The organism is Protofrankia sp. Cj5, assembly GCF_917627405.1.
Classification (GTDB): Bacteria; Actinomycetota; Actinomycetes; order Frankiales; family Frankiaceae; genus Protofrankia.
In genome coordinates this window covers 22,191-79,861 of record NZ_CAKJTO010000006.1, presented here as the reverse complement: position 1 = coordinate 79,861, position 57,671 = coordinate 22,191, and the positions used below count along the sequence as shown (strand labels likewise).

General features: G+C 68.2%; 52 protein-coding genes (1 of these 52 only partly in view). 45 read left to right on the top strand and 7 right to left on the bottom strand.

The window, feature by feature from the left end; translation table 11 throughout:
* From MJ777_RS03235 to MJ777_RS03225, 3 genes are all read right to left on the bottom strand, one after another.
* Nucleotides 1–106 carry the beginning of an ABC transporter permease gene (locus MJ777_RS03235; RefSeq protein WP_239311736.1) on the bottom strand. Its footprint begins 809 nt before the window's first position, so only the first 106 of its 915 coding nucleotides appear in the window; its start codon is at nucleotides 104–106; its stop codon lies beyond the left edge, outside the window.
* Nucleotides 106–1,185, bottom strand: a complete 1,080-nt coding sequence (locus MJ777_RS03230) for an ATP-binding cassette domain-containing protein (protein WP_370651680.1) — start codon at nucleotides 1,183–1,185, stop codon at nucleotides 106–108. Before MJ777_RS03230 ends, MJ777_RS03235 begins: the two co-directional genes overlap by 1 nt.
* Nucleotides 1,186–1,379: 194 nt before the next feature.
* The gene (locus MJ777_RS03225) at nucleotides 1,380–2,216 is read right to left on the bottom strand and encodes a PadR family transcriptional regulator (protein WP_239348031.1); all 837 of its coding nucleotides are present in this window, start codon (nucleotides 2,214–2,216) and stop codon (nucleotides 1,380–1,382) included.
* 600 nt (nucleotides 2,217–2,816) lie between these two features.
* On the opposite strand from MJ777_RS03225, the gene hemL reads away from it, so the two are divergent.
* From hemL to ccsB, 6 genes are all read left to right on the top strand, one after another.
* Complete coding sequence (gene hemL, locus MJ777_RS03220; protein ID WP_239311741.1) at nucleotides 2,817–4,175, top strand: glutamate-1-semialdehyde 2,1-aminomutase; 1,359 nt, start codon at nucleotides 2,817–2,819, stop codon at nucleotides 4,173–4,175.
* Nucleotides 4,172–4,864 (top strand): histidine phosphatase family protein, encoded by a 693-nt coding sequence (locus MJ777_RS03215; RefSeq protein WP_239372996.1) that lies wholly within the window; start codon nucleotides 4,172–4,174, stop codon nucleotides 4,862–4,864. Before hemL ends, MJ777_RS03215 begins: the two co-directional genes overlap by 4 nt.
* Before the next feature lie 342 nt (nucleotides 4,865–5,206).
* A complete protein-coding gene (locus MJ777_RS03210) occupies nucleotides 5,207–5,851 on the top strand; it encodes a TlpA disulfide reductase family protein (protein ID WP_239372994.1) in 645 nt (214 codons plus the stop codon).
* Nucleotides 5,848–6,756: a cytochrome c biogenesis CcdA family protein gene (locus MJ777_RS03205; RefSeq protein WP_239372992.1), complete on the top strand. Its 909-nt coding sequence runs from the start codon at nucleotides 5,848–5,850 to the stop codon at nucleotides 6,754–6,756. The genes MJ777_RS03210 and MJ777_RS03205 overlap by 4 nt, the downstream gene beginning before the upstream one ends.
* Before the next feature lie 248 nt (nucleotides 6,757–7,004).
* Nucleotides 7,005–8,615: a cytochrome c biogenesis protein ResB gene (locus MJ777_RS03200; RefSeq protein WP_239311754.1), complete on the top strand. Its 1,611-nt coding sequence runs from the start codon at nucleotides 7,005–7,007 to the stop codon at nucleotides 8,613–8,615.
* Complete coding sequence (ccsB, locus tag MJ777_RS03195) at nucleotides 8,615–9,820, top strand: c-type cytochrome biogenesis protein CcsB (RefSeq protein ID WP_239372990.1); 1,206 nt, start codon at nucleotides 8,615–8,617, stop codon at nucleotides 9,818–9,820. Before MJ777_RS03200 ends, ccsB begins: the two co-directional genes overlap by 1 nt.
* A 73-nt stretch (nucleotides 9,821–9,893) precedes the next feature.
* Here the strand turns inward: ccsB and MJ777_RS03190 are convergent, their stop codons facing one another.
* Complete coding sequence (locus MJ777_RS03190) at nucleotides 9,894–10,310, bottom strand: PLD nuclease N-terminal domain-containing protein (protein WP_239372988.1); 417 nt, start codon at nucleotides 10,308–10,310, stop codon at nucleotides 9,894–9,896.
* A gap of 376 nt (nucleotides 10,311–10,686) precedes the next feature.
* Here MJ777_RS03190 and MJ777_RS03185 point away from each other — a divergent pair, with 376 nt between their 5' ends.
* The 8 genes from MJ777_RS03185 (at nucleotide 10,687) to MJ777_RS03150 (ending at nucleotide 17,247) form a co-directional block, all read left to right on the top strand.
* Complete coding sequence (locus MJ777_RS03185; protein WP_239372986.1) at nucleotides 10,687–12,138, top strand: menaquinone biosynthesis decarboxylase; 1,452 nt, start codon at nucleotides 10,687–10,689, stop codon at nucleotides 12,136–12,138.
* A gap of 114 nt (nucleotides 12,139–12,252) precedes the next feature.
* Nucleotides 12,253–13,176 carry a menaquinone biosynthesis prenyltransferase MqnP gene (gene mqnP, locus MJ777_RS03180; RefSeq protein ID WP_305039360.1) on the top strand — a complete coding sequence of 308 codons (924 nt, stop codon included), beginning with the start codon at nucleotides 12,253–12,255 and terminating at the stop codon, nucleotides 13,174–13,176.
* Nucleotides 13,173–13,895, top strand: a complete 723-nt coding sequence (locus MJ777_RS03175; RefSeq protein WP_370652633.1) for a UbiX family flavin prenyltransferase — start codon at nucleotides 13,173–13,175, stop codon at nucleotides 13,893–13,895. Before mqnP ends, MJ777_RS03175 begins: the two co-directional genes overlap by 4 nt.
* A gap of 87 nt (nucleotides 13,896–13,982) precedes the next feature.
* The gene (locus MJ777_RS03170; RefSeq protein ID WP_239372984.1) at nucleotides 13,983–14,333 is read left to right on the top strand and encodes a hypothetical protein; all 351 of its coding nucleotides are present in this window, start codon (nucleotides 13,983–13,985) and stop codon (nucleotides 14,331–14,333) included.
* Between the two features lie 243 nt (nucleotides 14,334–14,576).
* Nucleotides 14,577–15,725: an aminofutalosine synthase MqnE gene (mqnE, locus tag MJ777_RS03165; RefSeq protein WP_239312019.1), complete on the top strand. Its 1,149-nt coding sequence runs from the start codon at nucleotides 14,577–14,579 to the stop codon at nucleotides 15,723–15,725.
* A gap of 11 nt (nucleotides 15,726–15,736) precedes the next feature.
* A complete protein-coding gene (locus tag MJ777_RS03160) occupies nucleotides 15,737–16,036 on the top strand; it encodes a hypothetical protein (protein ID WP_239312016.1) in 300 nt (99 codons plus the stop codon).
* Between the two features lie 45 nt (nucleotides 16,037–16,081).
* Nucleotides 16,082–16,393, top strand: coding sequence for a hypothetical protein (locus MJ777_RS03155; RefSeq protein ID WP_370651695.1), 312 nt, complete (start codon nucleotides 16,082–16,084; stop codon nucleotides 16,391–16,393).
* Nucleotides 16,390–17,247, top strand: coding sequence for a menaquinone biosynthetic enzyme MqnA/MqnD family protein (locus MJ777_RS03150; protein WP_239312015.1), 858 nt, complete (start codon nucleotides 16,390–16,392; stop codon nucleotides 17,245–17,247). Before MJ777_RS03155 ends, MJ777_RS03150 begins: the two co-directional genes overlap by 4 nt.
* Before the next feature lie 13 nt (nucleotides 17,248–17,260).
* Here the strand turns inward: MJ777_RS03150 and MJ777_RS03145 are convergent, their stop codons facing one another.
* Entirely contained in the window at nucleotides 17,261–18,097 is an 837-nt protein-coding gene (locus tag MJ777_RS03145) for a helix-turn-helix transcriptional regulator (RefSeq protein WP_308194814.1), read from the bottom strand.
* A gap of 765 nt (nucleotides 18,098–18,862) precedes the next feature.
* Between MJ777_RS03145 and MJ777_RS03140 the strand changes: the two genes are divergently transcribed.
* From MJ777_RS03140 to cobA, 6 genes are all read left to right on the top strand, one after another.
* Nucleotides 18,863–19,294, top strand: coding sequence for a response regulator transcription factor (locus MJ777_RS03140; RefSeq protein ID WP_239312013.1), 432 nt, complete (start codon nucleotides 18,863–18,865; stop codon nucleotides 19,292–19,294).
* 142 nt (nucleotides 19,295–19,436) lie between these two features.
* On the top strand, nucleotides 19,437–19,631 hold the full coding sequence (locus MJ777_RS22975) for a putative leader peptide (protein ID WP_370651694.1): 195 nt from the start codon (nucleotides 19,437–19,439) through the stop codon (nucleotides 19,629–19,631).
* Nucleotides 19,632–19,686: 55 nt separating this feature from the next.
* Nucleotides 19,687–21,441, top strand: a complete 1,755-nt coding sequence (locus MJ777_RS03130) for a nitrite/sulfite reductase (protein WP_239372980.1) — start codon at nucleotides 19,687–19,689, stop codon at nucleotides 21,439–21,441.
* Nucleotides 21,442–21,750: 309 nt separating this feature from the next.
* The gene (locus MJ777_RS03125) at nucleotides 21,751–22,422 is read left to right on the top strand and encodes a phosphoadenylyl-sulfate reductase (protein WP_239312417.1); all 672 of its coding nucleotides are present in this window, start codon (nucleotides 21,751–21,753) and stop codon (nucleotides 22,420–22,422) included.
* Nucleotides 22,423–22,978: 556 nt separating this feature from the next.
* Nucleotides 22,979–23,266, top strand: a complete 288-nt coding sequence (locus MJ777_RS03120) for a hypothetical protein (RefSeq protein ID WP_239312418.1) — start codon at nucleotides 22,979–22,981, stop codon at nucleotides 23,264–23,266.
* Between the two features lie 649 nt (nucleotides 23,267–23,915).
* A complete protein-coding gene (cobA, locus tag MJ777_RS03115) occupies nucleotides 23,916–25,250 on the top strand; it encodes a uroporphyrinogen-III C-methyltransferase (protein ID WP_239372978.1) in 1,335 nt (444 codons plus the stop codon).
* Here cobA and MJ777_RS03110 read toward each other — a convergent pair.
* Together MJ777_RS03110 and MJ777_RS03105 are read right to left on the bottom strand one after the other, a co-directional pair.
* Nucleotides 25,219–25,698 carry a sirohydrochlorin chelatase gene (locus MJ777_RS03110; protein ID WP_239312420.1) on the bottom strand — a complete coding sequence of 160 codons (480 nt, stop codon included), beginning with the start codon at nucleotides 25,696–25,698 and terminating at the stop codon, nucleotides 25,219–25,221. The two genes, cobA and MJ777_RS03110, sit on opposite strands and share 32 nt — an antisense overlap.
* Before the next feature lie 29 nt (nucleotides 25,699–25,727).
* Nucleotides 25,728–26,777, bottom strand: a complete 1,050-nt coding sequence (locus tag MJ777_RS03105; protein ID WP_239312421.1) for an NAD(P)/FAD-dependent oxidoreductase — start codon at nucleotides 26,775–26,777, stop codon at nucleotides 25,728–25,730.
* 364 nt (nucleotides 26,778–27,141) lie between these two features.
* Between MJ777_RS03105 and mqnC the strand changes: the two genes are divergently transcribed.
* The 25 genes from mqnC (at nucleotide 27,142) to MJ777_RS02980 (ending at nucleotide 56,893) form a co-directional block, all read left to right on the top strand.
* Nucleotides 27,142–28,374: a cyclic dehypoxanthinyl futalosine synthase gene (gene mqnC, locus MJ777_RS03100; RefSeq protein WP_239312423.1), complete on the top strand. Its 1,233-nt coding sequence runs from the start codon at nucleotides 27,142–27,144 to the stop codon at nucleotides 28,372–28,374.
* A 503-nt stretch (nucleotides 28,375–28,877) separates the two neighbouring features.
* On the top strand, nucleotides 28,878–30,116 hold the full coding sequence (locus MJ777_RS03095) for a cytochrome P450 (RefSeq protein ID WP_239372976.1): 1,239 nt from the start codon (nucleotides 28,878–28,880) through the stop codon (nucleotides 30,114–30,116).
* 34 nt (nucleotides 30,117–30,150) lie between these two features.
* Nucleotides 30,151–30,909 carry an SDR family oxidoreductase gene (locus MJ777_RS03090; RefSeq protein WP_239308484.1) on the top strand — a complete coding sequence of 253 codons (759 nt, stop codon included), beginning with the start codon at nucleotides 30,151–30,153 and terminating at the stop codon, nucleotides 30,907–30,909.
* Nucleotides 30,910–31,208: 299 nt separating this feature from the next.
* On the top strand, nucleotides 31,209–32,840 hold the full coding sequence (locus MJ777_RS03085) for an FAD-dependent oxidoreductase (protein WP_239308483.1): 1,632 nt from the start codon (nucleotides 31,209–31,211) through the stop codon (nucleotides 32,838–32,840).
* 206 nt (nucleotides 32,841–33,046) lie between these two features.
* On the top strand, nucleotides 33,047–34,258 hold the full coding sequence (locus MJ777_RS03080) for an agmatinase family protein (RefSeq protein WP_239308482.1): 1,212 nt from the start codon (nucleotides 33,047–33,049) through the stop codon (nucleotides 34,256–34,258).
* A 162-nt stretch (nucleotides 34,259–34,420) separates the two neighbouring features.
* Nucleotides 34,421–35,530 (top strand): adenosine deaminase, encoded by a 1,110-nt coding sequence (add, locus tag MJ777_RS03075; RefSeq protein WP_239373002.1) that lies wholly within the window; start codon nucleotides 34,421–34,423, stop codon nucleotides 35,528–35,530.
* Nucleotides 35,527–36,309 carry a demethylmenaquinone methyltransferase gene (locus MJ777_RS03070; RefSeq protein ID WP_239308481.1) on the top strand — a complete coding sequence of 261 codons (783 nt, stop codon included), beginning with the start codon at nucleotides 35,527–35,529 and terminating at the stop codon, nucleotides 36,307–36,309. The genes add and MJ777_RS03070 overlap by 4 nt, the downstream gene beginning before the upstream one ends.
* Nucleotides 36,310–36,580: 271 nt before the next feature.
* Nucleotides 36,581–37,948 (top strand): geranylgeranyl reductase family protein, encoded by a 1,368-nt coding sequence (locus tag MJ777_RS03065; RefSeq protein ID WP_239373000.1) that lies wholly within the window; start codon nucleotides 36,581–36,583, stop codon nucleotides 37,946–37,948.
* Nucleotides 37,949–38,270: 322 nt separating this feature from the next.
* On the top strand, nucleotides 38,271–38,630 hold the full coding sequence (locus MJ777_RS03060) for an NADH-quinone oxidoreductase subunit A (RefSeq protein ID WP_239308493.1): 360 nt from the start codon (nucleotides 38,271–38,273) through the stop codon (nucleotides 38,628–38,630).
* Complete coding sequence (locus MJ777_RS22970) at nucleotides 38,621–39,472, top strand: NADH-quinone oxidoreductase subunit B family protein (RefSeq protein ID WP_370651424.1); 852 nt, start codon at nucleotides 38,621–38,623, stop codon at nucleotides 39,470–39,472. The genes MJ777_RS03060 and MJ777_RS22970 overlap by 10 nt, the downstream gene beginning before the upstream one ends.
* A complete protein-coding gene (locus MJ777_RS03050; RefSeq protein ID WP_239308479.1) occupies nucleotides 39,469–40,206 on the top strand; it encodes an NADH-quinone oxidoreductase subunit C in 738 nt (245 codons plus the stop codon). The genes MJ777_RS22970 and MJ777_RS03050 overlap by 4 nt, the downstream gene beginning before the upstream one ends.
* Before the next feature lie 91 nt (nucleotides 40,207–40,297).
* The gene (locus MJ777_RS03045) at nucleotides 40,298–41,731 is read left to right on the top strand and encodes an NADH-quinone oxidoreductase subunit D (protein ID WP_239308478.1); all 1,434 of its coding nucleotides are present in this window, start codon (nucleotides 40,298–40,300) and stop codon (nucleotides 41,729–41,731) included.
* The gene (gene nuoE, locus MJ777_RS03040; protein WP_239372974.1) at nucleotides 41,731–42,438 is read left to right on the top strand and encodes an NADH-quinone oxidoreductase subunit NuoE; all 708 of its coding nucleotides are present in this window, start codon (nucleotides 41,731–41,733) and stop codon (nucleotides 42,436–42,438) included. Before MJ777_RS03045 ends, nuoE begins: the two co-directional genes overlap by 1 nt.
* 2 nt (nucleotides 42,439–42,440) lie before the next feature.
* Nucleotides 42,441–43,799: an NADH-quinone oxidoreductase subunit NuoF gene (nuoF, locus tag MJ777_RS03035; protein ID WP_239372968.1), complete on the top strand. Its 1,359-nt coding sequence runs from the start codon at nucleotides 42,441–42,443 to the stop codon at nucleotides 43,797–43,799.
* Between the two features lie 5 nt (nucleotides 43,800–43,804).
* Complete coding sequence (locus MJ777_RS03030; protein ID WP_239372966.1) at nucleotides 43,805–46,366, top strand: NADH-quinone oxidoreductase subunit G; 2,562 nt, start codon at nucleotides 43,805–43,807, stop codon at nucleotides 46,364–46,366.
* Complete coding sequence (gene nuoH, locus MJ777_RS03025) at nucleotides 46,363–47,718, top strand: NADH-quinone oxidoreductase subunit NuoH (protein ID WP_239372964.1); 1,356 nt, start codon at nucleotides 46,363–46,365, stop codon at nucleotides 47,716–47,718. Before MJ777_RS03030 ends, nuoH begins: the two co-directional genes overlap by 4 nt.
* A 3-nt stretch (nucleotides 47,719–47,721) precedes the next feature.
* Nucleotides 47,722–48,342 (top strand): NADH-quinone oxidoreductase subunit NuoI, encoded by a 621-nt coding sequence (gene nuoI, locus MJ777_RS03020; protein WP_239308473.1) that lies wholly within the window; start codon nucleotides 47,722–47,724, stop codon nucleotides 48,340–48,342.
* Entirely contained in the window at nucleotides 48,339–49,136 is a 798-nt protein-coding gene (locus MJ777_RS03015; RefSeq protein ID WP_239308472.1) for an NADH-quinone oxidoreductase subunit J, read from the top strand. The genes nuoI and MJ777_RS03015 overlap by 4 nt, the downstream gene beginning before the upstream one ends.
* Nucleotides 49,133–49,432, top strand: coding sequence for an NADH-quinone oxidoreductase subunit NuoK (gene nuoK, locus MJ777_RS03010; RefSeq protein ID WP_239308471.1), 300 nt, complete (start codon nucleotides 49,133–49,135; stop codon nucleotides 49,430–49,432). The genes MJ777_RS03015 and nuoK overlap by 4 nt, the downstream gene beginning before the upstream one ends.
* Before the next feature lie 33 nt (nucleotides 49,433–49,465).
* Nucleotides 49,466–49,702: a hypothetical protein gene (locus tag MJ777_RS03005; RefSeq protein WP_239372962.1), complete on the top strand. Its 237-nt coding sequence runs from the start codon at nucleotides 49,466–49,468 to the stop codon at nucleotides 49,700–49,702.
* Entirely contained in the window at nucleotides 49,692–51,641 is a 1,950-nt protein-coding gene (nuoL, locus tag MJ777_RS03000; RefSeq protein ID WP_239372960.1) for an NADH-quinone oxidoreductase subunit L, read from the top strand. The genes MJ777_RS03005 and nuoL overlap by 11 nt, the downstream gene beginning before the upstream one ends.
* 1 nt (nucleotide 51,642) lies before the next feature.
* Nucleotides 51,643–53,283, top strand: a complete 1,641-nt coding sequence (locus tag MJ777_RS02995) for an NADH-quinone oxidoreductase subunit M (RefSeq protein WP_239308470.1) — start codon at nucleotides 51,643–51,645, stop codon at nucleotides 53,281–53,283.
* A gap of 20 nt (nucleotides 53,284–53,303) precedes the next feature.
* Complete coding sequence (nuoN, locus tag MJ777_RS02990; protein ID WP_239372998.1) at nucleotides 53,304–54,875, top strand: NADH-quinone oxidoreductase subunit NuoN; 1,572 nt, start codon at nucleotides 53,304–53,306, stop codon at nucleotides 54,873–54,875.
* 7 nt (nucleotides 54,876–54,882) lie between these two features.
* A complete protein-coding gene (locus tag MJ777_RS02985; RefSeq protein WP_239308469.1) occupies nucleotides 54,883–55,884 on the top strand; it encodes a polyprenyl synthetase family protein in 1,002 nt (333 codons plus the stop codon).
* A 226-nt stretch (nucleotides 55,885–56,110) separates the two neighbouring features.
* Entirely contained in the window at nucleotides 56,111–56,893 is a 783-nt protein-coding gene (locus MJ777_RS02980) for a hypothetical protein (RefSeq protein WP_239308468.1), read from the top strand.
* Nucleotides 56,894–57,671: the final 778 nt, after the last annotated feature.

The following is a 57,671-nucleotide window of genomic DNA, read 5'->3' as shown; positions in this document are numbered from 1 at the left end:
AACCTGAAGCATCCACCCCACGGCCGGGGCGGAGCGTGCTGTCCATGGCAGCCGCCCCGGTGACCGCGTTGCCAGACCAGGTGGTGGTGCCGGTGCCGCCTGACATCACGCCACCTCCTTTTTGCGCGCGACGCCCTGTTCCCGGCCGTTCGTGTCGTCGGTACCAGCACCAGTACCAGCACCGACGCCGGCCGGGCGCGGGCCGGTCCCGGCGGTGGCCCTGAACCGGTGGCCGACATGGCGCAGGTAGACGTCATCCAGTGATGGTCTGGCGATCGTCGCCGCGATGACCGTGGTGTCCACCTGTTCGAGAGCGGCGAACACGGCGGGCAGGGACGACGCGCCGTTGGTCACCCGGCTGTGGACCTCGCGACCGTCCAGCGTGGTCTCGGTGACCCCGGGAATCCCGTTGAGGGCCATGGTGATGCCCTCCGCGAGAGCGGCGTCGGGAACGGTCGCGAGTTCCAGGCGGACGGCGTCTCCCCGCAGTTCGCTCTTGAGTTCGTCCGGGCTGCCTTCGACAAGGATGCGGCCGCCGTCGATGATGGCGACCCTGGACGCGAGCCGGTCCGCCTCCTCCAGGTAGTGGGTGGTCAGCATGATTGTCAGGCCGTCCGCCGCGAGTGAACCGATTTCGTCCCACATCTGCATGCGTGCGTGCGGGTCGAGCCCGGTGGTGGGTTCGTCGAGGAACAGCACGCTGGGCCGGTGCACCAGCCCGACGGCCACGTCGAGCTTCCGGAGCATGCCGCCGGAGTAGGTGCGCGCTGGGCGGTCGGCGGCCTGGGCCAGCTCGAACCGGTCGAGCAGGTCGGTGACCCGGGTGGCCAGTTCGGCGCGGGCAAGCCCGTGCAGGTGGGCCGCGAGCGCGATGTTCTCCCGTCCGGTCGCTTCCAGGTCGATGCCGGAACGCTGCGTGACAACACCGATCCCCTGTCGCACCTGGCCGGGATGGGCGAGGACATCGATCCCGGCCACCGTGGCCCCGCCGGAGTCAGGACGCGAGAGCGTGGTGAGGATTTTCACCGTGGTGGACTTGCCGGCCCCGTTCGGTCCCAACAGGCCGAATACCGTGCCCGGGGCGACCTGGAAGCTGAGACGGTCCAGCGCCCGGACGCCACCTCGGTAGTGCTTGACCAGGTCGGACGCCTGGATCGCACAATGCCCGCCGGAGCCCACGAACATGGCTGTCGCCGTGGGGATGGCTGTCGCGGGCATGGACATGGACATGGACGCGACCGGGCCAGGCGCCTGGAGCAGCTGCGTGGTGGAGCTGCCGGTCGGTCGCGCGGCTTGCGCTGGAGCCGGGTCTGAGGTCATCGGTCCCCCTGAACTTCCTGAACCTGTGGGATGACGGGCGACAGAACGTGGTTCGTTGTTCACGTGATCGGTCTCCGGCTTCGATCGTGCGGGCCGGGCGTTCCAGCGGCGTCCCCGGGCGCGGCGGACGGCGCTGGCGGTGCCGGTTGTTCCCAGGCCGGCCAGGGGCTGGCGCCGGCCGGGCCGGCCTGCGCGGCGATGGCTCGTTCGGTCGTGTTCAGGACTGCGTCGGCCGCGGATCCCGTGTGGCCGCCAGCCCGCAGCGCCCGGACGACGACGTCGCGGATTCGGTCCGGTTCGGTCTCGCGAGTGTGGATGGCATCCCATATGTGGATGCCATCCAGTGTCCGTTCGGAGATCATCTTGATGAGCTCGTCCACGTAGCGGAGCTCGGCCTGGGCCAGCGCGCTGACGAACCCGGTTTCCAGCATGAACAATCGGGGCAGGCCTTCGCGGACGGTGAGGGCCTGCCCCGCGCGGGCGTGCTCGATCTGGAGCATGAGCCGGCTGCGGCGTTCGGTGAGCAGCCGGACGGCGTCTTCTGGCGTGAGCACGGCCAGCATGGACAGCGCCGCCTCGAAGCGCAGGTACTCCTTCGCGGGTGTGCTGACAAGCTCGGACATCCAGTCGTAGAGCTCGGTTCGACCAGCGGTGGTGATCTCGTAGATGGTCCGCTCGGGCCGCCGGCCTTCGCGAACGGTCTCCCGTGCCCTGATGTAGCCGCCACGGGCCAGCGACTCCACCACGGTGTAAAGCGAGCCGTAGGTCAGCTTGATGCTGTTTTCCTTGTGGCGCTCACGCATCGTAGTTGACATTTCGTACGGATGCATGGGCCGTTCGTTGAGCAGCGCAAGCACAGCCAGTGCCAACATGTTTGCCGGCCGTTGATGTGCCATGCTCCCACCACCTCGGCTCCGATTACTCGGAAGCGAGTATCCGAGGCGCGAGCGCTGGCTGTCAATCGGGCAGGTGGCTGCTTGGAGCGGCTGGCGGTGGTCAGCAGCGCTGGCTGGTACACGGAAAAAATGTGGATCATTGATGATGGCCGTGGGCCGTGGGCCGTGGGCCGTGGGCCGTGGGCCGTGGGCCGTGGGCCGTGGCGCCGGTGCGGCGTGTTCGCTGGACCCGGCGGCGGACTCTCGGAATGCTCACAGGCGCGGGCCAGGTGCATCAGCCGAAAGCCGTGGACGCGATCCCTGTCTCGAGTGGCAACAACCGGACACACCGGCCGTCTGGCGCGCTACGCCGAGCGCCGCACGGCTGGCTGCGTCATGCTCACAGATGCGTCGTGACACAGCCGGTGCGGGTGGGCTCGGCGGTGCGCCCGCACCGGCTTCTGACCACCGGGCTGGTTGGCGTTTCCGTACACCGAGCCGCCGCCGGTGGGCGGCTGGGTTATCCCCCGCCCACCGGCGGCTCCCTCCCAACAATCATCAATGGTCGGAGTGCGGGCACATCGTGCGGCGGCGCGGTGCGGACCTGCGAGGATCGGTGGTATGCCAGTCGGATCCGAGGCTCCGGCCTCCCAGGAGTTGTTCCGCCGCGCGCAGCGGGTCATCCCAGGTGGGGTCAACTCACCGGTCCGGGCGTTTCAGGCTGTTGGCGGCACACCGCGCTTCATGGTGTCCGGGGATGGCGCATACCTCACTGACGCGGACGGTCGCAGGTATGTCGACCTGGTCTGCTCGTGGGGGCCGATGATTCTTGGTCATGCCCACCCGGCGGTCGTCGAGGCGCTGCGGGCGGCGGCGGCACGTGGTACGAGCTACGGCACGCCGAGCCCGGGTGAGGTCGAGCTGGCCGAAGAGATCGTGTCAAGAGTGGCCCCGGTCGAGCAGGTCCGGTTGGTCAACTCCGGGACCGAGGCCACCATGAGCGCGCTGCGGCTCGCGCGGGGTTTCACCCGACGTTCGAAGATCATAAAGTTTGCCGGCTGCTACCATGGTCATGTCGACGCCCTGCTCGCCGCGGCTGGTTCGGGAGTGACGACCCTCGGCCTGCCGGAAACACCGGGCGTGACTGCCGCCACCACAGCGGAAACGATCGTCGTGCCCTACAACGACCTGGGCGCCGTCGAGGCGGCATTCATCCGGTATCCTGACGAGATCGCCGCTGTCATCACCGAAGCCGCCGCCGCCAACATGGGAGTTGTCCCGCCGCTGCCGGGTTTCAACGCCGGAGTGCGTCGGCTTTGTGACACCTACGGGGCATTGTTCATCCTGGATGAGGTGATGACCGGTTTTCGGGTCGGGCCGGCCGGCTGGTGGGGGGCGGAAGGCGCCGTCGAGGGATGGGCGCCGGATCTGTTCACCTTCGGCAAGGTCATGGGCGGTGGGCTGCCCGCGGCGGCCTTCGGCGGCCGGGGTGAGGTGATGGCCCAGCTCGCCCCGGCCGGACCCGTTTATCAGGCCGGGACGCTGTCGGGCAACCCGCTGGCGGTTGCCGCGGGTCTGGCCACGCTGCGAGCCTGCGGCCCGGAGGTGTACACGACGGTTGACACGCGCGCCGGTGATGTTGCCGGCATCGTGTCGACAGCGCTGACCGAGCAGGGCGTGCCGCACCTGCCCAGCAGCGCCGGTTCGCTGTTCAGCGTGTTCTTCACCGACGCGCCGTCCGTCATCGACTACACCGGGGCGCGGACCCAGTCGAGCGCCCGCTACGCGGCGTTCTTCCATGCGATGCTGGACGCCGGGGTGTACCTGCCGCCGTCCGCTTATGAGGCGTGGTTCGTCTCGGCGGCACACGATGACGCCGCTGTCGAGCGGATCGCCAACGCCGCGCCGGCGGCGGCGCGGGCCGCGGCCGGCGTCCCTGAGCCGGTGCCGGCAACAAGCGCTGGAGGGCCGCGCTCATGACGCGGACGGGCACTGACACCGCTGACACCGCTGACACCGCTGACAGCACTGACACCCCGCTGACGACCATCCACCTTGTCCGTCATGGTGAGGTCTTCAATCCCCAGAAGATCCTTTATGGCAGGCTGCCCGGGTTCGTGCTGTCCGAAGCCGGCGCGCGCCAGGCCAAGGTGACCGCGGAGTTTCTTGCTGATCGTGACATCGCTGTTGTTGTCGCCAGCCCGCTGGAGCGGGCGAGACAGACCGCCGCGCCGATTGCCGCCGCCAGCGGTGTCGCAGTCGAGGTCGACCCACGCCTCATCGAGAGTCGCAACGTCTTCGAGGGCAAGCCGTTCGAGGCCGGGCCGGCCCTTGTCCGCTACCCACGGATGTGGAAAATTCTGATCAATCCGTTCGAGCCGTCCTGGGGGGAGCCTTACACTGAGATCGCTGGACGGATGCTCGCCGCCGTCGCCGAGTGGCGTGCGGCCTTCCCCGGCCGGGAGGTGGTCCTGGTCAGCCACCAGCTACCTGTGTGGACGACCCGCCGCGCGCTGGAGGGCAGCAGGCTCTGGCACCGTCCGGACCGTCGCCAGTGCGCGCTCGCCAGTGTGACGTCGGCGGTGTACTCCGGCGATCGGCTGGTGCGGGTCGACTATGCCGAGCCGAACGGCCCGACCGTCAACCAGGCCGGTTCTGTCGGTGCCTGACCTGCCCGTGGGCCTTCGCGGCTGTCCTCGGACGCTCCGGCAACAGGGGATGCGGCGTCGCGGGGCCAGGGCACGCGCCTCGCGCCATCGCTCCCCATCCATCGCGATCCATCGCCGCGCGACGCACGTCGGTTGCCACCCACCACCTCCGGCGGCTCCCCGGGCTGCCTCGCGACGCACGCATCCCAACCCCGTTCCTTGATTTGATCGGGTTGGGGACATCGGGGGGCCGGGCAGCGGCGGCGCCCGCAACCTACGCTTGGGGCCGAGTTCTACAGTGGGTCGTAGGTGAGACCGGGTCCGATGCGTGTGACGGGAGTGAGTGTGAACGGGCGGCGGAGCGTGACAGCGGCATCGGGGATGCCTGCCGCCTGGGCCGGGCGGGCGCGGTGGCCGGGTCCGCGTCCACGTCCACGTCAACATGCGTCGCTGGTCATCACCGGTGCGCTGTGCGCGCTGCTCTGTGTGGTGACTGGCTGTTCCAGCGGGACCGACAGCGTGGATCAGGCTGCTGGTGGTGGGTTCGGTTTTGTCCAGCAGGCGTCCAACTCCGACTTCGTCCCGGTCGAGAACCGGACGCCGGCCCCGATCCTCACCGGGCCGACCGTGACCGGTCCCGAGCTGGACCTCACCAGCTACCGCGGGCGGATCATCGTCGTGAACTTCTGGGCGTCGTGGTGCGCGCCCTGCCGCGCGGAAACGCCCGGTCTGGTCACGATGGCCGCCGACAATCCACAGGTGGCCTTCGTCGGTGTGAACGAGAAGGACAACCTCTCCGCGGCGAAGGCGTTCATCCGTGACAATGGGGTGAACTATCCCAGCATCATCGACCGGATCGGCACGCTCGCCGCGCGCTGGCCGGTGCCGCCCGGCCTGCCGTCCACCTTCGTGCTGGACGCCAAGGGCCGGCTCGCGGCCCGGTTCACTGGTGGAGTGCTCCCGGATGAGCTGATGCCCATGCTCACCAGGCTGCGGGCGGAGACGTGAGCGTCGCGTCGTTCGTCACCGATGGACCGCTGCTGCTCGCTGTGCCGGTCGCCGCAGCGGCCGGGCTGCTGTCGTTCCTGTCCCCGTGCGTGCTGCCGTTGGTGCCCGGATACCTGTCGTTCGTCACCGGGTTGTCGGGCGAGGATCTCGCGATCGGCCCGGCGCCTGGCACCGGCCGGGCAACCGCCTTGGCCGCCCTGGCGGTGCCGGGTGTGCCGGGTGTGCCAGCCGGGCCGGCGGCGGCCGGCGCTCCGGGGGCCCCGCTCGAGGTCGCGGCCCCGCCCCGGGCCTGGTCTCGGTTGCGATCACGCCGCCGGGCGGGCCGGGTCACCGTCGGAACCGGCCTGTTCATCGCCGGTTTCACCGCCGTCTTCGTCAGCTACGGCGCCGCCTTCGGCGGGCTGGGGCGATGGCTGACCCTGCACCAGGTAGGCGTCAGCCAGATCCTCGGCGTGGTGACCATCGTCATGGGGCTGGCGTTCGCCGGTGTTTTCGCGCGGGTCCCGCTGGCCAACCGGGAATGGCGCATCCACCGCCTGCCCGCCCCGGGCCTGCTCGGCGCGCCGCTGCTCGGAGTCCTGTTCGGGGTCGGCTGGACGCCGTGTCTCGGGCCGACTCTCACCGCGGTGCTGGGCCTGGCCGTACAGAGCGCGACCGCCGGCCGAGGCGCGCTGCTGTCCGCCGTCTATTGCCTGGGGCTGGGGATACCCTTCCTGATCGTGGGCCTGGCTTTCCGGCGGGTCGCTGGTGCGCTGGCCGCGGTGCGCAGGCACGCGCGGACGCTTACCCTCTTCGGTGGCGTCCTGCTCGTCGGCGTCGGGCTCCTCCAGCTCACCGGCGCCTGGGCTGATCTGATCGCGGCTGTCCGCCCCTACGCGCCGGGTTTCGGGGAGACTCCGCTGTGAGCCAGCCGACGGCGCCCACGACCGTGCCTGACGATGTGCGTGCGCAGGCATCGCCACCGCCGTCTCAAGCGTCGGGCGGGCCGGATGCTGCCGCGCTGGATGCTGTCGGGCCGGATGTTCGTGGCGCCGGCCCTGTCCGAGGCCTCGGCTCCGCGCGCCGGGTCTCCGCGCGGTGGGGCCCTGGGCGGTGGGGCCCCGCGCGGTGGGTCATCGTGCGGATCCGGCGGCTTTGGCATCAGCTGACCAGTATGCGCACCGCGTTGTTGCTGCTGTTCCTGCTGGCGCTCGCGGCCGTCCCTGGTTCCCTGCTGCCACAGCGGTCGCTGAACCCGTTGAAAGTCGAGCAGTACTTCCGTGACCACCCGTCGCTCGCGCCGGCGCTGGACAGGGTGTCCGCGTTCAACGTGTTCGGCGCTCCCTGGTTCGCCGCGATCTACCTGTTGTTGTTCATCTCCCTGATCGGATGCCTGTCGGCCAGGGTCCGCTGGCATGCCAGAGCGCTGGTGGGACGCCCGCCGCGGGCACCGGCCCGGCCGAGCCGGCTGACCGGAGGGCAGACGTGGGACACCGCGCTCACCCCGCCGGAGGCGATCGAGGCCGCGCGGGTGGTTCTGCGGCGGCGGCGGTTCCGGTTGGCCGTCGCCGCCGAGGGCGCCACCCGGCCCGATGGCAGCCCCGACTTCTCCGTGGCGGCGGAAAAGGGGTACCTGCGCGAGACCGGAAACCTGATTTTCCATATCGCGCTGGTCCTCATGCTCGTCGGTGTCGGGCTGGGCTCGTGGTTCGGCTATCAGGGCACGGTCCTCGTCATCACGGGGGACGGGTTTGCGAACACGCTGGTCTCCTACGACCAGTTCAGCCGGGGCAGGCTTGTCGACCCCGCCGGTGGCCTGGCGCCGTTCTCCCTGACCATGGAGAAGTTCACCGCCTCCTACCAGCCGACCGGCCAGCCGGCGGACTTCCGCGCGACGGTCGCGTACGCATCCGGGCTGCGCGAGCCCACCCGTGTGGCTGAGATCCGGGTCAACCACCCGCTGGCGATCGGCAGCGCAAAGATCTATCTGATCGGGCACGGATACGCGCCGCACTTCGTGTTGCGTGACGCTGCCGGCGGGGTTGTCTGGGAGGGCTATCAACCGTGCACGCCCCGGGACGCCATGTTCACCTCCACCTGCACATTGAAGATCGGCGATACCGGGCTCGCGCCGACCGGACCCACCCGTGAGCCGCGGCAGCTGGCATTCAGCGGCGTGTTCACGCCCACCACCGAACTGGACCGGGCGCGCGGCTATGTCTCGACCTACCCGGCGGCGAACGCACCCGGCCTGACGCTCACCGGCTATGTCGGCAACCTGCACATCAACGAGGGCATCCCGCAGAACGTCTACTCGCTGGACACCCGTGACATGCGTCAGCTCCGGCTGAACGGGCCGCTCGGCGATGATCGCGCGGCGCAGGTCCTGGCGCTGAACAACCCGAAGCAGCGAACCGTCACCGGTCTGCCCGGCGGGATGTCACTGGAGGCCGACGGCGTGCGCGAGTTCGCGACATTCCAGACGAAGTCGGACCCGTTCAAGGGCTGGGTGCTGGTCGCGGCGATTGCCATCATCTGCGGTCTGCTGGTGAGCATGCGGGTCCGCCGCCGCCGGGTCTGGGTGCGGGCGCGCCCCGCGGCCGGCACGGGCGTAGGAACGGGTGCGGATGCGCATGCGGCTGCCGCGACCATCGTCGAGATCGGCGGTCTGTCCCGGTCCGACATCGACGGCTTCGCCGCCGAACTGCGGGCGATCGCGCTGGATGCGCGGGCGGCCATGGAGACGGACCCCCGGCTGGTGGACTCCAACAAACAGGAGCTGTGATGCCTGTCAACTCCGGTCTTGCCGCGTTGTCCGATCATTTTCTCGGCGCGACCATGGTGGTCTACGCGCTGGCGATGCTCGGCTACGCGGCCGAGTTCGCGTTCGGCCGGTTCGGACGGACGAGCGGCGCACCGGCGGTGGAGCCGGTCATGTCATCGCCGTCATCGGCCGGAGCCGCCCGGCTCACGGCTTCCGAACGGGTCCCGGCGATGGCCGGCGCCGGTCTCGGCGCGGCCGAACGCAGCGGGGAGGTCGACGGCGGCGTTGACGGTGGTGGCGTTGACGGCGGCGTTGACAGTGGCGTTGACGGTGGCGGCCAGGGCGGACCCGGCGCGATGACTGATCCGGCGGCGGCACTGGCCGCGGCGATGGCCGGGGATAGCGAGCACCCACCCGGCCCGGCCGGGGTGCGCTGGATCGGCCGGATCGCGGTGGCGCTGACCGCTCTTGGCTGGCTGGCTCAGGTGGGTTCGGTGACGGCTCGTGGCTTTGCCGCGCACCGGGTGCCGTGGGGGAACATGTACGAGTTCTCATCCATGATCACGTTGGTCGCGGTGTCAACCTACCTGGTCATGCTGGCGCGGACCCGGGCTCGTGTCCGCTGGCTGGGTGTTTTCGTGATGTTCCCGGTGGTTCTCTATCTGGGTTTCGCCGGCACGGTGCTCTACGTCGCCGTGGGACCGCTTGTCCCAGCGCTGAACTCCTACTGGCTTAAGATCCACGTGGCCGCGGCGATCGTCGCCAGCGGCGTGTTCATGCTCTCGGCGGTCACGACCGTCCTGTATCTGCTGAAGGACCGCTGGGAGAACCAGCTGGCCGCTGTCGCCGCGGGGCGGGCCGGCGCGTCCGCCGCGATGCGCAAGCGTGGTGGCATCATGATGCGTCTGCCCACGGCCGCGGTCTTGGACCGCATCACCTACCGGGTGATCGGGCTGGCGTTCCCGATCTGGACGTTCGCGGTCATCGCCGGGGCGATCTGGGCGGAGGCGGCCTGGGGCCGTTACTGGGGCTGGGACCCGAAGGAGACCTGGTCGTTCATCACGTGGGTGATCTACGCCGCGTACCTGCACGCCCGGGCCACCGCTGGTTGGAAGGGCAACAGGGCCGCGGCGATCTCACTGTTGGGTTTCAGCGCGTTGTTCGTGGATTACTACCTGGTCAATCTGGTGATCTCCGGGTTGCACTCCTACGCCGGGGTGAACTGACAGGCCCGGCCCGGTGCGAGACCCGCTCCGCGAGTGGCCAGGGCGTTCGAGCGGCGGATCGGGGACGGGCTTTTCAGGTCCGGGAGGTACCGTCGCCATCCCCGCGACGGATCCGTTCGGACAGTTCGCGCAGGAACTCGGGGTTGTCGTCGGGGGCGACCGATGGCGGTGCCGGGCCTCGGCGCGCCCAGGGAAACTGACGCCCGGCGGAGATCCTGTCCGGGGCACCCCAGCGGATGCCGGGGCGCTCCGTCCAGGACGACCGACCGCCCCATGCCGGATGATCACTGTTCCGCGCGGCGCCAGCGCCACGGCGTGGGCGGCCCAGCAGGAACCAGGCCACAGCGCCGACGACCTCGAACAGAACGATGATCACGATCCAGGCGAGTTTGGGGAGCGTACGGACCGAGGCGGCCGGGGTCACGGCCGCGTCGACAATCGCGTAAACCCAGAACCCGAGAACTACCAGCGTCAGCACGAGCCCGACCACCGTACCGCCGCCCCCTTACCCGATCGCGCCAGCTGTCAGAACCTCATGGAGGCCCGATTTACCTGCCCGTACCGTACCGGCCGGTTGTGGTCCATCAGGCCCAGCGGTCATGTCCGCCGTTGTTCGACCGTACCGTCAACCATTCCCCCCGCAGCGGCGGTGCGTCCGCCCGGGGCAACGGGGTGGGACAGCCATACCCCCGTCACACATCCGGTACCGATGCCGCAGCCGGATGCGTACCCGCGGCTGCCGCGCGTCCGCGGCAGTCCCAGCGTGCTCCCGGTGAGCACGAGAGCTCTCCCGTCTCCTCCCGTCTCCCCTTCCGCCTCGAACGGCAATGCGGCCGGCCGCACCGCCCGCTGCAAGGATGGTGGCCATGGCCTGGGCGGATCTGCGCGCGTTCCTCGCTCACCTCGAGCGTCACGGCGACCTGCGGCACGTCCGCGTCCCAGTCGATCCGGTCCTGGAGGTCACTGAGATCGTCACACGGGTTGTCCGGGACCGCGGACCCGCGCTGCTGTTTGACCGGCCGGCCGGTGCCGACATGCCATTGGCAATCAACGTCTTCGGGACGGAGCGGCGGATGGCCGCGGCGCTGGGAGCCAGCAGCCTCGACGAGATCGGCGACCGGATCGCCGCCATGCTCAAACCCGAGCTGCCTGTCGGGCTCACCGGGCTGCGCGAGGCCCTCAGCAAGGCCGCGGCGCTGCGGACAGTGCCGCCTCGCATGGTCCGCACCGCGCCCTGCCAGCATGTTGTGCTCAAGGGCCCGGATGTCGACCTGTTCCGGCTGCCCGGGGTACATGCCTGGCCAGACGATGGCGGCGCCTTCCTCAACCTCGGCCTTACCCACACGAGGCATCCCGAGACGGGCCAGCGCAACCTGGGCATGTACCGGCTGCAACGCCACGACGCCCGGACGGTCGGGATGCACTGGCAGATCCACAAGGACTCCAACGCCCACCACGCCGTGGCCGAGCGCCGTGGCGAGAAGCTGCCGGTCGCCATCGCGTTCGGCTGTGACCCGGCGGTGACCTACGCGGCGTCCGCGCCGCTGCCGGCGGAGATCGACGAGTACCTGTTCGCCGGGTTCCTGCGCGGCGAGCGGGTCGAGATGGTCGACTGCCTGACGGTTCCGCTGCGGGTGCCCGCAAACGCCCAGATCGTGCTGGAGGGCTGGCTGGAGCCCGGCCAACGGCGTCCAGAGGGGCCGTTCGGTGACCATACGGGCTTCTACACGCCGGTCGAGCCGTTCCCCGCGCTTCGGGTCGACGCCATGACCATGCAGCGTGACCCGGTCTTCCAGACGATCGTCGTGGGTCGCCCACCGCAGGAGGACGGCCCACTCGGCAAGGCGACAGAACGGATCTTTCTGCCGTTGATCCGGATGATGATCCCGGAGATAGTCGACTACGACCTCCCGGTCGAGGGCGTCTTCCACAACTGCGCCATCGTCTCGATCGACAAGCGCTACCCCAAGCACGCGCAGAAGGTCATGCACGCCGTCTGGGGCGCCGGGCTGTTGTCGCTGTCCAAGCTCGTCGTCGTCGTCGATGCCGATTGTGACGTCCACGACTACTCCGAGGTGGCCTGGCGGGCGTTCGGCAACGTCGACTACGCCCATGACCTCCTGACCACGATCGGCCCGGTCGACCACCTCGACCATGCTTCCTACGAACAGTTCTTCGGTGGGAAGATCGGCGTGGACGCCACCCGCAAGCTCCCGGCCGAGGGATACCGTCGCGAGGGCGGCTGGCCCGCGGAGGCCGTGATGGATCAGGCAACCAGGGAGCTGGTCGCCCGTCGCTGGAAAGAGTACGGACTGTAGAAAAGCCTGCGAAAAAGAGTACGGACTGGTAGGAGTGCCCGGCAGGAGAAACGCCCGGTAGCAGGGAAGCGATGGGTCCCCGGCGCGCGGCGAGGCGGATGGAGTTGATCGCTGGTGAGTGAAGCGGCAGTTGCCCCGGAGATGCCGGGGCCGGCTCCGGCACCCGACGGTCCCGTTCGCGCCTTCCTGCGGGTGGTGGTGATCGAACATTCGGTGTTCGCCCTGCCGTTCGCCTATGTCGCCGCGCTCACCGCGTCCTTCGACATCTCCCGCTCGGTGCACTGGCTGGACATCGGTCTGGTGACCATCGCGATGGTCGCGGCCCGCACCTTCGCGATGGCCACCAACCGGATCATTGATCGCAAGATCGACGGACGCAACCCGCGGACGGCCGGACGTGAGCTGGTCACCGGCGTCGTCTCGGTGCGCACCGCCGCGGTCGGCGCGGCCATCGCGCTGGCGGTCTTCTGTGCCGCGGCCGCCGCGCTGTCCTGGCTCTGTCTGGCGCTCGCGCCGCTCGCGGTCATCCCGCTGGTCGTCTACTCCTATTCCAAGCGGTTCACCAACTTCCCACACGTCGTTCTCGCCCTGGCCCAGGCGGTCGCGCCCATCGGCGCCTGGATAGCCATCACCGACCACTGGTCGTGGGCGGGAGTCGTCCTCGGGGCCGCGGTCGGCGCCTGGATCGCCGGCTTCGACCTGATCTACTCCTGTCAGGATGCCGAGATCGACCGCGGCATCGGTGTGGGGTCGGTGCCGGCTCGGTTCGGCGTTCAGGCCGCGCTGACGGCATCGATCGTCACCCATGTGGTGACGTTCGCCTTCTTCGTCGTGTTCGGGCTGATGGAGAACTTCGGCGTCTGGTGGTGGGCCGGCATCGCGGTGACCGCCGCCGCGTTCTGTTACGAGCACGCGATCGTCTCCGCGGACGACCTGTCGCGCGTGAACCGGGCCTTTCTCACCGCGAACGGTTTCGTCGGCATCGCCCTGTTCACCTTCGCCACCATCGACCTCGCCGGGCGCGGCCTGGCCTGGTGACCGGTGTAACGGGCCCGGTGAGCGGCGTGGGACGGGCCGCGGCCGGCCCGGACGTCGGCGAGCCGCGGCGACCATGGGTGGTGGGCGTCAGCGGTGCGAGCGGAACGCCATACGCGGCGTCGGTGCTGCGTGGCCTGCTGACCGCTGGTCTGCCGATCGATCTGATCGTCTCCCGGGCCGCCCGCCTCACGCTGCTCGACGAGACGGGCCTGGCCTGGCGGGACAACGCCTGGCCGCAGGCGTTGGCGAGCTGGCTCGGCGTCGGCACGGCCGCCGCCGTGTCACGGGCGGCGGAGACGGGCTGGCTTCGGCACTGGTCGCCGGGTGACCTGGCGGCCGGCCCGAGCAGCGGCTCCTACCTGACGCGAGGGATGATCGTCGTTCCGGCGAGCACCGCGGCGGTGGCCGGGATAGCCCTGGGCCTGTCCAAGGACCTGCTGCAACGAGTCGCCGATGTCACGTTGAAGGAACGCCGCACGCTGGTCGTCGTCCCCCGGGAGATGCCGTTCACCCGCTCGACGCTGCTGCACATGCTGTCGCTGCACGAGGCGGGCGCGGTGGTGGCGGCGGCGAGCCCCGGCTTCTACGCGGGCGCGACCGACGCGCAGGCGCTCGTGGACTTCGTCGCCGGCAAGGTCCTGGACGTGGCCGGCGTACCCAACACCCTCCTGCGCCGCTGGACGGGTGAGCTCGGCGCCGCCCGCCGCCCGTCCTCATGACCGGGCATCCGACGGTGTCCACCGCCCGAGCCGTACCGTGAACTCGCGGCATCCGTAGTTGATGTCAGGCTGGGGATTGAGGCAGGTATGGCGCGCAACAACACGAGGAAAAGCCCCGCGGCGGCACCGGCGTCCAAGGGCCGGGCGGCGCGCGCGGGCGGCCGGCCGTCGTCAGCACCGTCAGCACCGTCAGCACCGGATCTCCGGGTACAGCTGCCGTACTTCGCCGCCCGGATCGCGGCGCTGATCGTGGTGCTGGCCGTCCTGCTCGGCCTGGACGTCAGCCCGGTCCTGGCGTTGCTGTCCGCTTTGGTGATCACGGGCGTGCTGACCTACCCGGTGGGCCGGATGCAGCGCCGTGCCGCCGAACGCGCCGCCGGGCGCCCGGCCGGCAGGCGCGGCACCAGCGTGGCGGGCCGAGATGTCAGCGAGCGGTGATGCCGAGGCCGATGGCCGCTGATCGGCATTTTTCCCTAGCAAGATCGGCGGATGTTTGTCGTTGGGTACGCCGATCAGGCCGAAAACCGTACCCAACGACAAACACGCGCTGATCATGAAAAGGGCGCCGGCCGCGGGCACGCTGGAGGTTCTGGGCGGTGCCTTGGACGAAGACTGGACGAGGCAGCCGGACAGGCTGGCCTCAGGCCAGTCGCGGGAGCGCGCGGGGCTACCCTCATAGTTATGGACGCCGGGTTCAAGCGTGAGATCGAAGCGAAGGTCGGCGGCGGCGAGCGGCTCAGCCGCGCCGACGGCGAGGCCCTCTACGCCTGCGACGAGCTGGCCTGGCTGGGGGAGCTGGCGCATTCCGTCCGGGTGCGCAAAAACGGCGACGCGACGTACTTCAACGTCAACCGGCATCTGAACCTCACCAACGTGTGCGCGGCGTCCTGCGCGTACTGCTCGTTCCAGCGCAAGCCCGGCGAGGCCGAGGCGTACACGATGCGTATCGAGGAGGCCGTGCGGCTGGCCCGGGAGATGGAGCCCGCCGGCATCACCGAGCTGCACATCGTCAACGGCCTGCATCCGACCCTGCCGTGGCGTTACTACCCGCGTTCACTGCGCGAGCTGTCCAAAGCACTGCCGGGGGTGGCGCTCAAGGCGTTCACCGCCACCGAGATCCACTGGTTCGAGAAGATCAGCGGCCTGCCCGCGGACGAGATCCTCGACGAGCTGATCGACGCCGGTCTGGAGTCGCTGACCGGGGGCGGCGCGGAGATCTTCGACTGGGAGGTCCGCCAGCACATCGTGGGCCACGAGACCCACTGGGAGGACTGGTCGCGCATCCACCGGATCGCCCACGCCAAGGGCCTGCGGACGCCGTGCACCATGCTTTACGGCCATATCGAGCAGCCCCGCCACCGGGTCGACCACGTCCTGCGGCTGCGCGAGCTCCAGGACGCCACCGGAGGGTTCGTGGTGTTCATCCCGCTGCGCTTTCAGCACGACGCGGCTGGCGATCCCCGCAACCGGCTCATGAACCAGCCGATGGCGACCGGCGCTGAGGCGCTGAAGACGTTCGCGGTGTCCCGGCTGCTGTTTGACAATATCGATCACATCAAGTGTTTCTGGGTGATGCACGGCCTGACCACGGCCCAGCTCGCGCTGAACTTCGGCGTGGACGACCTGGATGGGTCGGTCGTTGAATACAAGATCACCCACGATGCGGACGGTTTCGGGACGCCCACCACGATGACCCGTGACGACCTGCTCACCGTGATCAGGGATGCCGGTTTCCGGCCGGTGGAGCGCAACACCCGCTACCGGGTGATCCGGGAGTTCGACGGCCCCGACCCGGCCCGTCGGGATCTTCCCCAGCCGATCGGCGCATAGGCTCCCGCGACATGCAGACCAGCCGACCGGACACCTCGGATGCCCCGGATGCGCGGGCGCCGCGGCCGGGTGCGCCCGCGCATCCCGCCAAGCCGAAGGGATCGGCCGGTATCGGCTCGATCTTCATACTGGCTTTCCTGGTGATTCTTGTGCCAGGCGTGACTGCCTACGCCCTGCTGCGGCTCGCCGGTCTGGCGATCGGCCCGGCCGGGCTGCTCGGCCTGTTGGTGATGTTCATCTGTCTCGGCCTGTATCCGTCCTTGCTGCAACGCCTTGGCTGGGTACGCAGGCGCACCCGTCGCCCGAGATGACATGAGCCGGCCCAGGGCACGGCCGGGACGAGGAGGGCGGACATCGTGGATTTTCGAAGCCGGGCACCTGGTGATGCGGGGCGGTCGCTGCCCGGGTGGCCGTCGCGGCCGCCATCCGCGGCGCCGCCGACGCCACCATCCCGCTCGGGTCTGCTGGCCATCAACGCCCGTTACTTCATGCTGCGAGCGCTGATTTTCGGTGTGGTGCTTGCGGTGGTGCTGCTGCTGGGCGTGAACGGGTTCCTGGCCTTCGCCGTGGCCTTTGTGCTGAGCGGGCTCGTGAGCTATCCGGTGGCGCTCCGCCAGCGTCGCGCGGTGTTCGGCGCCTTGGCGCAACGACGCGGCTGGCTGCGTTGACCGGCGGGCCGGGGCCGGCTCGCCCACGGGTCGGGCACATCCAGTTTCTCAACTGCCTGCCGCTCTACTGGGGGCTGGTGCACTCCGGTGCGCTGCTGGATGTCGAGCTGACCAAGGACACTCCGGACCGGCTCAACGAGGCGTTGGTGAGCGGCGATCTCGATATCGGCCCGATCAGTCTTGTCGAGTATCTGCGGCACGCTGACGATCTTGTTGTGCTGCCCGACATCGCGGTCGGTTCGGACGGCCCCGTCCTGTCGGTTGCGCTGGTCAGCGCCGTCCCACGGGAGCGGATCCGGTCGGTCGCGCTCGGTTCCACGTCGCGGACCGGCGTGCTGCTTGCGCAGATCCTGCTGGAGGACCAGCTGGGGCTGGCCCCGGCCTACGCCAGCATGCCGCCGGACCTGCCGCTCATGCTCCGCGAGGCTGACGCGGCCGTACTGATCGGGGATGTGGCGCTCCGCGCCGTCCACGACGCTGAGCGGGCCGGAAGCACGCATCCGCTTCATGTAGTTGATCTCGGAGCGGCCTGGCGGGACTGGTCGGGACTGCCGATGGTGTTCGCGCTCTGGGCGGTCCGGCGTGACTTCGCGCTGGCCCATCCGGGCGTGGTCAAGGAGGTGCACAGCGCCTTCCGCGGCAGCCTTGACCTCGCGCTCCGCCAGCTCGGCACCGTCGCCAGGCATGCGGCGCGCTGGGAGGCGCTCGACGCGGCCACCCTGACGCGCTACTTCACGGCCCTGGACTTCTCCCTGGGCGAGCGTCAGCTGAAGGGCCTGATGGCGTTCGCCGGCCAGGCCGCGGCGCGCGGCGTCGTCCCAGCACGGACGGGCATCGTGTTCGCCGACGTGTAGAACGGGCCGGCCATCACACGGGCGGTCGAAATGCCCGGGAGAAATCGACCGGCGGGCGGGCGCTGTGTGCCCTGGCTGTCGCGAGCCGCGGGCCATTCCAATCGGGTGTGGGAACGCCAGCGGCATTCGCCTTGCCAGCGCCGGCTGTCGTTCGGTAATCCGCCGCGGCAATCATGCTGGCGAATTCGTCCGGTGTGGGGAAAGCGGGGCAGGCATGGTCGGTGCGGGTGCCGTGGACCGCCGCGTCGATCAGGTTGTTCACCACGAGTATCCAGGCACGCAGCCCCTCATGCCCGGTCAGCTCGGCGAAGACGGCGGCCTCCAGACAGCAGGTGCCGGCCTTCTCGAACTCGTTGCTGTCCAACAGGGCTATCGCCTGTAGTCCCGCGAGATGCCCCGCAATCATGAAGAGGCGGAACTGCTGATGGGGAAGCATGCGGGTCCGCAGGAGAACGTCGGCAAAACGCTGCTGGCCCCGCACGCGAACGGTGATATCGGCGGGGGAGAGCTGTTGTGCGGACGCGATCAGTTCCGTCGCCCGCCGGTCGAGGGCGTCCAGCTTTCGATCGCAGGCCTGGTAGTCGAGCAGGTCGCGTATCCTGCGGCGGGATTCGATCTCCGGGCTTGAATCGCTGTGCGTTCTTTCGGTGCGGGCTTCGATCGCGGCCAGCCGTAGCGCAACGAGAGCGCCGTCCGCCGCCAGGGCCGCGTCGACGGCGGCCAGGACCGGCCGAGCCGGGATACCGCGGCTGGGCTGCTCCAATTGGTCGATGTACCGTCGGCTATAACCAGTGATCCTTGCGAGATCCGCCCGGGAGAGCTCCCGTTCCTCACGTATGCGACGGATCATCCATGGTAGAAGATCCTCCGCGCTGGCTGTGTCGTCACAGCCTCGGTTCCGTCGCAGCATCCGCGCCTGCTTCCTTCTTCCGGGCGGACCGGGCGGCAGGGGCTTGCCTGGCCGGCCCGATCCGTGTCACGTTTTCTGTGTCGGAGGGGTCTACAAAGAGTGATTGATAAAAATCGTGTCACCTTTTGTGACCATGCTACTCCAACGTGCACTAACCCTGGCCAAAGTCTGAAGATTTTTTACTTATCGTCGTATATTTATTACTTAAGAGCGCCTGGCGATAGGGCTGTGGACCAAGGAGCGGGGCTGGGGTGCGCGCATCGCGTGAGGCGGCGCGGGGAGCCACCGGAGGCGGTGGGTGGCGACCGGCGCCGGGGCACCCGTGCGCCGCGCGGGGATGGCTGGGCAGCGATGGCGCGAGGTGCGTGCCCTGGCCCCGCGGCGCGCGTCCCCTGCCGCTGGTCGCTCTTGCCGCCCAGATGCGCGAAAAAGGCTATGACCTGCACACCTTTTGGTTGACGATGATCATTAGAGGTGGGAAGTTGCCGACAGTTGTTGTCGTTGTTACTTCCGGCGCATCAAAGGCAATCCACGGATAACCATTTCACATTGCCGCGTCACTGGCGTCACTGGACTCGTTGCGGATTACGTGCGCATCGCGGCCGTATGGCCCGCCCGCCAGAGCGCCGGGCACGGGGGCTAGCTCGGGAAACCACCCCGAATGACGATGGGCGGGTGGTGCTGGCGTGGCGTAGAACGTCGGATATGGACGGGGAACCGGAGCCGCAGGCCGCCGTTCGTGTCGTGGTGGCGGACGACGCGGATGGTGTGCGCGACCTCGTGTGTCTCCTGCTGGAGATGGAGCCTGACTTCGTGGTCGTCGGCCAGGCAAGGGATGGGGCCGAAGCCGTTGAGGTCGTTTCGCGGACCGGCCCGGACCTCGTGCTGCTCGATGTGTGCATGCCCGTCCTGGACGGCCTCGCGGCGTTGCCCGCGGTACGTCGCGCCGCGCCGGGCGCCCGTGTCGTCATCTTCACGGGTTTCTCCGAGCAGGCTCTCGGCGAGCGGGCGTTGGCGCTCGGCGCGCATGCTCTGATCGAGAAAGGCCTTGCCGCCGACAGCCTGCTCGATCATCTTCGGGACGTGTGCGGCCGTGCCTCGACCCGGGTCGCCGCGGGCGGCTCGACCCGGAACTGAGCCTCAGCGGCTCTGGGCAGCTCTGGGCACGGCTGCTCAGCTGTCGAAAATAGCATAATTCGGGTATTTGTCGGTCACTTTTTGTGAGCGTTTGGTTGTTTTTTGTCAGTTCTGTGCGCGATCACCAACCTGTGGGCGCCCAGTGTGGAACCATAGGGCCGTGACCGTGCGCCCGGGGCTTCGTCTGACTGGCTCAGGCATAACCGGCCTCGGTCCAGACGTCCGTCCAGCGGGTCCTGCGCTGGTCGACTTCCCGCTGGTGGATTCTGCTCTGGTCGCGCGCCTGCACATCGACCTGCTCAGGGTCGCAAGCGCCGCCTGTCCGCGTCACAGCTGACCTTCCCGCGCGCCGGCGCTCTCGGCGCACCCCGCACCCGGCTGCGAGAGACTCGATGACAACCCCCGCACGCTCCCGTCCCACCCGCCCGCTCCGTCCGAAGGGGCAGGGCCAGTGGGCCCTCGGCCACCTTGAGCCCCTCAACCCCAACGAACGGATGAAGAAGGACCAGGACGGCCTCGCCGTTCGGGACCGGATCCTCAACCATTACCCATACACCGGGTTCGCCGGGATCGACCCGCAGGACCTGCGGGGCCGATTTCGCTGGTGGGGGCTGTACACCCAGCGCAAGGAGGGAATCGACGGCGGTAAGACGGCCATCCTTGAGCCTGAGGAGCTCGACGCGCCCTTCTTCATGCAGCGGATCCGCCTTGACGGTGGCCGGCTGACCAGCGATCAGCTTCGTGTCATCGCGGGGATCTCCACCCGGTTCGGCCGGGACGTCGCGGACGTCACCGACCGCCAGAACATCCAGCTGCACTGGATTCGCATCGAGGACGTTCCCGCGATCTGGGCGGCGCTCGAAGGCGCGGGGATGACAACGGCCGAGGCGTGCGGCGACACCCCCCGGGTCATCCTGGGGTGCCCACTGGCCGGGGTTGACGGCGATGAGATCATCGATGCCACCACGGCGATCGAGGAGACCGTCCGGCGTTACGTCGGTGACACATCCCTGAGCAACCTGCCGCGCAAGTTCAAGAGCGCCATCTCCGGCTGCGCCGACCAGTGCACCCTGCACGAGATCAACGACATCGCGTTCGTCGGGGCCGTGCATCCGGAGTTCGGTGCCGGTTACGATCTTTGGGTCGGGGGCGGGCTGTCGACCAATCCCAAGCTCGGGGTCAGGCTCGGCACCTTTGTCGCCGCTGACCGCGTCGCCGAGGTCTGGTACGCGGTGGCGAGCCTGTTCCGGGACTACGGCTACCGGCGGATGCGCACCCGGGCACGGCTGAAGTTCCTGGTCGCGGACATGGGGCCCGAATGGGTCCGGACGACGCTGGAGAAGGAGTACCTGACCGCGCCGCTGCCGGACGGCCCGCCACCGCCGCCGCCGCGTAACGAGGGCCGCGATCACATCGGTATCCACCAGCAGAGCGACGGCCGTCTCGCGGTCGGCTTCGCGCCCCGTGCCGGACGGCTGAGCGGCACCACGCTCACCGCGGTCGCGGACCTCGCCGACCGTTTCGCCGCGGGTCGCATCCGCGCGACGACCACACAGAAACTGGTCATCCTCGACGTCGATCCGGCCGAGGCCGACCAGCTGACGGCGGAACTCGCCGCGCTCGACCTGGTCGTCCGGCCGAGCGTTTTCCGGCGCGGCACCATGGCCTGCACCGGGATCGAGTTCTGCAAACTCGCCATCGTCGAGACCAAGGCGAAAGCCGGGGCGCTCATCGACGAGCTGGAACGGCGGCTGCCCGACTTCGACGAGCCGATCGGCATCCACGTGAACGGCTGCCCGAATGCCTGCGCACGTTTCCAGGTCGCCGACATCGGGCTCAAGGGCTCCCTCGTCCCGGACGAATCCGGGGAGATGGTCGAAGGCTTTCAGCTGCACCTTGGTGGTCATCTTGGCGTGCGGTCGCGGCTGGGCCGCAAGTCCCGTGGGCTGAAGGTCACCTCCGCCGGTGTCGCTGACTACGTCGACGGGCTGCTGCGCGCGTATTCGGCCGGTCGGGACGAGGGTGAGTCCTTCGCGGACTGGGTCGAGCGGGCCGACGAGTCCGTCCTGGCCGCCCCGGCGGATCGAGCCGGTGCCGTGGCCCCGGCCGAGCCTGCGTCCGGGACGTCCGGGGCCGCTGATGGCTAGCGGTCATTCCGTCCCCTTCTACTGCCCGTACTGCGGTGAGGAAGATCTTGTTCCCTATCTTCCGCCCGAGCGGGATGCGGCCAGCGGGTCCGGCCACGGGCAGTGGGCGTGTGGGAGCTGTCGGCGGGCTTTCCGGCTCAGCCTGACCGCTCTCGCGGTCGGGCCCATTTCGTCCGAACAGGACGGTTCAGCTGACTGTGAGCACTGAGACGGCGTTTTGGCGGTAATCCGGGAGTGTGCCCCCCGGTACGGCGTGGGAAAGGCGTGATCGCGTCGTTGCCGGCCTGTTACGACGGAGGAGAGCGATTCATGGATGCCACGTTGAAGGCCCGTGCCCTGCATGCCGGTGACGAGCTGGAGGGCGCGTCCGCGCAGGAGATCCTGGGCTGGGCGGTGGAGGAGTTCGGGACGAAGCTGGTTGTGGCCGCATCCATGGCGGAGGCTGTGCTCGTCGACATGCTGGCCCGGATCTGCTCGGACGTCCCGGTGATTTTTATTGATACCGGTTACCATTTCGCTGAGACAATCGGTACTCGGGACGCGGTCATGCACCGCTACGACCTGCCGCTGATCAGTGCCGGCCCACAGCTCACCGTGGCTGGCCAGAACGCCGTGTACGGGCCGAAACTGTTCGAACGGGATCCGGACCGGTGCTGCCAGCTGCGCAAGGTCGTCCCGCTGGACCGTGCGCTGGCGCCCTACCGGGCGTGGGCGGCGGGCTCGCGCCGGGCCGAATCCGCCGGGCGCAGGAACCTGCCTGCCGTGGGGTGGGACGAGCGGCGCGGCAAGGTGAAGATCCATCCGCTGGTGGCCTGGACGGACGAGGACGTCAACCGTTACGTCCAGGAACATGACGTGATTGTTAACCCACTGCTGTCGGATGGCTACGACTCTGTCGGCTGCTGGCCGTGCACCAGTCGTGGTGAGGGCCGCGCGGGCCGCTGGGCCGGCAGCGCCAAGACCGAGTGCGGCATTCACTGACCTCGGCGGTTCTGGCTGTTGCGGGTGGAGGGGCACTGACAGCCTTCAGGTAGCCAGTGATCTACTGGCCCGGGGCGGACCACATTCCGTCATGGTTTGTCGGGCCGGTATGACGACATGTCGGATCGCGGTGCGATGATCTCGCGTGTGGTTGTCCAGCGTGTCTGGTCGGCCACCTGATGACGCATGTACTGAACACCGCGAACGGATCCGACCATGACCCTGCGATCCCCGACTGATGGCCCGCATGGCCCGCACGGCCCGGTGGCTGGTGCGCTGCACGCCTGGGTGGACGAGTCGCTGCGCCTTCGGGCTGGCGAGCCCGGCCTCTACATCCTGGCCGCAGCTGTCGCCGAGGTGTCGTCGTGCCCGCCGATACGTCGAGATCTCAATGACCTGCTCCTGAAAGGTCAACGCCGTCTGCACTGGCGGGATGAAGATGGTGCCCGACGGCACAAGTTCGTGAGCCTGGTCGCGAGGGCCGACCTGGAGCTCGTTGTCGTTGTAGGCACGCCGGGTACTGCCAAAGAAGCAGGAACGTGCCAGGCGGGTCTGCATGAAAGGCCTGTTGCACGAACTCGATCAGAGGGCGGTCGAGCGAGTGTGGCTCGAGTCCCGCACGACATCACTGAACAAAAAAGATCAAGTGATGGTCGCGGCGCTTTTCGGTAGTCATGTGATCTCTCATCGGTTACGTACCGGACACGCTTCACCGGTGTTCGAGCCGATGCTCTGGGTCGCTGATGCGGCAGCAGGGGCGATATCGGCTGCGCGCGACGGCCAAGGAGATTTTATAGCAATCATCAAGCATCTTACGACAACGATCGAAATCCCTGTCCGATGACAACCTGCCGCTTTAGAACAGCGCGAAGGCCGGGTCCCGTCGTCCGGCGGGGTCCCGACCATCACTTCCCATCCCCCCGAAGGAGGCGAGCATAGATCGAGAATGCGCCGTCTCGTGACCGTAGTCAAGTTGTCTCGTCATCTGGAGCAGGGATCGCGTGGCTGGCGAGTCCGGCCGAGGGACGTGCGGCGACGCGTCGTGCGGCGCTCGGGACGGTCCGGTGCGGGCGCCGGGGCGGGTCGGATGGTCAAGATCGAGGCTGTCGGGATGGCAACCTATAGTTAGAACTCGGGTGCGAAGGGTAGATAGCGAAGAGGGGGACCGGAGAAGGCGCAGCGGAGATATCCATGGGGGTCGAGTGGACTGTGCGGCGCACGAGGCTCACAAGAGCCTTATCGATCATGCTAGATTGGGCACCCTTTGTGATCTCACGGGGCGAACCGGCCGAACCAAGTCGCCCATCCAGGCCAGCGATCTCCGCGCGTTACTCCTGTTTCTTGCGGTTTTCCAGTGGATAACAGATTTTCTGGGGTGGGTTTTCTTCGGTATTTTCATTGCGGGTGTGACCGGGATCATCAGGCGAGAGTAGCGGATGCGTTACTGTTCAACCGATTTCTTTCATGGGTAGGTTTCACCGATTGCATGCTGCGTGAACCGTCCCGGCAGTAGCGTCGCGGGGATGAACGAGGGCCGGGCACACGATGAGGATGAGGGAGACAACGGCCGCGGGAGCGGGGGAGCCGGGGCCGCGAGCGCGGCGGGACGGGACGAGCCGCTGCGCGCTCCCGGTGAGGTCTGGCTGGTCGGGGCAGGGCCGGGGGATCCGGGGCTGCTTACCATCCGTGGCCGTGAGCTGCTTGGTCGGGCGGACGTCGTCGTCACGGACCGGCTGGTATCCGCGGGGGTCCTTGCGCTTGCCCGGCCCGGTGCGGAGGTTATCCACAGTGGCAAGAGTGCCGGTGCGCTGACTCGTACCCAGGAGGACGTCAACGCGTTGCTGGTCGACCGCGCGCTCGCCGGGCACCTGGTCGTCCGCCTCAAGGGCGGGGACCCGTTCGTGCTCGGCCGCGGCGGTGAGGAGGCCGAGGCCTGCCGGCTCGCCGGGGTGAGATGCACGGTTGTCCCGGGGGTGACCTCAGCGTTCGCCGGGCCCGCGTATGCCGGGATCCCGGTGACGCACCGCGGTGCCGCCCAGGATGTCGCGGTCGTCTCCGGGCATCTGTCACCCGGGCATCCCGACTCCACCGTGGACTGGGCGGCGCTGGGGGCGTCCCGGATGACCGTTGTCGTGCTGATGGGTGTCGCGCGGCTCGCCGGCATCACCGCGGCCCTCATCGACGGCGGCCGGTCGCCGGACACGCCGGTCGCGATGATCGAACGGGCTACCACGCCGGCCCAGCGTGTGATCCGCGGCACCTTGGACACGATCGCGGTCGACGCCATCGTGCTGGGCGTTCGCTCACCCGCGGTGGTGGTGATCGGTGACGTCGCGGCCCGTTGCGACGCTCCGCCGCCACTCATCCCGACAGATGATGCACGGTCAGCGAGCGATGGCGCTACCCGTCCGCTGCTGGGTGTTCGGGTGCTCGTCCCGCGGACGAGAGCACGTCCAGGCCTGCTCGCCGCACGGCTGCGGGCTCTCGGCGCGGACGCGGTGGAGACCGTGGTGTCCCGGCCCGGCCGCCGGGCCGGGCCGGGGTCACCGCTGGCCGACGTCGACGCCGATCCGGACCCGCGGATCGTCGAGGAGCTGCGTCACGGTGACCTGCACGCGGTCGCGTTCGCGTCGTCGACCGCGGCTCGGGCGACAACGGCACTTTACGGACCGTTGCCGGCCGGGATGCTGGTTGCGGCCATGGGCGAACGCACCGTCACGGCATGCCAGCGGGCCGGTCTGCGGGTCGACGCTGTGGCGGCCGAGCCTGGCATCCACCCGCTTGCCGCCGCCGTCGTCACCGCCGTGACCGAGGCCCGGTCGCGCTGACGGCGCTGGCCCCGGTGGCGGCGCTGCCAGGGCTGCCACCGGGGCCGGACAGCTGATTGCTGGCCAGCGTGTCCTCGATGCGGGAGGCAACCGCGGTCAGCACGCCGGGGTGCAGGCCGAGCGGGGCGGTGAGGTGCCAACGGGTGCCGGGGAACCGCTCCTGTGCCCTGGTGAGGGCGGCCGGGATGTCATGGGTGGTGTGGTTGCCCTCGAACAGGAAGAAGGGATGGGCGACGATCTCCGTGCAGCCCGCGGCGGCGAGAATCCCGTACCCGGCGGCGATGTCGGGCTCGATCAGCTCGAGGAAGGCCGGTTCCACCGCGTCCCAGCTGATCTGGACGTCGTTTGTGGCCCGATCAGCCTGGGCGAACAACCGCGCGAGTGTGCGGACAGTCGCGTTCGCCGTATCCCGTCGCGAGCCGTGCCCGATCACCAGTAGACCCCGCATGCCTACCAGTCTGCGCCGGACCCGCCCGATCAGCCGCCTGTGCCGGCGGCGTCGCCGGAGCCGTGGCCGTCGTCGGAGCTGTGACCAGGGAAGATCTTGGCGGACGGGTCGATGATGGGCGCGGCGTTGTTGACGGCCGTGGCGACCTCGCCGAAGCCGGTCGCGATCAGGCGTACCTTGCCGCGGTACTCGGTGATGTCACCGGCGGCGAAGACCCGTTCGACGCCGGTCGCCATGGTCGAGTCCACCACGATGTGGCGCTTGTCGATCGTCAGGTTCCAGCGGGTCAGAGGTCCCAGATCCGCGGTGAACCCGAGCGCGGCGACGATCGCCTGGGCCTGGCGGACCTGGCGCTCACCGGACTTGCTGTGGGTGAGTTCCACCTTCTCCACCTGGCCGTCGCCGTGGATGGCGGAGACCTCCGTGTGCGTCAGGATCTCGACGCGGGAGGACAGCACCTTCGCGACGGTGTGCGCATGGGCGCGGAAGCGATCGCGGCGGTGCACCAACGTCACCGAGCGCGCCAGCGGCTCCAGCGCGAGCGCCCAGTCGAAGGCGCTGTCACCGCCGCCGACGATGATGACGTCGGCGGCGGCGTAGACGTCCAGCTTCGGGACGAAGTACGCCAGGCCACGGCCCAGATGGTCGCCGCCGACAGGCAGCGGGCGGGGCGTGAACGTCCCGAGCCCGCCGGTGATGAGGACGGCCTTCGCCCGGACCCGTGTCCCCTGCACACTGGTGACCACGACGCTGTCGGCCTCATGAGCCAGTTCGGCGGCCTGTTGAGCGAGCAGGTAGGTGGGGGAGAACGCCCCGGCCTGCGCGACGAGCGCGGTGATGAGATCACGGCCGCGCACAGCCGGGAAACCGGCCACATCGTAGATCATTTTTTCCGGGTACATAGCGGTGACCTGACCCCCGGCCTCGGGCAGGGAGTCCATCAGCGCCACGGACATCCCGCGGAACCCAGCGTAGTAGGCGCCGAAGAGACCGGCTGGCCCAGCGCCGATGATCAGTATGTCGGTGTCGAGGTCCGCCGGTGTCGAGTTGTCCGGGCCTGCGGGGGTCACTGCGTCCACGCGTAACTCCTGGGGACTCTGCGTTCTGCGCCTGGGTGGCCCTGCCGGATTGCATTCGCAAGGGCCGGTCGGCACTACGGAAGGGAAACTCCGCTCCTATCCTGCCCCACGTAGAGCGACCGGCGATAGGGACGCGGCGTCTCCCGGGGCTGGGCGCATCCCCGAGCCCATTTCCTGATTGAGCGCCCGGCGGCAGCGGGCATGGACATGGCATCGCGCGCCGGCTATTTCTGATCGGCGGCCTGATCGGTGGTCTGGCCGGTGGTCTGGCCGGTGGCCTGGATCGATGGTCGCGGCGCGGTGCCGATGGGTGACACCGGCCGTTGGGGCCAAGCGGTACGCCCGATCGCCGTACCATCGCGGGGTGAGCCTTGCAGATGATGCCGACAGCGGTTCTCCGGTACTTTCATCATCGGCGTTGGGTGAGGAGGAGATCGCGTCCGTTCTCGCCCGTGCCGCCGGTGGCGGGCGGATCACTCCCGAAGAGGCGCTGCGGCTGTACACGAAGGCCCCACTGCATGCCCTCGGCCAGGCTGCCGACGCCGTCCGCCGCGGTCGTTTCCCGGACGGCATCGCAACGTACATCATCGATCGGAATATCAACTACACGAACGTCTGCGTGACCGCCTGCCGGTTCTGCGCGTTCTACCGCGCTCCTGGGCATTCCGAAGGCTGGGTCCGCGACGTCGACGACATTGTCGCGAAGTGTGGTGAAGCGGTGGAGCTGGGGGCAACCCAGATCATGCTCCAGGGCGGTCATCACCCCGAGTTCGGCATTGAGTGGTACGAGGGCACCTTCGCGGCAATCAGGCGGGCGTACCCGCAGCTCACCCTGCATTCTCTGGGCGCCAGCGAGGTCGTTCACATCGCGCGGACGTCCGGGCTGAGCCATGGCGACGTCATCGCCCGGCTGCGCGACGCGGGGCTCGACAGTTTCGCCGGGGCGGGAGCGGAGATTCTCACCGAGCGTCCTCGGCGCGCGATCGCCCCGCTCAAGGAGCCGGGGCAGGTCTGGCTGTCAGTCATGGAGACCGCTCACGGCCTTGGCATGGAGTCGACCGCGACGTTCATGATGGGCACCGGCGAGACCAACGCCGAGCGCATCGAGCACCTGCGGATGATCCGTGACGTCCAGGACCGCACCGGCGGTTTCCGGTCGTTCATCCCGTGGACCTACCAGCCGGAGAACAACCACCTGCGCGGCCGGACCCAGGCGTCGACCATCGAGTACCTGCGGCTGGTGGCGCTGGCCCGGCTCTTCTTCGACAACATCGCGCATCTGCAGGGCTCGTGGCTGACGACCGGCAAGGAGGTCGGCCAGCTCACCCTGCACATGGGCGCGGACGATCTGGGTTCGGTCATGCTGGAGGAGAACGTGGTGTCCTCGGCCGGTGCCCGTCACCGCACCAACCGGACGGAGCTGATCGGTCTGATCCGCGCCGCCGACCGGATCCCGGCGCAGCGCGACACCCTCTACCGGCACTTGGTCGTGCACCGTGACCCGGCGCAGGATCCCGTTGACGACCGGGTGGCCTCGCACTTCTCCTCGACCGCGCTGCCATCGCCACCCATGCTGCCGATTGTCGCCACAAGGTGACGCCTTTCATCGATCCGGCATGACGAACGGCCGGGGCCGGCAGCGGCAATCCCGCTGGATCTTCCGGACCCAGGGTGCGCTGGGAGCAGCTGCTCAACAGGGATAGCCGGTTACGGTGGCGTCCGGCTGGCCCCATTCACAGGGCGCTCGTGGGATCGCTGGGCTGTTTACCCGTTGCCTGGCCAGAGCGCCCTCGCGCCGCCCCAGCCCCGCGCCGCCGCGCCCCCTATTACCGGACGCTCTCAATCTCACCCAGTCATGTCGAGCGTTTTGGCGCGGGATGCGCTTTGCATACATTTCCAAGATTCAGAGTGGGTTCTTAGCGGTCGCCGCCGGCAGCGGTGGAGCGCTCGAAGCGTTCGGTCCAATAGATGTGATTTATATCACATACACTGGCTCTTGTTCGGTTGATTCTTTGCAACCAAAATCGAGTTTGCTTATCAAACTCACTATGCTGATGTGTGCTTCGTCCACTGGAGCCTGAACGGAATCTAGGAGTGAAAGTGGCTGAGGTCGTGTCCGGAATTTTGTCCGAACCGCTGGATATTCTGGGGCGACTGTTGGCGCCCGAGGGAAAGCAAAATCCATATCCATTATACGAGGAAATGCGCGCGCATGGCCCCGTGGTGACCATTGCGGGCGTTCATACATTTATCACCGGCTACGCTGAATGTGCGCAGGCGCTGCGGGAACCGCGGTTGTTGTCAACCGATGCGGCGGTTCAGGACCAGCGGCTTCAGGGCTGGCATGAGCATTCGTCCTGGCGCTGGCTCACACAGAACATGTTGTTCAGCAATGATCCGGATCACGATCGCCTGCGCCGGTTCTTCGGCAACGCGTTTTCCGCGCGGCGGGTTGCCGAGATGCGGTCGTTGGTTGAGGAGCTGGCCTACGATGCCGTGCGGCACGTCGCCACGCTCGGAGCGGGTGGCCAGGTCGTGGATCTGGTCCCCGAGTTCTCCTTCCGGTTCCCGATGGCTGTCATCGGCCGGCTGCTTGGCGTTCCCGAGGCCGACCAGCTGAGATTCCGCGAGGCCATCGGGGACATCACAAGTGCCCTCGAACCGGTCCGCGACCTACGCGAGCTGGAGCGTGGGGACGCGGGTATGGATCTGTTGGCGAAATACTTGACCACGCTCATCGCGCGGTTACGAGAGACTCCCGGCCCGGATCTGACCAGCGGCTGGATCAAGGCCCTGAACGAGGACGCGGAAATTACCGAGGAGGAGCTCTTAGCCAATCTTATGCTGCTGCTTGTCGCCGCCACCGAAGCGCCCCAGGATTTACTGAGCAACACGGTGAGGCTGGCGCTCGAACAACCCGCCCACGCCGCGCGGCTGCGCGAAAATCCAGAATTCGTGGAGAGTTTCGTCAAGGAGACGCTGCGGTTTGACCCGGCTGTCCAGGTCCTGAACCGGGTCGCTGCGGAGGACCTGGACTTCTTCGGGGCCCGCGTGACAGCACACTCCCCGGTCACGCTGCTCATCGCCGCGGGTAACCGGGATCCTCGCAGATTCGACAACCCTCTCATGTTTGATCCAGCCCGGCCTGACAACCAGGCACTGACCTTCAGCGCGGGCGGCCACTACTGTCTGGGCGCGGCGCTTGCCCACATGTCGGCCGAGGTCGTGCTTCCGCTGCTGCTGCGAAGTTTCCCGGACCTGTCGCTGGCTGGGGACGCGACCTTCCGCGTCCAGGTCGTCCAGCGCGGCCATGAGCACTTGCCAGTCGCAATCAACTGACATCGACACGCACAGCGAAAGGACAGTGCCGAGCATGGGCATATTGTCGGGAAAAACCGCCCTGGTCACCGGTGCGAGCAGAGGCATCGGACGTGCTGTCGCCGAACGGCTCGCCGCTGACGGAGCGCGGGTGGGCGTGCACTACGCCAACAACGGGACAGCCGCGAAGGACGTCGTGACGGCGATCGAGAAGGCGGGGGGCGAGGCATTCAGCTTTCGGACGGAGCTGGGCGTGCCGGACGACGCGGTTGCGTTGTGGGCCGAGTTCGACAAGTACGCCGACGGGCTCGACATTCTGGTCAACAATGCCGGTGTCGGCCTGACGGCACCGATTGATCAGGTGCAGGAAATCGATTTCGACCGGCTTTTCGCCGTCAATGTCAAGGCTCCGTTTTTTATCATCCAGCAGGGCCTCGGCCGGCTGCGCGACAGCGGGCGGATCATCAACCTGTCCAGCGCCACCGCCCGGATCGCGATGCCCCTCGTGGCCGCCTACTCCGCGTCCAAGGGCGCGATCAACACGTTGACCCTGACGCTGGCCGAGGCGCTCGCTCCCCGCGGCATCACGGTGAACGCGGTCGCGCCCGGCATCGTCGAGACCGACTTCAACCCGTGGCTGGCCATCCCCGAGATGCGGGCCAGGGTCGAGCGCTACGCGGCGTTCGGCCGCATCGCCACGCCTGATGACGTGGTCGGCCTGGTGGCGTTCGTGGCCTCGGAGGAAGCCCGATGGATCACCGGGCAGATTCTCGACGTCAGCGGTGGCTCCGGCCTCGGCAACGGATCAGCCTGATCCACCACACGGATACAGCGGCGCGCGTCCCTGGTGCGTGCGCCGCTTCTAGGGCGTGTCTGATGGATGTTGGTCGATGTGGGCGATGATCCAGAAAGTGGCCTGTAAGGCGGAGGAGGCCCGGATAGCGGTGTTCTATCCGGACCGACGACAACGCCGCAGGATGCCTTCTGGGCATTGATCCGCACGATCGAAGATCCATCAGACACGCCCTAGGCGTGTTTCTTGATCCATGCCTCTGTTGCCGGGCGCTCTTGCGCGCGCTCCTCCACCACCCGATGATCGAGAGGGTATTGATCGTGAAATCGCCAGGCCATCGAATCAACAGACGAGTCCTGCTGAGCGGTACCGCAGGAGCCGGTGGCGCCGCTGTGCTTGCGGGGGCCGCCCCCGCTGCCGCCCATGTGGACCCAGCCACCGGCCCGACGATCGGACCGGCCGATCCGCGTTATGCGTTGCTGACGACCGGGAACAACCAGCGTTTTGTGGCCAGACCCGAATATGTTCGAATGATCCATTCCACGGAGGATGCGGTCTCCGCGTTACGCGCGGCAGCCACGGCCGGAAAACGAGTCTCGGTGCGTAGCGGCGGTCACTGTTTCACGGACCTTGCCTGCAATCCCGACGTCCAGGTCATCCTGGATTTCTCCGATCTGAACTCCGTGGACTACGACCCAGAGCTGGGTGCGTTTGCCATTCAGCCTGGCGCTCGTCTGATCAATATCTACGAGAAGCTGTACAAGGGCTGGGGAGTCGCCCTTCCCGCTGGGGTCTGCTACAGCGTCGGCGCGGGCGGCCATGTCGCGGGCGGGGGATATGGCCTGCTGTCCCGGCAGCATCGACTGGTGGTCGACCACCTCTATGCCGTCGAGGTGGTGACTGTGGACGCCGGCGGGCGGGTCCGGATCGTGCGGGCGACCCGGGAGCCCACCGATCCGAACCGGGAGCTGTGGTGGGCTCATACCGGCGGTGGCGGTGGCAACTTCGGCCTGGTCACCAAGTACTGGTTCCGTTCTCCGGACGCCACCGGGTCTTCGCCCGCGGCCCAGCTGATGTCGCCTCCGTCGGAGGTGCTGTTCAACGCCGTCGCCATCCGCTGGGCCGATCTCGACCAGGCGAAATTCAGCCGGCTGATGAAGAATTACGGAGCTTGGCACGAGGCCAACAGCTCGCCGGACTCGCCATACCATTACTTGTCAAGCATCATCAACGTGGGCGTCAGAGCGGCTGGCGGCATCGGCGTGATCACCCAGGTGGACGCCACCGTATCGAACGCCGATCAGCTCCTGACGGACTATGTGGCCGCGCTCAACGACGGTGTGGGCGTCCAGCTGTACCCGCAGCCGGCGATGCCGCAGTTCGCGACCGCCCGGCGGCTGCCCTGGATGCGGGCGACCCGCTTGATCGGAACCAGCAACGTCACGGTTAACGACCCAACGCTGCGGGCCGCCCACAAGTCCGCCCTGATCCGGAGGAACTTCACCGACCAGCAGGTGGCGGCGCTGTACACCCGCCTGACCGATCCGGCTTATACCAACCCCCGGGCGATGGTGTTCCTTTTCTCGTACGGGGGACGGATCAACGATGTCGCGCCGGACGCCACCGCCAGCGCTCAACGCAGCTCCGCCTTCAAGATGCTGTTCCAGAACCTTTGGGACGACCCGGGCCAGGACGCGGTCAACCTTGCCTGGCTCCGCGGCCTGTACGCGGATTTTTTTGCCGCTACCGGCGGTGCCCCGGAACTTGACGGACAAGCTGATGGATGTTACATCAACTACGCCGACGCGGACATGGCCGACCCGACGTTCAACACTTCGGGAGTGCCCTGGCAAACGCTTTACTACAAGGGCAACTACGCCAGGCTCCAACGGGCCAAGCGGAAGTGGGATCCGTCGAACTTCTTCCGGCACTCGCTGTCGATCCAACCTTAAGAACGACCGGCAACAGGGGACGCGGCGTCGCGGGGCCAGGGCACGCACCTCGACGTAGCGGTCGAAGCCGGAGGGGCGATCGGCGAATCGACGACCTGTGGATTGTCTGTCAGGCTTGACCCCGTTCATGGGGTGACGTCGCGTCTGGCCATCACCGGGAAGGCGTCGCCGGTGAGCGGGCGGATGTGCCTTCCGGGAAGGACAGCATGTCGACATCTGACAGTAGTCGGGTCAACGCTGAAGGAAGCTGGGCGCAACGGGCTGAGGCACAACTGCCGACCCGGCGGGCCGAGGAGGAGGTCCAACGCCGGCTCGCCCATGGCCTGGCGGGCGCGCCGACGATCACCGATCGTACGATCCCGACCTTCGCCCGCGGGGAGGCACCGCACTTCGCGGGCGAACGGGGCACCTTCCTGAAATGCCCTTATATCGAGGATGTGCACGATGTCGGCGACGCCGAGGTAGCGATCTTCGGGGTCCCACTGGACGCCGGGACGACCTACCGGCCAGGCACGCGCTTCGGCCCGCAGGGTATCCGGCGCTCGACCAACCTGTTCGGCACCTACTCCTATGAACTCGGCGTCGACCTGCGCGAACAGCTCAATCTGGTCGACATCGGGGACGTGTTCACCATTCCCGGGAACCTGGAGAAGTCCTTCGACCAGATCAGCCAGGCGATGGCCCACGTCGTGCGGCGGGGCGTGGTGCCGGTCGTCCTGGGCGGGGATCACTCGATCGGTTTCCCGACCATCCGCGGGATGGCACCGTATCTGGACGGCAACATCGGGATCATCCACTTCGACCGGCACGTCGACACCCAGGAGAGCGACCTCGACGAGCGGATGCACACCACGCCGTGGTTCCACGCGACCAACATCCGCAATGCGCCGGCCACGAACCTGGTCCAGATCGGTATCGGAGGCTGGCAGGCGCCCCGGGCCGGTGTCAAGGTCGGCCGCGAACGCGGCACGACCGTCATCACCGTCGGCGACGTGGAACGGGTCGGTGTCGAGAAGATCGCCGAAGTCGCCTTGGAGACGGCGTGGAAGGACGCCACCGCGGTGTACCTGTCCTTCGACATCGACGTGATCGACGCCGGTTTCGTCCCCGGCACCGGCTGGCCCGAACCGGGCGGTCTGCTGCCCCGCGAGGCCCTCAGCCTCGTCCGGATGATCTCCGAACCCGGGCTGGCGGGCATCGAGGTCGTCGAGTGCTCCCCGCCCTATGACTGGGCCGAACAGACCGCGCTGCTGTCCAGCCGGGTGATCCTCGACAGCCTCGCCACCCAGATCCGCAGCGGCAAGCTCGGCCGCAAGCCAGCCACCGCCAGCCGCCACGCCTGGGGGCCCTACCCCGATGCCGCCAGCGATCATCATCCAGATCCCCTGAACACGACCATCGACCCGCACAGCCGGTAGCGCTTCACCGAGCTGGCTGACGGCGTGATCGGACGGGACCCCGGCCGGCTCCCGGCCGCGGGTCTCGAAATGCGCTCGGAGCGCGGCACTCTCGTGCGCACGCAGCTTCAGGAAGAAGCCATCTGCGCGTACGGGAACTCAGGCTAGCCTGGCCGGGTGACCGTGCCTACCGGACCGAAGATCGAATTGCACGTCCACCTGGAGGGCACCGTCCGCCCGGCGACCTTGTTGGAGATGGCGCGGCGCAACGGCGAGCCGCTGCCGGCAACCACGGTTGAGGAGCTCACCGAGCTCTACCGGTTCCGGGACTTCGATCATTTTATCGAGATCTGGATCCTCACCACGCACGTGATGCGCACCGCCGAGGACTTCCGCCAGGTCGTCGTCGACTATGCGGCCGAGGCTTCCGCGCACGGCGCGGTGTACATCGAGGGGATCTTCTCGCCATGGTTCCGGGTCCAGCGCGGGATCTCCTGGGAGGAGATCTTCAACGGCTACGCCGACGGCGTGGCCGAGGCCCGTGAACGGTTCGGCGTGGACATGCGTCTGACCCCGGACGTCGACCGCATCCTGCCGCCGGATGCGGCCTGCGAGATAGCGCGCCAGGCGGTCCGGTTCCGTGACCGGGGGATCGTCGGGCTGGGCCTTGGCGGGCCGGAGGCCGGCCATCCGCCCGAGCCGTATGCGCGGGCGTTCGCCATCGCCGCCGACGGTGGGCTCGCGGCTGTCCCACACGCGGGTGAGACCAGCGGGCCGGAATCGGTCAGAGGCGCTGTCGAGGCCCTGGGCGCCCGCCGCATCCGCCACGGCATCCGAGCGGTGGACGATCCTGGTCTCATGGCCGAGCTCGCTGGCCGGGGCATCGTCCTAGACGTCTGCCCGGTGTCCAACCTGCGGACGCGGTCGGTGGCCGAACTTGCCGCGCATCCCCTGCCCACGCTCCTGGCCGCCGGTGTCCGCTGCTCGCTGGCGACCGATGACCCGGCCATGTTCGCCACCAGCCTCGGCCGAGAGCACGCGGTCGCCGCCGCGTTGGGCGCCCGCGCCCGTGACCTTTACGAGGCAGGGGTCGCCGGGGCGCTGTGCGACCCGGCGACGCGGGAACGGCTGGCGGCGATCGGTGCCGTCACCGACTGGGAGGCGGTCCAGGCCGCGCTGGCTACGGTGGCTGAAGCTGATCAGTTGGCCGCGGGCATAGCCGCGGCTGGCCGCCCGGCCGCGTCCGGCGCCGGGACGGCCGGTGGGACCGGCGCCGGGACGGTGCCGCGATGAGCCCTCGTCCGAGAGCGGGCACAGCGGCCGGTCGGCCTGGGCTGGAGAAGCGGCCGGACGAGGTCGCGGCGATGTTCGACGGTGTCGCGCGCCGTTACGACATCACCAACACGGTGCTGTCCGCGGGCCGGGACAGCGGCTGGCGCATGGCGACCGCCGACGCGCTCGACCTGCGCCCGGGACTGCGGGTGCTGGACCTCGCGGCTGGCACCGCCACGTCCGCCCAGGCCTTCGCCTCCCGCGGAGCCATGGTCGTGGCCTGTGATTTCTCCCTGGGCATGTTGCGGGTCGGCCGCCAACGCCTCCAGCGCCGGCCCGGCACGGCCGTCGGCGCCGGCGGCGGCGCTGTCACGCTGGTCGCCGGGGACGGGCTCGCGCTGCCGTTCCCGGACGCGTCCTTCGACCGGGTGACGATCTCGTTCGGCCTGCGCAATGTCGTCGATGTGGATGCCTGCCTCGCGGAGCTGGCGCGGGTGACCCGGCCGGGCGGGCGCCTGGTGGTCTGCGAGTTCAGCCGGCCCACCTGGGCGCCGTGGCGCACGGTCTACCTGGAGTACCTGATGCGGGCGCTGCCCGGGCTCGCCCGCGCGGTCAGCAGCAGCCCGGGTTCCTACGTCTACCTGGCTGAGTCGATCCGCGCCTGGCCGGACCAGCCGGCGCTGGCCACCCGTATCGCCGGAGCCGGCTGGACGGGGGTTGGCTGGCGCAATCTCACCGGCGGCATCGTGGCGTTACATCGCGCCGTCCGCCCGCCCGGCGCTGGCGCCCGCGACCACTGACGATAGGTCCTGGCCTGTGTCTGTTCCGCCTCTGTCCTGCCTGTGAGCTGGCACATCATCCCCATCTGACCGTCCGGCTACGCTGATCCAGCCATCGGGTTCCCGGCCCTCGCCCGCTGGTCCGCACGACGCGGGGCAGGTTCGCGATCCCGGCGCCTGTGCCAACCGCGGGCGCAGGGCCTAGACTCGCCGTTGCGCTCGTGAAAACGTTCACGAGCGGCGGAAGTGTGGCGAGTGGGAACACCCCGGCGATCCGGAGCGGTGCGTGATCATGACAGCGGTCCAGGCCGAGCATGCCGATGTCATCGTTGTCGGCGCCGGACCAGGCGGATCGGCGGCCGCGTATCACCTGGCCCGTACCGGGCTTGATGTCGTCCTCCTGGAGAAGACGAGTTTCCCGCGGGAAAAGGTCTGCGGTGACGGGCTCACGCCGCGAGCCGTCCGCAGCCTGATCGAGATGGGCATCGACACCGGGACTGATCCGGACCGGGACGCCTTGGACCGGGACGCCTTGGACCGGGACGCCTTGGACCGGGACGCTTTGGGCGGGAATGGCGTTCGGGCGGACTCTGGATGGGCACGGAACCGCGGCCTGCGGATCATCAGCGGCCGGGCGCGGCTCGAGCTGCCCTGGCCCGAGCTCGCCAGCTGGCCGGACTACGGCCTCGTCCGTCCCCGGCGCGACTTCGACGAACTGCTCGCCCGGCATGCGCAGGGCGCGGGGGCCAGGCTGCGGGAGCGGACCGCGGTCACCGGACCGGTCCTCGACGAGCGTACGGGCCGGGTCATCGGCGTGAGCGCGAAGGCCGGCCGCGGCGGGGAACCGGTCGAGTTCCGCGCTCCGCTGGTGATCGCCGCTGACGGCAACAGCGCGCGGATGGCCCTGTCGCTCGGCATCGGCCGCCGCGAGAACCGTCCGCTCGGGGTCGCCGTACGCCGGTACTATCGCAGCCCCCGTACCCACGACGACTTCCTGGAATCCCATCTGGAACTGTGGGAGGGCGCGCCGGGAGCCTCCCGCCTGCTTCCGGGCTACGGTTGGATCTTCGGTATTGGGGACGGGACGAGCAATGTCGGGCTCGGGATCCTGAACACCACCAGCGCCTTCCAGAACACCGACTACAAGGATCTGCTCCGGCGCTGGCTCGGCGGCCTCCCGCCGGAGTGGGGCTACACCGAGGAGAACGCGACCGGCCCGGTACGCGGCGGCGCGCTGCCGATGGCTTTCAACCGCACGCCGCACTATCGCGACGGCCTCATGCTCGTCGGGGACGCGGGCGGTGCGATCAACCCGTTCAACGGTGAGGGAATCGCCTACGCCATGGAGTCCGGGCGCCTCGCCGCCGAGGTAGCCGTGCAGGCACTGGCCCGCGCGGGGGGAGCGGCGCGGGAACGGGCCTTGCAGGCATACCCGCATGTCCTCCAGCAGCGATACGGCGGCTATTACACCCTTGGCCGGATGTTCGTCCAGTTGATCGGGAACCCGGCCGTGATGCGGACGGCAACCCGGTACGGGCTGCCGCGACCGACGCTCATGCGCTTCACCCTGAAGCTGCTGGCGAATCTCACGGACCCGCGGGGAGGTGATGCGCTGGATCGTCTGATCAACGCGATGTCCACGCTCGCACCCGCGACCTAGGTCGACGAGCATGCGATCATGGTTTTCTCCGTAGGCTCGGCGGCGCCGAAGGCTATCGGCGGCCAACGAGTTCGCGCGATTATGGTTGTTTCGCGCAATCGGCGGCCCCGGGGCCGCCAGCGGGTCGAAACGTGCCTCGGCGGATGCCGCCGGACATCACCTGCCGCTCCGGGGCAAACCGGTGTGAACCTTCGGATCGGATGTCGCGTAGGCTCCCTGGCGCGATCCGATCAGCTAGCCCCGGGTCGCTTGGAAATGATCGTCAACCGCGCACCGCCACTGCCACATTCCGCACGAGACCTGCAGAGAGGAGCTCGGCATGCTGTCGAATTACGTGCCGATCCTCGTACTTTTAGTAATCGCGGCAGCGTTCGCGATCGGATCTGTGATCATGGGGTCGCTGGTCGGCCCGAAGCGGTACAACCGCGCCAAGCTCGACGCCTATGAGTGCGGAATCGAGCCGTCGCCCGAGCCGGCCGGTCCGCACCGGTTCCCGGTGAAGTTCTACCTGACCGCGATGTTGTTCATCGTTTTTGACATCGAGATCATTTTTCTGTACCCGTGGGCGGTCGCCTTCGGGAGCCTGGGGATCTTCGGGCTGGTCGAGATGGTGTTGTTCATCGCCACCGTTTTCGTCGCCTACGCGTACGTGTGGCGGCGTGGAGGCCTCGAATGGGACTAGAAGAGAAGCTGCCGGGCGGCCTGCTGCTCACGACCGTCGAGAAGATGGCCAACTGGTCGCGGCGGTCCTCCCTGTGGCCGGCGACTTTCGGGCTGGCATGCTGCGCCATCGAGATGATGTCGACGGGCGCGGGTCGCTACGATCTCGCCCGGTTCGGCATGGAGGTGTTCCGGGCCAGCCCGCGCCAGGCTGACCTTATGATCGTCGCGGGCCGGGTCAGCCAGAAGATGGCCCCGGTGCTGCGCCAGATCTATGACCAGATGCCCGAGCCCAAATGGGTGCTCTCGATGGGCGTGTGCGCGAGCAGCGGCGGGATGTTCAACAACTACGCCATCGTGCAGGGTGTGGACCACATCGTCCCGGTGGACATGTACCTGCCGGGCTGCCCGCCGCGGCCGGAGATGCTCATGGACGCGATCCTGAAGCTGCACGAGAAGATTCTCACCGGCACGGTGACAGGCAAGCTCGAATACACGAAGATCGGCGAGTCGCCCTACCCGAAGCCGATCGAGGTGGCTACCGCGCGGGCCGGTCTGCCGGCCGGGGCGCTGGAAACCAGTACGTTGTCGGTCAACGACCGTAAGCGGTTCCGCCTTCCCGCCGGTGCCCCGGTGCCGACCGGGGCCGGCGCGGTCGAGCCGTCACTTGACACCCGTCGGCCCGCTTCGATCGCGCCCGGCTCGGTGTTCGGCCGGATGAAGCGCCCCGTGCCCGGCGCGAAGCCGGCCGGCGAAGCCCGTCCGACCGGTGGGCCGCGTTCGCCCGCTGGCGGTGCGATCGGTGACAACCTGGGTGCGGTGCCGGCCGCCGGGGCCGTAGCGGATCACGGGGACGAGACATGAGCGAGATCCCGGCGGGTTCGGGCGAAGCGCGGGGCACGCCGGCGAAGCCCGCCGCGCGGGGGGCACTGGCGGAGGCAGCGGGCAGCGGGGGATCGCGTCGGCGTGACGCCTTCGGCGCGTCCGGTTCCGGCGACACCTCCGGTTTCGGTGGTCTCGTCGAGAACCTTCCGGCTCCGGCCTCGACCGCACGGCCCTTCGGCGATCCTGATGCCGACACGGTCTACGACGCCTTGGAGCGCTCTTTCCCGCAGCTCACCGAGGCACTCGAGCGAGTGGTCGTCGAGCGTGGGGAGCTGACGCTGCATGTGCGGCGGGACTACCTGCTCGCGGTCGCGCGGACGCTGCGGGACGATCCGGGCCTGCGCTTCGAGCTGCTGTGCGGGGTCTCCGGCGTGGACTACCCCGACGACTCGACCGGCCGGCGGCTGCACGCCGTCTACCACCTGCTGTCGATGACCTGGCGCCGCCGCGTCCGGGTCGAGGTCGCTCTTGCCGACGATGACCCGGTTGTCCCGAGTGTCATGGGCGTCTGGCCCACCGCGGACTGGCACGAGCGGGAGACCTACGACTTCTTCGGCATAGTCTTCTCCGGTCGCGACAGCCTCACCAGAATCATGATGCCGGACGACTGGACCGGTCACCCACAGCGCAAGGACTATCCGCTTGGCGGCGTGCCCGTCGACTACAAGGGCGCCCAGGTGCCGGCGCCCGATGCGCGGCGGAGCTACTCGTGATCGTCCGTATCTCCCCGCGCCGTGGGCTTCACCCGCGCCGTCCCACCGCGCGCCGTCCCACCGCGCGCTGTCCTTACCAACGAGGTTCGTTATGACCACCCATGCCGCCGAGACGTCCAGCGCATCCAGCGCATCCAGTACGTCCAACACATTCGCCAGGCCGCCGGCCGACGATGTCCCCGCGGATGTCCCCGCTGGCGTTCCCGCGGCCGCCTACGAGGCCGGCTTCACCGAATCGGCGAGCGGACGGGTCTACACCGTTACCGGTGGTGACTGGGAGCAGGTGCTCGGCGCTGGCGAGGACTACACCGAGCGCCTCACCGTCAACATGGGCCCGCAGCACCCGTCCACCCACGGGGTGCTGCGTCTCGTCCTGGAGATCGAGGGCGAGACGGTCGTCCAGACCCGGGTCGTGATCGGTTACCTGCACACCGGGATCGAGAAGAGCTGTGAGTTCCGTACCTGGACGCAGGCGGTCACCTTCCTCACCCGGGCGGACTACCTCTCGCCGCTGTACAACGAGACGGCCTACTGCCTGGCCGTGGAGAAACTGCTCGGTGTCACCGAGGAGATCCCCGAGCGGGCGACCGTCATCCGCGTGCTGGTGATGGAACTCCAGCGGATCGCCTCCCACCTGGTGTGGCTCGCCACCGGGGCGATGGAGATCGGCGCTACCACCGGGATGATTTTCGGTTTCCGGGAGCGCGAGAAGATCCTGGATCTCCTGGAGGCGATCACCGGTCTGCGGATGAACCACGCCTACATCCGGCCTGGCGGGCTGGCCCAGGACCTTCCCGACGGGGTCGAACGCGACATCCGGGCCTTCCTCGACGACATGCCGAAGCGGATCAGGGAGTACCACGCCCTGCTGTCCGGGCAGCCGATCTGGAAGGGCCGCATGGTCGATGTCAATTACATCGACGCGGCCAGCTGCATCGCGCTCGGCGTGACCGGACCGGTGCTGCGCGCGGCCGGACTGGCCTGGGACCTGCGCAAGACCATGCCGTACTGCGGTTATGAGACCTACGACTTTGATGTCCCCACCTCGCTGGATGCCGACTCCTACGCCCGCTACCTCGTGCGGCTGGAGGAGATGGGCGAGTCGCTGAAGATCATTGAGCAGTGCCTGGCCCGCTTGCGCCCCGGCCCGGTGATGATTGCCGACAAGAAGATCGCCTGGCCGGCGCAGCTGTCCATCGGCACTGACGGGATGGGTAATTCGCTTGATCACATTCGTAAGATCATGGGTACTTCGATGGAAGCTCTGATCCACCACTTCAAACTGGTCACCGAGGGCTTCCGGGTCCCGGCCGGGCAGGTGTACACAGCGGTGGAGTCGCCCCGCGGTGAGCTCGGTTACCACGTGGTCAGCGACGGCGGTACCAGGCCGCACCGCGTCCACGTCCGTGATCCAAGCTTTGTCAACCTGCAGGCGGTCCCGGCGATGACCGAAGGCGGCCAGATCGCGGACGTGATCGTCGGCGTGGCGTCCGTCGACCCGGTGCTCGGGGGAGTTGATCGCTGATGCCGATGACCGAACGGACTCGCGCCGCCGTGCGGGACATCATCGCCCGGTACCCGCAGGGCCGTTCCCGCTCGGCCCTGCTGCCCATGCTGCATCTCGTACAGGCAGAGGACGGTTGTGTCACGGCTGAGGGGATCGAGTTCTGCGCTACCGAACTCGGTATCACCCAGGCCGAGGTCAGCGCGGTCGCGACCTTCTACACGATGTACAAGCGCCAGCCGGCCGGCGACTGGCTGGTGTCGGTCTGCACGAACCTGTCGTGCGCGCTGCTCGGCGGCGAGGACGTCTACGCCCGGCTTTCCCAGCATCTCGGCGTCGGCCACGATCAGACGACGCCGGACGGCGCGATCACCCTGGAGCATGCGGAGTGCCTGGCGGCCTGCGACTACGCACCGGTGATGACCGTGAACTACGAGTTTTTCGACCAGGTGGACCCGGATTCCGCCGTTGAGATCGTGGACGCGCTCCAACGCGGCGAACGCCCGGTGCCGACCCGCGGCGCGCCGTTGTGCACGTTTGTCGAGGCGTCCCGGCAGCTGGCTGGTTTCCACGACCCGCGCCCCGGCGCGGTGGCCGGGCCGGGGGTGGGCGAACCATCCGTCGCGGGTCTCCTGATCGCGGACGCCGGCACGCCGGCCGGCACCGCGGCCGGTGCTGCCAGGCGGACCCACACCGTGCCGACCGACCATCCGACGAAGGGGAGCTGACCATGCCGGTCACCCCGGTCCTCACCGGACGCTGGAACACTCCGGAGTCCTGGACGCTCGCCACCTACGAACGCACCGACGGTTACCAGGCGCTGCGCCAGGCGCTGGAGATGGGTCCGGACGGCATCATCGGGCTTGTCAAGGACTCCGGTCTGCGGGGCCGCGGTGGCGCCGGCTTCCCCACGGGCATGAAGTGGAGCTTCATCCCGCAGGGGGACGGCAAACCGCACTACCTGGTCATCAACGCGGACGAAGGCGAGCCCGGCACCTGCAAGGACGCGCCGCTGATGATGGCCGACCCGCATTCGCTGATCGAGGGCATCATCATCGCCTCCTTTGCGGTGCGGGCGAACCACGCCTTCATCTACCTGCGCGGGGAACTGGTGCACTGCGGGCGCCGGCTGCGGGCCGCGGTCGCCGAGGCCTATCACGCCGGCTACCTCGGCGCCGACATCCTCGGCAGTGGGTTCAGCCTGGACCTGGTCGTCCATTCCGGCGCCGGTGCCTACATCTGCGGCGAGGAGACCGCGCTGCTCGACTCCCTGGAGGGCCGCCGCGGCCAGCCTCGGCTGCGCCCACCCTTCCCGGCGACGCACGGGCTGTACGCATCGCCGACGGTGGTCAACAACGTCGAGACCATCGCCAGCGTCCCGTACATCGTCCGGCGCGGGGTCGAGTGGTTCCGATCGATGGGCCGAGAGCGTTCCCCCGGGCCGAAGATCTACAGCCTGTCCGGGCACGTGACCCGTCCGGGCCAGTACGAGGCACCGATGGGAACCACCCTCGCCGAGCTGTTGGAGATGGCCGGCGGCATCCGCGGGGGGCGGCGGCTGAAGGCCTGGACGCCTGGCGGATCCTCGACACCGATGCTCACCGCCGACCATCTCGACGTCCCGCTGGACTTCGAAGGCGTTGCCGAAGCCGGTTCGCTGCTTGGCACGGCCGCTATTATGATCATGGACGAGACCGTCGACATGCTCAGGGTCGTCCGGCGTCTCACCCAGTTCTACGCGCACGAGTCGTGCGGCAAGTGCACGCCGTGCCGGGAGGGGACGCCGTGGATGGTGGGCATCCTGTCCAGGCTTGAACGCGGTGAAGGCGACGTAACGGACGTCGATACCCTCCTTGACGCCTGTGACAATATCTTCGGCCGGGCTTTCTGCGCCCTTGCCGACGGCGCGACCTCGCCGATCGTCTCGGGAATCACGTTCTTCCGGGACGAGTTCCTCCGGGCCGTGCCCACTGGGTCCGCGCCGGGCCATGCCGGTACCGGCGCGCTGGCCACCGAATCCGCCGTTACCGAATCCGCCGCCACCGACAGCGTCGCCGGTTCGCCGGACGCCCTCGCGAGAGCTCACTGATCACTATGACAACCGTGTCGACGAGCAGCGCCTCGCAGCCCCCGGCCGTGCCCACACCGCCGGATCTTGTCACCCTGACCATCGACGGCCAGCCGGTCAGCGTTCCCAAGGGAACGTTGATCATCCGTGCGGCCGAGCTCCTCGGGATCGAGATCCCACGGTTCTGCGACCATCCGCTGCTGGACCCCGTCGGGGCCTGCCGGCAGTGCATCGTCGAGGTCGAGGGGCAGCGCAAGCCGGTCGCCTCCTGTACGACGACCGTGTCGGCCGACATGGTCGTGCGCACCCAGCTCACCTCGCCCGTCGCTACCAAGGCGCAGGCGGGGACGCTGGAGTTCCTGCTGCTCAACCATCCGCTGGATTGCCCGGTCTGTGACAAGGGCGGCGAGTGCCCGCTGCAGAACCAGGCCATGGCCAACGGCAAGGCCGTCTCCCGGTTCAAGGAACCCAAGCGGACGTACCCGAAGCCGCTGGCCATCTCCACCGAGATCCTGCTCGACCGGGAGCGCTGCGTGCTGTGCGCGCGCTGTACCCGGTTCTCCGCGCAGATCGCGGGTGACCCGTTCATCGAGCTGTTCGAGCGGGGCTCGGACGAGCAGGTGGCGGTCGCGGAAGGTGAGCCGTTCCACTCGTACTTCGCCGGCAACACCGTGCAGATCTGCCCGGTGGGGGCGCTCACCAGCGCGGCCTACCGCTTCCGCGCACGGCCGTTCGACCTGGTCTCCACCCCGACCACCTGTGAGCACTGCGCCGACGGATGCGCGCTGCGGACCGACCACCGCCGCGGCAAGGTGATGCGGCGGCTCGCCGCTGAGGACCCGGCCGTCAACGAGGAGTGGAACTGCGACAAGGGCCGGTTCGCCTTCGCCTACGCCAGCGCCGCTGACCGGCTGCGCACGCCGTTGGTCCGGGACGACTCCACCGGCGAGCTCGTCGAGGCCTCCTGGACCGAGGCGCTCGCGTTCGCGGCCCGCGGGCTCGCGGAATGCCGGGACCGTCATGGCGTCGGCGTCCTGGCCGGCGGCCGGCTGACCCGCGAGGACGCCTATGCCTACGCCAAGTTCGCCCGGCTTGTCCTGCGCACCAACGACGTGGACTTCCGCACCCGGCCGCACTCGGCGGAGGAGGAGGAGTTCCTGGCCCACGCCGTTGCCGGTACCGGCATCGGGGTGACCCATGCGGATCTCGAGTGCGCACCCGCCGTGCTGCTGGTCTGCCTGGAGCCCGAGGACGAGGCACCGATCATCTTCCTGCGGCTGCGCAAGGCCGCGGCCAAGCGGGGGACGGCGGTCTTCGCGCTGGCGCCGTTGGCCAGCCGGGGGCTGGCCAAGATGGCGGGGACGCTGCTGCCCGTCACCCCCGGTGGGGAAGCGGCGCTGCTGTCGAGCCTGGCGGCCGGGGATGGGACAGCCGGTCGCGCGCTGCGAGCGCCCGGGGCTGTCATCCTGGTGGGGGAGCGGGCCGCGCAGGCGCCTGGCACCTTCACCGCGGTCCTCCGGCTCGCGGAGGTGACCGGCGCGCGCCTGGCGTGGGTACCGCGCCGCGCCGGTGAACGGGGCGCCCTCGCCGCGGGCGTGCTGCCCTCGTTGCTGCCGGGTGGCCGCCCGGTCGCGGACGCGGTGGCCCGCGCCGAGGTCGGGACCGTCTGGGGCGAGGCCGTCCCAGCGCGGCCGGGCCGCGACACCGCGGCCATCCTTGCCGCCGCGGCTGCCGGTGAGCTCGATGGACTCGTCGTCGCCGGGATGGACGTCGACGACCTGCCGGATCCGGCCGTGGCGCTGGAGACGATCGCCTCGGTGCCGTTCTGCGTGTCGCTGGAGGTTCGCCGGTCCGCGGTAGCTGAGGTCGCCGATGTCGTTCTGCCGGTCGCGCCGGTGGCGGAGAAGGCGGGCTCGTTCGTCAACTGGGAGGGACGCCTGCGCGCGTTCCAACGGGCGCTGGAGACGCCGGCCCTCGCCGACCTGCGGGTGTTGGACATGCTTGCCGCCCATCTCGGGGTGGCGCTGGGTGTCGCGGACCCCGGCGCGGCCGCCCGCGAGCTCAGCAGGATCGGCCGTGCCGGTGCCGAGGTTCAGCGGGCGCCGGCACCGGCGGTCACACCGCCGGTGCCGGCTGAGCCGCCCGCCGGTCAAGCCGTCCTGGCCAGCTGGCACCAGCTGATCGATGACGGTCGGATGCAGGACGGCGAGCCCTATCTCGCGGGGACGGCCCGTCCGCCGAAGGCCAGACTGTCCGCGGCGACAGCCGGTGAGATCGGAGCGGTCGACGGCGATCTGGTCGCGGTCGCCAGCGACCGTGGGACGATCACCCTGCCTCTGGCGGTCGCGGTCATGCCTGACCGGGTGGTGTGGGTCCCGACGTATTCACCGGGGTCACACCTCCACCGCTGTCTGGCACCCCGCGCGGGCGAGCTGGTACGGGTCGGCGTGGCTGCCCGCACCCCGGCGAACGGCCGCGATCAGGCCCGCGCGCTGGCCACGGCCCAGGCCGGTCCCGCCGCCGTGGACGCCGCCATGGACACCGCCATGGACGCCGCCGCTGCCCAGACCTCGAAGGGCCGGTCATGAGCTATCCATCCTCGTTCGGGGCACCCGCGGTTCCGCCGCTGGCCGCCGCCGGAGATCCGGATCTGTCGGTCTTCGGTGGTGACCCGCTCTGGCTGATCCTCCTCAAGGCTGTCGCGGTGTTTGCCTTCCTCCTGCTGATGACGCTTTTCGCGATCGTGTTCGAGCGCAAGGTGGTCGCTCGGATGCAGCAGCGTGTCGGCCCGAACCGGCACGGGCCCAAGGGCTGGCTGCAGAGCCTTGCCGACGGCGTGAAGCTGATGCTCAAAGAGGACATCATCCCGGTTCTCGCGGACCGGCCGGTCTTCATCCTCGCGCCTGTCGTCTCAGCGATCCCCGCCTTCCTGGCCTTCTCGGTGATCCCGTTCGGGCCGGAAGTGTCGATCTTCGGTCATCACACCGCACTGCAGCTCGCGGACCTGCCGGTCGCGGTGCTGTTCGTGCTGTCCGCGTCGTCGCTGGGCGTGTACGGGCTCATTCTCTCCGGCTGGGCGAGCGGGTCGACCTACCCGTTGCTGGGTTCCCTGCGGTCGGCAGCACAGATCATCTCCTACGAGGTCGCGATGGGGCTGTCGTTCGTCGCGGTCTTCCTCAACTCGGGGACGCTGTCGACGTCGGGCATCATCGCTGGCCAGCGCCACTGGTGGAACGTGGTGCTGGTGCCGTCCTTCATCATCTACTGCATCGCGATGGTCGGCGAGACCAACCGGACGCCGTTCGACCTCCCCGAAGCCGAAGGCGAGCTGGTCGGCGGCTTCCACACCGAGTACAGCTCGATCAAGTTCGCCTTCTTCTTCCTTGCCGAGTACATCAACACGGTCACCGTGTCGGCGGTGGCGACGACGCTGTTCCTCGGCGGGTGGCAGCCGCCGCCGATCCCGTACTTCTCGCACTTCGACACCGGCTGGTTCCCGGTGATCTGGTTCGTGCTGAAACTACTGGCCTTCCTGTTCCTTTTCATCTGGCTGCGCGGCACCCTGCCGAGGCTGCGTTACGACCAGTTCATGGCGTTCGGCTGGAAAGTCCTGATTCCGGTCGGGCTTGTCTGGCTGCTCGCCGTGGCGACGTTCAAGGTATATCGAGAGAATGTCACCGACCGGACGCCGTGGCTGATCGGCTTCGGGATCGCGGTGGGAATTCTTTTGATCATTACGCTGGTCGACCCCGGCGCTCGCAAGCACGCCGAGCGTCTCGAGGCCGCTGAACGGGAGCGCACGCGCAACGCACCCAGCCTGGACAGGATTCCGTGGCCGCCACCGCAGCCGTCGTCGAAGTCACCGTCGCCGCCGTACGGCCCCGGCCCGAATCGCCCATCTTCCGTCATCGTCGCGGGTGGACCGCGTCAGGAGAGCTGAGCCATGGGGATCCTCGACCCCTACAAGGGTTTCGGCGTCACCTTCTCGACCATGTTCAAGAAGCCGACGACCGAGCAGTATCCGGAGGAGAAGAAGGCGACCGCGCCCCGCTTCCACGGCCGGCACCAGCTCAACCGCCATCCTGACGGGCTGGAGAAGTGCGTCGGGTGTGAACTGTGCGCCTGGGCGTGCCCGGCGGACGCGATCTACGTCGAAGGCGCCGACAACACCGAGGCGCAACGCTATTCCCCGGGGGAACGGTACGGGCGTGTCTACCAGATCAACTATCTGCGCTGCATCCTGTGCGGCCTGTGTATAGAGGCGTGCCCGACCAGAGCGCTGACCATGACAAACGACTACGAGCTCGCCGACGACAGCCGCACTGACCTCATCTTCACCAAGGAACAGCTGCTCGCCCCGCTGCGGGAGGGGATGACGGCGCCGCCGCATCCGATGTTTCTTGGCGAGAGCGAAACGGACTACTACCGGTTTGACCCGAACCGTTCGGGTCCGTTCGACGCCTCCGGGGCCAGGGCCGCGGACTTCACGCCCGAGGGCGGCGCGGGCTCCGGGTCACCCGGCCTGGACGCGGTGTCCGGCGGGGATCCGGAGCTGGTCCGATGAACGCCGCGATCCTGGTTCAGGCGGCGGGTGAGTTCACCCGGACGTCCGGCGGTGAAGCCGCGACATTCTGGGTCCTCGCCCCGGTCGCGGTCCTCGCCGCGCTCGGCATGGTGCTCGCCCGCAGCGCCGTTCACGGTGCGCTGCTGCTGGTCGTGAACCTTTTTTGCCTGGCCGTGTTCTACCTGCTACAGGACGCGCCGTTCCTCGGTTTCGTACAGATCATCGTGTACACCGGGGCAATCATGGTGCTGTTCCTGTTCGTGCTCATGCTTGTCGGGGTGGACTCCGCCGACTCGCTTGTGGAGACCCTGCGGGGCCAGCGGATGGCGGCGATCGTCCTCGGGGCCGGGTTTGCCGGGCTCCTGGTGTTCCCGATTGGTGGTGTGATCAGCGGGACGAAAGCCGCTGGGCTTGCTGCCGCCAACAACGGCGGCAACATCCAGGCGATCGCCCGTCTGCTGTTCACCGACTACGTGTTCGCTTTTGAGATCGTGTCCGCGCTGCTGATCATTGCGGCGGTCGGCGCGATGATACTTGCTCATCGTGAGCGGGCCGGTGGCAAAATCACGCAGAAGGAGATGCTGCGGCGGCGTTTCGCCGCTGGCGGCCCCGTCACCCCGGTGCCGGGACCAGGCGTGTACGCGAGGCCCCAGGCGGCTGATGTGACGCCAGCGCTTCCGCCCGCTTCTGACGATCCCGGTCATCCCGGTGATTCCGGTGATTCCGGTGATTCCGCTGGCGGGGACGCGGACAGCCCGCACCCGGTCGGGGCCGGAAAGGGGGCAGCGCGATGAATCCCGCGAACTATCTGATTCTGTCCGCGCTGTTGTTCACGATCGGTGCGGTGGGCGTCCTGCTACGCCGCAACGCCATCGTCGTGTTCATGTGCGTCGAGCTGATGCTCAACGCGGCGAACCTGACCCTGGTCACGTTCTCCAGGATCAACGGAACGCTGGACGGCCAGATCATCGCCTTCTTCGTGATGGTCGTCGCCGCCGCGGAGGTGGTCATCGGCCTGGCAGTCATTCTCACGATTTTCCGGACCCGCCGCTCCGCCTCGGTGGACGACGTGAATCTGCTCAAGTACTAGGGCGTGTCTGATGAATGTTGATCGATGCGGACGATGATCCAGAAGGTCTCCAGCCCGCCGATCGACGGCCGTGGTGCCGGGCGCGGCGACGAAGTGGCGGCCGGAATTCCGGTTACGGCAGAACGGACGATGAGCGCAGTGACGCATATACATCTTGGCCATGCATCCAGTGCCGATGAGCACTGTGCCGATGAGCACTGTGCCGATGAGCAGAGTGCCGACGCATCCGGCGGCCGTGCCGATGGTAACGAGGTACGCCATGCCGCATGAGCCGCACTACGCCTCCGCCACTGGCATCTTCTCGGTGATGTGGCTGTTGCTGGTGCTGCCGCTGGCGGGGGCGGCGATCCTGCTGCTGGGTGGGCGCCGTACCAACCGCTGGGGCCATCTGCTGGCTACCGCGGCCGCCGCCACGAGCTTTGTCGTGGCGCTGCTGCTGTTCTTCGCGCTGCTGGGGCGTAGTGGCGACGATCGGGCGGTCTCGCAGCACCTGTTCTCCTGGATTCCGGTCAACAGCTTCCAGGTGGACGCCGGGCTGCTCTTCGATCAGCTGTCCGCGCTCTTCGTCCTGCTGATCACTGGTGTGGGGACACTCATCCACGTCTACTCGATCGGTTACATGGCGCACGATCCGGCCCGGCGGAAGTTCTTCGCCTACATGAACCTGTTCCTGGCGTCGATGTTGCTGCTCGTGCTCGGTGACAACTTCCTCGTCCTCTATGCCGGCTGGGAGCTGGTCGGTCTCTCGTCCTATCTGCTGATCAAGTTCTGGGAGGACAGGCCGGCCGCGGCGACCGCCGCGAACAAGGCCTTCTATATGAACCGGGTGGGCGATGTCGGGCTGGCCCTGGCCGTCATGTTCATGTTCGCGACGGTCGGCAGCACGAACTTCGACACGGTGTTCGGCGCGGCGGCCGCGGGTGTGATCGGTTACGGGACGCTGACCGCGATCGCCCTGCTGCTCCTGTTGGGCGCCTGCGGGAAGTCCGGTCAGTTCCCGTTGCAGGCCTGGCTGCCGGACGCGATGGAGGGCCCGACCCCGATCTCCGCGCTCATCCACGCGGCCACGATGGTGACGGCCGGGGTGTATCTCATCGCCCGAGCCAATCCGATCTTCACAGAGACCCAGGCGGCCCGGACCGTAGTCGTGATCATCGGTGCCGGCACCATCCTGATCGGCTGCGTCATCGGCTGTGCCTACGATGACATCAAGAAGGTGCTCGCCTATTCGACGGTGAGCCAGATCGGTTACATGTTCCTGGCTGTCGGTCTCGGTCCGGCGGGCTACGCGCTCGGCATCATGCACCTGCTCGCGCACGGCTTCTTCAAGGCGGGGCTGTTCCTCGGCGCTGGCTCGGTGATCCATGCCATGAACGACGAGCAGGACATGCGAAAATACGGTGCCCTCTGGCGGCTGATGCCGGTCACCTGGGCCACCTTCGGTATCTGCTACCTCGCAATCATCGGGTTTCCACCGCTGTCCGGCTTCTTCACCAAGGACAAGATTATTGAAGCTGCCTTCGACAAGGGTGGGACCAGCGGATACCTGTTGGGATCGGCCGCGTTGCTCGGCGCGGGGATAACCGCCTTCTACATGACCCGGCTGTTTCTCATGACCTTCCACGGTGAGCGCCGCTGGTCGGACAAGGGGCCGCGGGCGGTACACCCGCATGAGTCCCCGAGGGTGATGACCGGCCCGATGATCCCGCTCGCGATCGGAGCGGCGGTTGCCGGTGGGCTGTTCGTGCTCGGTGGTTCCGTGCAGAACTGGCTGGCGCCGGTCGTCGGCGAGAGCGCGGAGGAGGGCGTGCACACCATGTCCCCGGTGGTTCTCACGGCACTCACCCTGCTTGTCGCCGCCGGTGGCTTCGCTGGCGCGTACCTGCGCTACCAGCTCCGTCCGGTCGAGGCCGTGGCCCCGCCCGACGCGGAGGTGGGCCTGGTGACCGTTGCCGCGCGGCACGATCTCTATGCGAACACCTTCAACGAAGCCGTGTTCATGCGTCCAGGTCAGTACGCCACCCGGTTCCTGGTCTGGCTGGACACCGTCGGGGTGGACGGTGCGGTCCGCGGCAGCGCCGCGGCGGTCGGCGGCCTGTCCGGGCGGCTGCGCCGGACCCAGACCGGATTCGTCCGCTCCTACGCGCTGTCGATGTTGGGAGGTGCCGTTCTCGTGGTCGGCGCGCTGTACCTGGTAAAGGTTGGCTGACGTGAACAGCTTTCCCTGGTTGACGACCCTGCTGGTCATTCCTGTCGTGGCGGCCGTTGTCGTGCTGGCCGTCCCGCGGCGGTTCGCCACGCTGGCCAAGCAGATCACGCTGGTTGTCACACTTGTGGAGTTCGGGCTGGCGCTGTTGGCCACCATCGCTTATGAGCCGTCCCGGGCCGGCTTTCAGTTTGCCCAGAAGTACTCCTGGATCAGACAGTTCGGGGTTTCCTACTCGGTGGGTGCCGATGGCATCTCGCTGGTTCTCATCCTGCTCGCGACGCTCCTGGTGCCGGTTGTCGTCCTGGCTTCCTGGGACGAGGTGACAGGCCCCGCGCCGGCCGCTGCCGCCCGTGCCGCCCGTGCCGCCGATCCGGGCGGGGCGGCTGCCGGCCCGGCTGCCGGTGTTGTGAGCAGGCGCAGCGTTCCCGCCTTCTTCGCGCTTCTGCTCGTTCTCGAGGCGGGGATGGTCGGCGTGTTCGCGGCGACCGATGTTTTCCTGTTCTACGTCTTCTTCGAGGCCATGCTGATCCCGATGTACTTCCTGATCGGGAGCTATGGAGCGGTGAAGGAGCAGGCGCAGCGTTCCTACGCCGCGGTGAAGTTCCTGCTGTACAGCCTGTTCGGCGGACTGTTGATGCTCGCCGCCGTGATCGGCCTGTATGTGGTCTCGGCCGATCAGCTGGGAACCGGCACATTCGATTTTGCCACCCTTCGTCAACTTGACATCACTCCGGGCGTCCAGAAGCTGTTGTTCCTGGGCTTCTTCATCGCGTTCGCCATCAAGGCGCCGCTGTTCCCCTTCCATACCTGGCTCCCCGACGCTGGCGCGCAGTCGCCGACCGGCGGCGCGATCCTGCTGGTGGGGGTCTTGGACAAGGTGGGTACCTTCGGGCTGATCCGGTACTGCATCCCACTGTTCCCGAAGGCCTCGTCCTACTTCGCGCCCATGGTGCTCGCCCTCGCGGTGATCGGAATCTTCTACGGCGCGCTGCTGGCCATCGGCCAGCGGGACATGAAACGCCTGGTTGCCTACACCTCCTTGGCGCACTTCGGCTTCATCGCCATGGGAACCTTCGCGCTGACGTCGCAGGGTGGGACGGGCGCGGTGTTGTATATGGTCAATCACGGTCTGTCCACGGGTCTGCTGTTCCTCGTGGTCGGCTTCCTGGTGGCCCGGCGTGGCAGCCGGGACGTCAGCGCCTATGGCGGGATGGCTCGGGTGACGCCGGTCCTGGCGGGGGTCTTCCTGATCGCGGGCCTGTCGTCGCTGGCGCTGCCCGGTCTGAACAGCTTTGTCAGCGAGTTTCTGGTGCTGGTCGGAACGTTCACGCGCTACCGGGCGCTGGCGATCGTGGCCACCTGCGGCATCGTGTTGGCCGCCGTCTACATCCTGTACCTCTACCAGCGGACCATGACCGGTCCGCTGGTCGGTGAGCAGGCTCGGGGGGTACTCGATCTCAGCCTTCGAGAGAAGATCGTTGTTGCTCCGGTAGTCGTTTTGATCATCGCCCTTGGTGTCTACCCGAAGCCCCTTATCAACATCATCCGTCCGACCGTCACGGCGACGTTCGAAGACGCCGGGCACACCGATCCGGCACCCACCATCCCCGTGAACGCAAGTCAGGCCGGAGGCCATTCGTGAGCGCTCCACCAACCGCCGTCCTGGCCCAGGACGCGCTGGCCCAGAGCATCCAGGGGACGATCGACGTCCCGCCGATCCAGTACGCGGCGTTGAGTCCGATCATCATCGTGTTCGGTGTGGCGCTGGCGGCTGTCCTCATCGACGCGTTCGCGTCGGCGAGGACACGCCGGCTCCTCCAGCCGCCGCTGGCAGCCGTTGGCTTCGCGGTGGCGTTCGTCGCGGTCGTGTTGCTGCACGGCCAGCGGCAGATCCTCGCGGCGGGCGCGGTGGCCATCGACAGCCCTACGTTGTTCCTGGAAGGCGCCATCCTGCTGTTCGCCTTCCTCGCGGTGCTGCTGGTCGCTGAGCGGCGGCTGGACTCCTCCGGAGGCGCGATCGTGGCCTCCGCGGCGGTTACCCCCGGTTCACCGGGCGCGACCGCCGCGCGGACTTCCGCCGCTGTGCAGACCGAGGTATACGCGTTGATGGCCTTCTCGGTGGCCGGGATGCTGCTGTTCGTCTCCGCCAACACGCTTCTGGTCATGTTTGTGGCGCTGGAGATCCTGTCCCTGCCGCTCTACCTGCTCGCCGGCCTCGCCCGTCGGCGGCGGCTGCTGTCCCAGGAAGCCGCGATGAAGTACTTCCTGCTCGGGGCGTTCTCCTCGGCCTTCTTCATCTACGGCCTTGCCTTCCTCTACGGCTATGCCGGCAGTGTCGATCTCGGCCGGATCGCCGATGCCGCGGGTACGGCCACCGCGAACGACACCTACCTGTACCTGGGCATGGCTCTTCTCGGTATCGGGCTCTTTTTCAAGATTGGTGCGGTGCCGTTCCACTCGTGGACCCCTGACGTCTACCAGGGCTCACCAACACCGATCACCGCGTTCATGGCCGCGGGTACGAAAGTGGCGGCATTCGGGGCGTTGCTGCGGGTTTTCTATGTGGCCTTCGGTGGGCTGCGCTGGGACTGGCGTCCCACGGTCTGGACGATCGCCATCATGACCATGGTGGTCGGCGCGGTGTTGGCGCTGACTCAGCGTGACATCAAGCGGATGCTGGCCTACTCGGCGATTGCGCACGCCGGCTTCCTGCTCACCGGTCTCGCCGCGGCGAACAGCGACGGGCTGCGCGGGTCCCTGTTCTATCTGGTCGCCTACGGTTTCACCACGATAGCCGCGTTCGGCCTCATCACCATGGTCAGGACCGCGGATGGTGAGGCGAGCGATCTGTCCCAGTGGCAGGGGCTGGGGCGGCGCTCTCCGGTCCTCGCGGGGATTTTCGCCTTTCTCCTGCTTGCTCTTGCGGGTATCCCACTGACCAGCGGATTCACCGGAAAGTTTGCTGTCTTCCAGGCCGCCGTCGCTGGGAACGCGACACCGCTTGTGGTGGTCGCCCTGGTGACGAGCGCGATCGCGGCCTTCTTCTACGTTCGGGTGATCGTGTTGATGTTCTTCCAGGAACCGGTGATGGATGGCCCGATAGTCGTCACCCGGCCGACGTTGACCTACGCCGCCGTCGGTGTTGGCGCGATCATGACGCTGCTGCTGGGAGTCGCGCCACAGCCCCTGCTCGACCTTGCCGGTACCGCGGCCACGTCCGGCTTCGTACGCTGACGAACATATGAGTGCAACCGGGCTGGATCTCACGGGGATCAGGACAGATCCTGATCTTGGATATGCTGTTCGCCTTGGGCTTGACAAGGTCGAACGGATGCTGCGCACGGCCATCCACAGCGACGTGCCCTTCGTCACCGAGACGTCACGGCATCTCGTGGATGCCGGTGGCAAACGGTTCCGACCAATGCTCGTGCTGCTGGCGGCCCACTTTGCCGACCCCGACGCCGTAGGCGTCGTCCCGGCTGCGGTGGCGATCGAGCTCACTCACCTGTCGACCCTCTACCACGATGACGTCATGGACGAAGCTCCGTTGCGGCGGGGATCGGCATCGGCGAACGTCCGCTGGACCAACACGATCGCCATCCTGACCGGTGATTTTCTGTTTGCCCGTGCCTCTGACATCACCGCTGATCTGGGCCCCGCGGCCACCCGTATCCTGGCGCGCACGATAGCGACGCTGTGTGAGGGGCAGATCCGGGAAACGGTCGGCCCGGCCGCGGGACAGGATCCTGTTGATCATCATCTGCGTGTGATCACAGAGAAGACCGCGTCGCTGATCGCGGCCTCCGGTCGGCTCGGCGCCATGCTCGCTGGCTCCGATGCTTTCACCGCGGACACCCTTGCCGCGTTCGGTGAACGGTTTGGAGTGGCCTTCCAGCTTTCCGATGATCTGATCGATGTGGCCTCGGACGAATCGGCCTCGGGCAAGACGCCCGGCACCGATCTGCGTGAGGGCATCCCCACGCTGCCGGTGCTTTATGCGCTACAGGAGGGCGATGCTGCCGCGGCCAGGCTGCGCGATCTGATCGGGGACGGGTTCACCGCGGAGGGGGCCCTCGCGGAGGCGTTGGATCTGCTGCGTGGCCATCCAGCTATGCGGCGGGCTCGTGCCGAGGTAATCCGTTGGGCGAGCGATGCGCGTGACTGCCTGGCCTCGTTGGAGAAGGGCCCGGCCAGGGCCGCGCTGGAGGCGCTTGCTGACTATGTGGTGGATCGCACCGGATGATCACGGTGGTTGCGGTTTCCGGCACACCGCGGAAAGCTGGCCGGGACCGTTGAGAACGGCCGCCCACTCGGGCTGACGGGCGAGATCCGAGTGAGCGGCTCGTGGCGATGATTTTTATCGACTGTGCGGCCAGACCGGCGCAACGTCGTGGAGTTTCAACACGCTGTTCGAAAGATCCTGGATCGGGATACTCGCATTTACCGGAGTCGGGGCCGGAGCCGGAGTCGTGGTGGCCGGCGCGGCGGCTGTTTGCCCGGCGGCGTTCGGTGACTGCTGCCCAGGGGCAGTCGCGGAACCGCCGGTCTGCCCCACCGCTCCGGCGGTGGGCGTGCCGGTGGTGGCGGTGGGAGTGGCGGGAGCGGTAGGAGTCGGCGAAGCGGCTGGTGGCGGGCTGGCCGGAACCGTCGGCGAGGTGGCGTCGCCCGCGCCGGGCTGGGCCGGGTCCTGCGGGACGGTTGTGGCCTGCCCAGTGTTGGCCTGGGCAGCGGTAGCGACCTGTCCGGTAGCGGTGGGGACCGATCCGCTGGATGTCCCGTCGGTGGACGCCCCGGGGGTACCGGCCGGTGCCGGGGGCGCGGGTACGCCGGCCGGGATGCCGGCGGCGGGCACGCTGCCCGGCAGGTTCAGCTGCGGCCCGCCGATACCATCGGCCGCTGTGATCGGCCCGGTCCCCGCGGCGGCCCGGCCGGAAATGAGCGATCTGCTCCGGGCATCCGGTGGGAAGAGCCTTGCCGGCGGCTGGTGGGTACCGTATGACGCCTGGGTGGGGAGCGACCTGGTGAGTGACGCTCCTATACCGATCCCCGCGCTGGGCGTGGTCTCCATGGTCGCGGGACCGGTGATCGACGTGTCATTGCTCCCCGACAATGCCAGACCGGTCAGTATTACCGAGATGCCGGCCAGTGACGCGGTGCCGGCGACGACCAAGCGGCCGCGCCCCTGCTTTGCGGTGACGCGCCGGTGCGCGCCCCGGGAGCGGGCGGCGTTCGATCGAGTGCTGTCTGACTGAACGTTGCCGCTGCTGGGCACCGGCATGCCCGGCACCGGTCTGGCTGTCCGTTCCTCGGCGACCTTCGCCGTCCACGCTTGTCGCCGGTCCATCGGCGCGGCGGCAGTCACCGTGATCTGAGTACGCCGGGCTGAGCTGCTGACCGAGATCGGGCCGGTTACCGTATCGAGTTCGCCGGGTTCCAGCAGCTGGTGGCGGGGGAGGAACAGCGCCCCCGCGGGTCGTGGCGCCGGGGCTGCCCCGTGAGCCGGGCTGGCGGTCTCTGGGCTGACGCTCGGATGGGCATGACCGCGATCCGAGCGGCGTGGATTACTCGCTGTCTGCCGTGAATGCCGGCCGGCGGAGTGGCTACCCACAACCCACCTCGAATCTTGACTCGGGTGCGACATGAGGATACATCCACATTGTTCGGGCTTGCCGGCGACGAGGCGGTTCGTTGTGCACTGCTCCTCCGGATCAGTCGCTGATGGTAGCCCCCGAACCCCACCACCCGCCTGACTGATCCGGATTGATTCAGAAAGACGGATTCGGGACGCCAGTTGGTCTATGACCCTACCCGACTGGATATGGGCATCCGCGAGGGAGGTGGACAATTTTGCACCAAAAGTACTATCCGGATGTGGAGTGAGTGCGCCTCACGATCTCGATCGCTCTTCTGGCTGAACGGGTCGGAGCGCGGGGTGCCCGGATGCCCGGATGGGCCCGGCCCGTCGGGTGTCGACAGGTCGGGCCCATCCGGGCCGTGATTCGGTTCAACGGCTTAGAGCGCCCGGCAATA

Bases quoted from the DNA above. Each gene is read 5' to 3' on its own strand.
- ccsB (WP_239372990.1), top strand. From the start codon at position 8,615: ATGCCTGTCAACTCCGGTCTTGCCGCGTTGTCCGATCATTTTCTCGGC.
- MJ777_RS03015 (WP_239308472.1), top strand. From the start codon at position 48,339: ATGAACGCCGCGATCCTGGTTCAGGCGGCGGGTGAGTTCACCCGGACG.
- MJ777_RS03215 (WP_239372996.1), top strand. From the start codon at position 4,172: ATGACGCGGACGGGCACTGACACCGCTGACACCGCTGACACCGCTGAC.
- MJ777_RS03160 (WP_239312016.1), top strand. From the start codon at position 15,737: ATGCAGACCAGCCGACCGGACACCTCGGATGCCCCGGATGCGCGGGCG.
- nuoH (WP_239372964.1), top strand. From the start codon at position 46,363: ATGAGCTATCCATCCTCGTTCGGGGCACCCGCGGTTCCGCCGCTGGCC.
- nuoL (WP_239372960.1), top strand. From the start codon at position 49,692: ATGCCGCATGAGCCGCACTACGCCTCCGCCACTGGCATCTTCTCGGTG.
- MJ777_RS03005 (WP_239372962.1), top strand. From the start codon at position 49,466: ATGATCCAGAAGGTCTCCAGCCCGCCGATCGACGGCCGTGGTGCCGGG.
- MJ777_RS03030 (WP_239372966.1), top strand. From the start codon at position 43,805: ATGACAACCGTGTCGACGAGCAGCGCCTCGCAGCCCCCGGCCGTGCCC.
- MJ777_RS03140 (WP_239312013.1), top strand. From the start codon at position 18,863: ATGGACGGGGAACCGGAGCCGCAGGCCGCCGTTCGTGTCGTGGTGGCG.
- MJ777_RS03120 (WP_239312418.1), top strand. From the start codon at position 22,979: ATGAAAGGCCTGTTGCACGAACTCGATCAGAGGGCGGTCGAGCGAGTG.
- MJ777_RS03145 (WP_308194814.1), bottom strand. From the start codon at position 18,097: ATGATCCGTCGCATACGTGAGGAACGGGAGCTCTCCCGGGCGGATCTC.
- nuoE (WP_239372974.1), top strand. From the start codon at position 41,731: ATGCCGATGACCGAACGGACTCGCGCCGCCGTGCGGGACATCATCGCC.
- nuoI (WP_239308473.1), top strand. From the start codon at position 47,722: ATGGGGATCCTCGACCCCTACAAGGGTTTCGGCGTCACCTTCTCGACC.
- MJ777_RS03045 (WP_239308478.1), top strand. From the start codon at position 40,298: ATGACCACCCATGCCGCCGAGACGTCCAGCGCATCCAGCGCATCCAGT.
- nuoK (WP_239308471.1), top strand. From the start codon at position 49,133: ATGAATCCCGCGAACTATCTGATTCTGTCCGCGCTGTTGTTCACGATC.
- MJ777_RS03230 (WP_370651680.1), bottom strand. From the start codon at position 1,185: ATGTTCGTGGGCTCCGGCGGGCATTGTGCGATCCAGGCGTCCGACCTG.
- nuoF (WP_239372968.1), top strand. From the start codon at position 42,441: ATGCCGGTCACCCCGGTCCTCACCGGACGCTGGAACACTCCGGAGTCC.
- MJ777_RS03200 (WP_239311754.1), top strand. From the start codon at position 7,005: ATGCGCACCGCGTTGTTGCTGCTGTTCCTGCTGGCGCTCGCGGCCGTC.
- hemL (WP_239311741.1), top strand. From the start codon at position 2,817: ATGCCAGTCGGATCCGAGGCTCCGGCCTCCCAGGAGTTGTTCCGCCGC.
- MJ777_RS03070 (WP_239308481.1), top strand. From the start codon at position 35,527: ATGAGCCCTCGTCCGAGAGCGGGCACAGCGGCCGGTCGGCCTGGGCTG.
- MJ777_RS03090 (WP_239308484.1), top strand. From the start codon at position 30,151: ATGGGCATATTGTCGGGAAAAACCGCCCTGGTCACCGGTGCGAGCAGA.
- MJ777_RS03130 (WP_239372980.1), top strand. From the start codon at position 19,687: ATGACAACCCCCGCACGCTCCCGTCCCACCCGCCCGCTCCGTCCGAAG.
- mqnE (WP_239312019.1), top strand. From the start codon at position 14,577: ATGGACGCCGGGTTCAAGCGTGAGATCGAAGCGAAGGTCGGCGGCGGC.
- MJ777_RS03225 (WP_239348031.1), bottom strand. From the start codon at position 2,216: ATGGCACATCAACGGCCGGCAAACATGTTGGCACTGGCTGTGCTTGCG.
- MJ777_RS02985 (WP_239308469.1), top strand. From the start codon at position 54,883: ATGAGTGCAACCGGGCTGGATCTCACGGGGATCAGGACAGATCCTGAT.
- MJ777_RS03125 (WP_239312417.1), top strand. From the start codon at position 21,751: ATGGATGCCACGTTGAAGGCCCGTGCCCTGCATGCCGGTGACGAGCTG.
- MJ777_RS03110 (WP_239312420.1), bottom strand. From the start codon at position 25,698: ATGCGGGGTCTACTGGTGATCGGGCACGGCTCGCGACGGGATACGGCG.
- MJ777_RS03080 (WP_239308482.1), top strand. From the start codon at position 33,047: ATGTCGACATCTGACAGTAGTCGGGTCAACGCTGAAGGAAGCTGGGCG.
- MJ777_RS22970 (WP_370651424.1), top strand. From the start codon at position 38,621: ATGGGACTAGAAGAGAAGCTGCCGGGCGGCCTGCTGCTCACGACCGTC.
- MJ777_RS03170 (WP_239372984.1), top strand. From the start codon at position 13,983: ATGGCGCGCAACAACACGAGGAAAAGCCCCGCGGCGGCACCGGCGTCC.
- MJ777_RS03050 (WP_239308479.1), top strand. From the start codon at position 39,469: ATGAGCGAGATCCCGGCGGGTTCGGGCGAAGCGCGGGGCACGCCGGCG.
- MJ777_RS03185 (WP_239372986.1), top strand. From the start codon at position 10,687: ATGGCCTGGGCGGATCTGCGCGCGTTCCTCGCTCACCTCGAGCGTCAC.
- MJ777_RS03065 (WP_239373000.1), top strand. From the start codon at position 36,581: ATGACAGCGGTCCAGGCCGAGCATGCCGATGTCATCGTTGTCGGCGCC.